Genomic DNA, 57,671 nt, shown 5'->3' on the forward strand with positions numbered 1-57,671 from the left:
GACCATGGCCGACGTCATGGGCGAAAGCGCCTACAACGACGACCTGATCAACGTGGTCAATGACCTCAAGGCCAAGGGCATGCTGGTGGAAAGCAACGGCGCCCAGTGCGTGTTCCTCGACCAGTTCAAGACTGCCGACGGCGAACCGCTGCCGGTGATCATCGTCAAGGCCGACGGCGGCTACCTGTACGCCACCACCGACCTGGCCGCCGTACGCTACCGCAACAGCGTGCTCAAGGCCGATCGGGTGTTGTACTTCGTCGACCAGCGCCAGGCCCTGCACTTCCAGCAAGTGTTCGAAGTGGCACGCCAGGCCGGTTTCGTGGCCCGGCCGATGGAAATGGAGCACATGGGCTTCGGCACCATGAACGGCGCCGATGGCCGCCCTTTCAAGACTCGCGACGGCGGCACGGTGAAGCTGATCGACCTGCTGACCGAAGCCCAGGAACGCGCCTATACCCTGGTCAAGGGCAAGAACCCGGACCTGGCCGAGGATGAGCTGCGCAAGATCGCCAAGGTGGTGGGCATCGACGCGGTGAAATACGCCGACCTGTCCAAGCACCGCACCAGCGACTACAGCTTCAACTTCGACCTGATGCTCAACTTCGAAGGCAACACCGCGCCATACCTGCTGTACGCCTACACCCGTGTGGCGGGCGTGTTCCGCAAGCTCGGCAAAGGCCTCGACGAAGTGGACGGGCGGATCGTGCTCCAGGCCCCACAGGAGCAGGAGCTGGCGGCGAAGCTGGCGCAGTTCGGCGAAGTGCTCAACAACGTCGCCGACAAGGGCACGCCACACACCCTGTGCGCTTATCTGTACGATGTGGCCGGCCTGTTCTCCAGCTTCTACGAGAACTGCCCGATCCTCAACGCCGACACCCCCGAGCAAATGCAAAGCCGCCTGCGTCTTGCCGCGCTGACCGCGCGCACGCTCAAGCAGGGCCTGGAACTGCTGGGCCTGGAAACCCTGGAGCGCATGTAAGTTGGCCGCCAAGAAAAAACCTGCACCCAAGCGCGGCGCCAGTCGTTACCAGCCCCCGGCCAAGAAGCCGATTCCGGGCTGGTTGTGGATGGCCATCGGCCTGACCGTTGGCGCTTTCATAGTGTTCCTGATGAAGCTGGAGCCGGGCCAGGGCGATGACGTCAAGCGCGTCCGCCAGGAGCAACAGAAAGCCACGCGCATCGCCGAGGCCAACAAGACCCCGCCGAGCCCGACGCAACCGGTGAAGCCCAAGTACGACTTCTACACCCTGCTGCCGGAATCGGAAGTCATCGTGCCGCCCGAGGCGGTGCCGGAGAAAACCCTGCCGACTCCGCAAGTACCCGCCACGCCGGTGACACCGGCCGAAGCGGCGAAGATCGACACCGCCCGTGCCCAGGCGGCCCTGGCCGGCATTACGCCGCCACCGGCCCCTCCCGTGCAGAAAGCGGCCCCGGTGACGAAGTTCTTTCTGCAGGCTGGCTCCTTCCGCAAGGAAGCCGATGCCGACAAGGTGCGGGCACAGATCATCCTGCTGGGCCAGTCCGTGTCGGTGGAGTCCGGCACGGTGAAGGATGAGACCTGGTACCGGGTGCTGGTCGGCCCGTTCAGCAATCGCGAAGAGCTGACCAAGGCGCAGAAACAGCTGGCTGGCAGTGGTTTCAGCAACCTGTTGTTACAACAACGCCAGAGCCGCTGATCGCACACGGTGTCCACCCGAGCGACCCACTGTGGCGAGGGGATGAGCGAAACACACCGCTCATCCCCTCTGGGCCCCCACGGTTGAAAAAAACCATACCACCCCCATATGAGTTTTCATCCGGGCATTTTCGCCCCGCTGCGTGGAGACTCTTCCCTTGACCACCATCGTTTCAGTCCGCCGTGATGGCAAAGTCGTCATGGGTGGCGACGGCCAGGTTTCACTGGGCAACACCGTGATGAAAGGCAACGCGAAGAAAGTCCGTCGCCTGTACCACGGCCAGGTCATCGCCGGTTTTGCCGGGGCCACCGCCGACGCTTTCACCCTGTTCGAGCGCTTCGAAGGCCAGCTTGAAAAACATCAGGGCCACCTGATTCGTGCCGCCGTCGAACTGGCCAAGGAATGGCGCACCGACCGCTCCCTGAGTCGCCTCGAAGCGATGCTCGCGGTTGCCAACAAGGACGCCTCGCTGATCATCACCGGCAACGGCGACGTGGTCGAACCCGAAGACGGCCTGATCGCCATGGGCTCCGGCGGTGCCTACGCCCAGGCGGCCGCCAGCGCACTGCTGAAAAAGACCGACCTGTCGGCCCGGGAGATCGTCGAGACTGCCTTGAGCATCGCCGGCGACATCTGTGTCTTCACCAACCATACCCAGACCATTGAGGAGCAGGATCTCGCGCAATAAGCCTGTTCCGGCCCAGCGCCACGGCTCATTCCTGCTCGAGGACCGTCAATTACCATGTCCATGACTCCCCGCGAAATCGTCCACGAACTCAACCGTCACATCATCGGCCAGGACGATGCCAAGCGCGCCGTAGCCATCGCCTTGCGCAATCGCTGGCGCCGGATGCAGCTGCCCGAAGAGCTGCGCGTCGAAGTGACCCCCAAGAACATCCTGATGATCGGCCCGACCGGCGTCGGCAAGACCGAGATCGCCCGCCGCCTGGCCAAGCTCGCCAACGCGCCGTTCATCAAGGTCGAAGCCACCAAGTTCACCGAAGTCGGCTATGTCGGCCGCGACGTCGAGTCGATCATCCGCGACCTGGCCGATGCCGCCATCAAGCTGTTGCGCGAACAGGAAATCACCAAGGTGCGCCACCGCGCCGAAGATGCCGCCGAAGAGCGCATTCTCGATGCACTGCTGCCGCCGGCGCGCATGGGCTTCAACGCCGACTCCGCCGCGACCCAGGATTCCAACACCCGCCAACTGTTCCGCAAGCGCCTGCGCGAAGGCCAGTTGGACGACAAGGAAATCGAGATCGAAGTCGCCGAAATGGCCGGCGTCGATATCTCCGCGCCGCCAGGCATGGAAGAGATGACCAACCAGCTGCAGAGCCTGTTCGCCAATATGGGCAAGGGCAAGCGCAAGAGCCGCAAGCTCAAGGTCAAGGAAGCGCTGAAGCTGGTACGCGATGAAGAGGCCAGCCGCCTGGTCAACGAAGACGAACTGAAAGCCAAGGCCCTGGAAGCAGTCGAGCAGCACGGCATCGTATTCATCGATGAGATCGACAAGGTCGCCAAGCGCGGCAATGTCGGCGGCGCCGATGTATCCCGCGAAGGCGTGCAGCGCGACCTGCTGCCGCTGATCGAAGGCTGCACGGTCAACACCAAGCTGGGCATGGTCAAGACCGACCACATCCTGTTCATCGCCTCCGGCGCGTTCCACCTGAGCAAGCCGAGCGACCTCGTACCGGAGCTGCAGGGTCGCCTGCCGATCCGTGTGGAGCTCAAGGCCCTGTCGCCGGAAGACTTCGAGCGCATCCTGAGCGAGCCCCATGCATCACTGACCGAACAGTACTGCGCGCTGCTCAAGACCGAAGGCCTGAACATCGAGTTCGCGCCGGAAGGCATCAAGCGCCTGGCGCAGATCGCCTGGCAGGTCAACGAGAAGACCGAGAACATCGGTGCCCGTCGCCTGCACACGCTGCTGGAACGCCTGCTCGAGGAGGTTTCGTTCAGCGCCGGCGACCTGGCCAGCGCCCACAACGAAGCGCCGATCCGCATCGACGCCGAGTACGTCAACAGCCACCTGGGCGAACTGGCGCAGAACGAAGACCTGTCGCGGTATATCCTGTAAGCCACCGACAGATGTCCGGCACCAGTGAGAGCGAGCTTGCTCGCGATGGCGGCATAACATTCAACCCATGAGTTGACTGTCAAACCGTTATCGCGAGCAGGCTCGCTCCCATATGGACCGTGTCGCTTTTGCAGATCAAGGCATCCTTCCGAGACGGATCACAGGCCATGACCAAACTCCCCACCGCCATCAACCTGCACAAAGCCTCCAAGACCCTGACGCTCAGATACGCGCCGGACGAGGAGTACCACCTGCCCGCCGAATTCCTGCGGGTGCACTCGCCTTCCGCCGAGGTCCAGGGCCACGGCAAACCCATCCTGCAATATGGCAAGCTCAACGTTGCCCTGACCAAGGTCGAGCCGGCCGGCCAGTACGCACTGAAACTGACCTTCGACGACGGCCATGACAGCGGACTGTTCACCTGGGACTACCTGTACCAGCTGGCGGTGCGCCAGGAGGACCTGTGGAACGATTATCTGGCCGAACTCAAGGCGGCCGGAAAAACCCGCGACCCGAACGAGTCCGTCGTCAAGCTGATGCTCTAGCTCAAGGGCTGGCGCTTTAGGGCGCATTTTCTAGACTCATCTGCTTGAATCCCCCCGCGGCGAGGTCAATGACTGGCCTGCTTGCGAAAAAAATCAAACTCGGGTAACCAATGGACCTGGCAAGTTCCCTGCAAAGGAACTGGGGAGTTCCTTTGCATATGCTTCCTCATTGAGATCGATGCGGAATTAACGGTCACCCGAGCAGCGTACCCGCCATGGGCTGTGCGGCTTTTACGGCATGGTCCGGGTACTCGTCTGACAATGGAGCGTCGTAGATGAGCAACAAAAACAACGATGACCTGAAGAACCAGGCCTCGGAAAATACCCTGGGCCTGAATCCCGTCGTCGGCTTGCGCAGAAAAGACCTGCTGGCCTCCGCCAGAATGGTGCTGACCCAGACCCTCAAGCAACCGCTGCACAGCGCCCGGCACGTCGCCCATTTCGGCGCCGAGCTCAAGAAGGTGCTGTTCGGCCAATCCGAGCTGCAGCCTTCGAGCGATGACCGTCGCTTCACCGATCCGGCCTGGAGCCAGAATCCCCTCTACAAGCGTTATCTGCAGACCTACCTGGCATGGCGCAAGGAGCTGCACGCCTGGATCGATGACAGCAACCTCCCGCCCCAGGACATCAGCCGCGGGCATTTCGTGATCAACCTCATGACCGAAGCCATGGCGCCCACCAATACCGCGGCCAACCCGGCGGCGGTCAAGCGCTTCTTCGAAACCGGCGGCAAGAGCCTGCTGGACGGCCTGTCCCACCTGGCCAAGGATCTGGTACACAACGGCGGGATGCCGAGCCAGGTCGACATGGGCGCATTCGAGGTGGGCAAGAGCCTGGGCGTGACCGAAGGCGCCGTGGTATTCCGCAACGATGTGCTGGAGCTGATCCAGTACCGCCCCATCACCGAGCAAGTCCATGAGCGACCGCTGCTGGTGGTGCCGCCGCAGATCAACAAGTTCTATGTCTTCGACCTCAGCCCGGACAAGAGCCTGGCGCGCTTCTGCTTGCGCAGCAATGTGCAGACCTTCATCGTCAGCTGGCGCAACCCCACCAAGGAACAGCGCGAATGGGGCCTGTCCACCTACATCGAGGCCCTCAAGGAAGCAGTGGATGTGGTCACGGCCATCACCGGCAGCAAGGACGTGAACATGCTGGGCGCCTGCTCCGGCGGCATCACCTGCACCGCCTTGCTGGGCCATTACGCCGCACTCGGCGAGAAGAAGGTCAACGCCCTGACCCTGCTGGTGAGCGTACTCGACACCACCCTGGACACCGACGTGGCGCTGTTCGTCGACGAGCAGACCCTGGAGACCGCCAAGCGCCACTCCTATCAGGCCGGCGTGCTCGAAGGCCGCGACATGGCCAAGGTCTTCGCCTGGATGCGCCCCAACGACCTGATCTGGAACTACTGGGTCAACAACTACCTGCTGGGCAACGAACCACCGGTATTCGACATCCTGTTCTGGAACAACGACACCACGAGGCTCCCGGCGGCGTTCCACGGCGACCTCATCGAGATGTTCAAGACCAACCCGTTGACCCGGCCCAATGCACTGGAAGTGTGCGGCACGCCGATCGACCTCAAGCAGGTCACGTCCGACATCTTCGCCCTGGCCGGCACCAACGACCACATCACCCCGTGGAAATCCTGCTACAAGTCGGCGCAGCTGTTCGGCGGCAAGGTGGATTTCGTGCTGTCGAGCAGCGGCCATATCCAGAGCATCCTCAACCCGCCGGGCAACCCCAAGTCACGCTACATGACCAGCGAGGACATGCCGGCCAAGGCCGAGGACTGGCAGGAAAACTCCACCAAGCACACCGACTCCTGGTGGCTGCACTGGCAGGCCTGGCAGGCCGAACGCTCGGGCAAGCTGAAAAAGGCACCCAGCGTGCTGGGCAACAAGACCTATCCGGCGGGTGAAGCGGCGCCTGGCACGTATGTGCACGAGCGGTGATTGAGGCAACTCGTCTGCTGCGGGGGTGGGATGGCTCACGAATATATCCCGCCAGCCGACACTGAATGCAAGGCCCACAGCACTGGCGAACATAGAACCCATGTTCACAGCGCCCCCCTGTGGGAGCGAGCTTGCTCGCTCCCACAGGGGATCCGGGAAAAAATGAATGACAGTGACCCAACCCACAGGGCTTGAAGCATGCCGCAACCGTACATCTTCCGTACCGTCGATCTGGATGGCCAGACCTTGCGCACCGCGGTACGTCCCGGCAAGCCTCACTTGACACCTCTGCTGATTTTCAACGGCATCGGGGCCAACCTGGAGCTGGTATTTCCGTTTATCGAGGCCCTGGATCCGGACCTGGAGGTCATCGCCTTCGACGTCCCCGGAGTGGGTGGGTCGTCGACGCCCAGCCGCCCGTATCGCTTCCCGGGCCTGGCAAAGCTCGCCGCGCGGATGCTCGACTATCTCGATTACGGGCAGGTGAGCGTGGTCGGTGTGTCCTGGGGCGGAGCCCTGGCCCAGCAGTTCGCCCACGATTATCCGGAGCGCTGCAAAAAGCTGATCCTGGCGGCCACCGCCGCCGGGGCGGTGATGGTGCCCGGCAAACCGAAGGTGCTGTGGATGATGGCAAGTCCGCGTCGCTACGTTCAGCCATCGCACGTGTTGCGCATCGCCCCGCTGATCTACGGCGGCTCTTTCCGCCGCGACCCGCACCTGGCCACCAGCCATGCGGCCAGGGTACGCTCGGCGGGCAAGCTCGGTTATTACTGGCAACTGTTCGCCGGCCTGGGCTGGACCAGTATCCACTGGCTGCACAAGATCCATCAGCCGACCCTGGTCCTGGCCGGCGACGACGACCCACTGATCCCTTTGATCAACATGCGCCTGCTGGCCTGGCGCATTCCCAATGCCCAGTTGCACATCATCGATGACGGCCATCTGTTCCTGATTACCCGGGCCGAGGCCGTGGCACCCATCATCATGAAGTTTCTGCAGGAAGAACGTCAGCGGGCGGTCATGCATCCGCATCCCTCGCCGCACGGTGGCGGCTGACACCGCCTGTCGCGCGAGGCAGGACGCCGAAGCGCGCAACTTCCGAAACAGCGGCTATGTTGTCTGGTTCGGAGTGTTTGTTTTCGGGCTTTGCATGACGGGTTGCGCAAGCACTTTTCATCCAGAGCCTCAGCCTGATGACGAAGGAGTTGACTGATGCGCGACAAGCCGACGAAAGATTCGATGCCCGTCCCCGCCAACTTCATGAACGCACAAAGTGCGGTCACCGGCCTGCGGGGCAGGGACCTGCTGTCTACCTTGCGCAGCGTCGCCGCCCATGGCCTGCGCAACCCGGTGCACAGTGCCCGGCACGCATTGAAGCTGGGCGGTCAGCTGGGACGCGTCCTGCTGGGGGAAACCCTGCACCCCACCAGCCCGCACGACAAACGCTTCGCCGATCCCACCTGGCAGCTCAACCCTTTCTATCGCCGGAGCCTGCAGGCCTACCTGAGCTGGCAGAAACAGGTGAAGAGCTGGATCGACGAATGCGACATGAGCGCCGATGACCGCGCCCGCGCTCACTTCGCCTTCGCCCTGCTCAACGATGCCGTGTCTCCTTCCAACACCTTGCTCAACCCGCTGGCCGTCAAGGAGTTCTTCAACTCCGGCGGCAACAGCCTGGTGCGTGGCATCAGCCATCTGTTCGACGACCTGCTGCACAATGACGGGATGCCCCGGCAAATCAGCCCCCATGCCTTCGAAGTGGGCAAGACCCTGGCGAACACGCAGGGCGCGGTGGTGTTTCGAAACGAGATGCTGGAGCTGATCCAGTACCGGCCCATGAGCGAAAAGCAATACGCCAAGCCATTGCTGATCGTGCCGCCCCAGATCAACAAGTTCTACATCTTCGACCTGAGCCCTTCCAACAGCCTCGTCCAATACGCACTGAAAAACGATTTGCAGGTGTTCATCATCAGTTGGCGCAACCCCGACGTGCGTCACCGCGAATGGGGCCTGTCCAGTTATGTCGAGGCGACGGAAGAAGCGATGAACGCCTGCCGGGCGATCACCGGCGCCCGCGACGTCAACCTGATGGGTGCGTGCGCCGGCGGGCTGATCATCGCGGCCCTGCAAGGCCATCTGCAAGCCAAGCGCCAACTGCGCCGGGTCGCCAGCGCCACATACCTGGTCAGCTTGCTGGACAGTGCGATCGACAGCCCGGCCACGCTGTTCATCGACGAGCAGACCCTCGAAGCCGCCAAGCGCCGCTCCTACCAGAAGGGTGTGCTCGATGGCCGGGACATGGCCCGGGTATTCGCCTGGATGCGTCCCAACGACCTGATCTGGAACTACTTCGTCAACAACTACCTGCTGGGCAAGGAGCCGCCGGCCTTCGACATTCTCTACTGGAACAACGACTCCACACGGCTACCGGCGGCCTATCACGGCGACCTTCTGGATTTCTTCAAGCACAACCCGCTGACCCGCCCCGGCGGGCTCGAAGTGTGCGGTACGCCGATCGACCTGCAGAAGGTGACCGTGGACAGCTTCAGCGTGGCCGGTATCAACGACCACATCACGCCCTGGGATGCGGTGTATCGCTCGACGCTGCTGTTGGGCGGTGAGCGCCGCTTCGTGCTGTCCAACAGCGGCCATATCCAGAGCATCATCAACCCGCCCGGCAGCCCCAAGGCCAACTACGTCGAGAATCCGAAACTGAGCGGCGATCCACGGGCCTGGTACTACGATGCAAAACACGTCGAGGGCAGCTGGTGGCCTCAGTGGCTGGGCTGGATCCAGGAGCGCTCCGGGGCCCGACGGGAAACCCAGATGACCTTGGGCAATGCGAATTACCCGCCTATGGACGCGGCGCCAGGCACCTATGTACGTGTGCGCTGAAGGCCACGACGTGCGGCCTGCTCATCGGCCGTGGCAACCCATCGACAAGAGGACCGGATGAAGACCCGTGATCGCATCCTTGAATGCGCCCTGCAGTTGTTCAACGACAAGGGCGAGCCGAACGTTTCCACCCTGGAAATCGCCAATGAGCTGGGTATCAGCCCTGGCAACCTCTACTACCACTTCCATGGCAAGGAGCCACTGGTGCTGGGGCTCTTCGAGCGTTTCCAGGCCGAACTGTCCCCGCTGCTGAATCCACCCGCCGATGCGCAACTGGCACCGGAAGACTACTGGTTGTTCCTGCACCTGATCGTCGAGCGCCTGGCCCAGTACCGGTTCCTGTTCCAGGACCTGTCGAACCTGGCCGGCCGCCTGCCGAAACTGGCCAAGGGCATCCGCCAGTTGCTCAATGCACTGAAACGAACCCTGGCTTCCCTGCTGGCACAGCTCAAGGCACAGGGCCTGCTGGTCAGCGATACCCAGGCCCTTGGACAACTGGTGGAACAGATCACCCTGACCTTGCTGTTCTCGCTGGACTACCAGCGGATACTGGATCGCGAGGGCGAGGTCCGGCTGGTGGTCTACCAGATCATGATGCTGGTAGCACCGCACCTGCCGCCGTCGGCCAAGGTGGCGACCGAACGGTTGGCGTTGCGCTATCTCGAAGACCACGAATGACACCTGTGGGAGCAAGCCCGCTCAGCGCCGCTCCCCATCTGCCAAGCAAACAAAAACGCCCGACCTGAACAGGCCGGGCGTTTCGTTGTGTCCTGCAATCAGGACTGACTGGTAGGCGTCGATGGAGCCGGCGCTGGAGTCGGGGTAGCGACCGGGGCTGGAGCCGAGGCCGAGTTCGCCGTGCTCGCGACGCTTGCCGGAGCTGCAGGCTTGGCGACCGCTGTTGGCGCCTTGGGGGCGGCAGCTTTTGGCGTGGCCGGTTTTTTCACTGCGGGTTTTTTCGCCGCGGCGGGTTTCGCGGCTGCTTTCACCGCCGGCTTGGCGGCAGGCTTGGCTGCGGGTTTGGCAGCAGGTTTCGCAGCCGCTGTTTTAGTCGCAGGTTTAGTCGCAGGCTTGGCTGCCGCTTTGGCTGCTGGCTTGGCCGCTACCGGTTTGGCCGCTACCGGTTTGGCCGCTGCCTTGGCTGCAGGCTTGGCCGCGGCGGTTTTGGTCGCGGGTTTGGCTGCTGCTTTCACCGCAGGCTTGGCAGCGGTTTTTGCCGCAGCCTTGACCAGTGGCTTGGCTGCCGTCTTGGCAGCCGGCTTGGCCGCAGCAGTCTTGGAGGCCACCGGAGCGACCTTGGCCCCGGTGAGTTTTTCGATTTGCTTGGTCAGGGCATCGACCTTGCTGTGCAACGCCTTGACTTCACTGTTGCTCGGCACGCCCAGGCGGGAGATCGCACTGTTCAGCCGCTTGTCGAAAGCCCCTTCCAGCTCGTCCCACTTGCCCAGCGCACGATCCTTCACGCCGCTCATTCGCGACTTGGCGGACCCGGCAGAGTCCTTGGCCGCATCGACCTGTTTGGCGACCGCCGTCTTGGTGAGTTTTTCGGCCTTCTCGCCGTCCTTAACCAGGGACTCGAAGAGTTTGCTGCCGTCAGTGTCGATCTTCGAGTACACGCCTAAACCAGCAAGCCAGATCTTGCGGGAATATTTTTCAATCTTCCCGGCCCACGAGCTGCTTTCTTTTTCGGTGATTTTTTTGCCAGCCATCCCGTTCTCCTTAATGTTTACGCGCCACACGTTCGAGCAATGCCGTCAGCTCATCGAGCTTGGCAGAGAGTGCCTCAACGTCATGTTTAGACGGAATGCCGATGCGATTCAAGGCACTTGCAACACGGGCGTCGAATACCTTTTCGACTTTATCGAGCTGAACTTCAACCCTGGCCTTGAAAGTATTTGCTTCGGCCTTGGCTTCGTTCAGTTCGCTATTGGCTGCCTGAAGTTTCCCGGCGATGTTCTTTTTACCTTTGGTTTCAACAACTTCACCCGCCTTAATCAGCTCCTGGAAGTACTCGCCACCTTCCTGTCCGACCTTGACATAGGCGCCCAGGCCAGCCAGCCAGATCTTGCGCGCATAGGTTTTCACGTCGCTCAGGGTGGAAGATTCGATGTCGGTTTTTTTCTTCAGAACAACTTTGGCCATGGTGCACCTCACTGGAAAACAGATGGGATGAACTGCCCGCTGGGGGTCGGGCTCGGGCAAAAGTAGTGACAATAATTAGAAACGGCACCCTAACAACGGAACACAAATCCGGATGACGATGATTTCCCTGTGAGAGCGAACCTGCTGGCGATGGCGCAGTGTCAGCCAAACTTGATGTGACTGGAACAATGCAATCGCAAGCAAGCTCGCTCCCGCTGGGTGGGGTGGTGAATTTCAACTTTGCATTCACCGCCCTTTCGGTCGATCAAGCCAACGCCTTATCCAGCGCCTTTTCGATTTCGCTCTTGATCGTGCCGCTCATGGCCGACATCAACATGCCCAGTTCCACATCGACGCGGATCGAATCCTCGCCTACATGCACTTCGCCCTTGACCCCGGAGCGCTTGAGTTTCAGGGTATCGCCTTCCCACTGCGGTTCCAGTCCATAGCTGTCGGACAACTTCTGCGCCAGCTTGTCGGCTTTCTCTCGTGCCGCTTCCTTGCCCAGGCCATGGGCACGTTCAACCGTTATACGGGCCATCGGATGACTCCTGTTTTATCGGGACTTGCCGGTAAGCTTCTGACCCTGACTGCGTCAAAACGTCCCGGCGGTGGTTCATCTTACCTTCAGCCTTGCCAAGACAAAGCCCTTCACCGGGGATTAGAATGTCCCGCATTCTTTTTTGGTGACAGCGATATGACTGATCAGCGCAAAGGCAGCGATGCCGAACCCACCACTCACTTCGGCTTCAAGAACGTGCCGGAAAGCCAGAAGGCGGAAAAAGTCGCTGAGGTTTTCCACTCGGTAGCCGCCAAATATGACTTGATGAACGACCTGCTCTCCGGCGGCATGCATCGTCTGTGGAAGCGTTTCGCGATCGAACTGTCGGGGGTGCGCAGCGGCAACCGCGTGCTGGATATCGCCGGCGGCACGGGTGACCTGACGAAGAAGTTCTCCCACATCGTCGGCCCGACCGGCCAGGTGGTGCTCGCCGACATCAACGAATCCATGCTCAAGGTCGGCCGCGACCGCCTGCTGGACCTGGGTGTGGCCGGCAACGTCGAATTCGTCCAGGCCGACGCCGAGAAGCTGCCGTTCCCCGACAACCATTTCGACTGCGTGACCATCGCCTTCGGCCTGCGCAACGTCACCCACAAGGAAGACGCCCTGCGCTCGATGCTGCGCGTGCTCAAGCCCGGCGGTCGCCTTCTGGTGCTGGAGTTCTCCAAGCCGACCAACGCGTTGATGTCCAAGGCCTACGACGCTTACTCGTTCGCCTTCATGCCGCTGATGGGCAAGCTGATCACCAACGACGCGGAAAGCTATCGCTACCTGGCCGAATCGATCCGCATGCACCCGGACCAGGAAACCCTGAAGTCAATGATGGTCGAGGCCGGTTTCGACCGCGTGACCTATCACAACATGACTTCGGGCATCGTGGCCCTGCACCGCGGTATCAAGCCCTGATGCTGCTCACCGGCCTGCTCGCCAGCGTCGAACTCGGCATCAACCGGGTCCTGCGCCTGGACAGCACGGCGCTGGCGCGCCTGACGCACCTGAGCGGCAGGGTGATCGCCGTGGACTGCCGCAGCCCGGCCTTGCGGCTGTTCATCCTGCCCAGCGACGAAGGCCTGATGCTCGCCGCCCACTGGGAAGCCGAGGCGGACTGCACCCTGCGCGCCCCGGCATCGAGCCTGCTGAACCTGGCCTTGAGCAAGGACAAGACAGCGGTGCTGCACAGCCCCGACGTGGAGCTGGACGGCGACAGTGGCGTGCTGCTGGAACTGGCGAAGATTCTCCAGGACCTGGAACTGGACTGGGAATACGAACTGTCCCGCTGGCTCGGCCCGGTGGCCACGCAATTGCTCGGCAGCCACCTGCGCAGCCGCACCCGCTGGTACCGCCAGGGCTTTGCCAGCCTGGGGCAGAATCTGAGCGAATACCTGGCCGAGGAATCGCGTACGCTTGTTGGCCGCCGCGAAGCCGAAGCCCGTTTTAGTGAACTGGACCGGATCAAACTCGATCTGGACCGACTCGAGGCGCGTTTCGAGCGCCTTTCCCGATCCCTTGAACCCAAGCGATAACGCATGAAGCTGCTTGCCGTCCGCCGTCTGTTGCGCATCCAGCGCGTCGTGATCCGCTACCGCCTCGATGACCTGCTGTTCGCCCTGCCGCTGCCCTGGTTCCTGCTGGCACTGCGTTTCGTGCTGCCCTGGCGTTGGTTTCCCCGTCGCACGCTGGAGCTGAGTCGCGGTGCGCGCCTGCGCCTGGCCTTGCAGGACCTGGGGCCGATCTTCATCAAGTTCGGCCAGATCCTTTCCACCCGGCGCGACCTGCTGCCCGAGGACATCGCTGACGAACTCATGCTGCTGCAGGATCGCGTACCACCGTTCGATTCCAAACTGTCGGTGGCGCTGATCGAGGAGCAACTGGGCAGGAAGGTCAGCGAAGTGTTCAGTCGCTTCGACGTCGAACCGCTGGCCTCGGCGTCGGTGGCCCAGGTCCATGCCGCGCAGCTCAAGAGCGGTGAAGAGGTGGTGGTCAAGGTCATCCGCCCGGGTCTCAAGCCGATCATTGCCCAAGACCTGGCGTGGCTGTTCATCCTCGCCCGCGCCGCCGAGCGGCTGTCGGCCGATGCGCGCCTGCTGCATCCGGTGGACGTGGTCCAGGACTACGAGAAAACCATCTACGACGAACTCGACCTGCTGCGCGAGGCCGCCAACGCCAGCCAGTTGCGGCGCAACTTCGAAGGCTCGCCGTTGCTCTACGTGCCGCAGGTCTACTGGGACTGGTGCCGCCCGAAAGTGCTGGTGATGGAGCGCATCTACGGGATCCAGGTGACCGACCTGGCGACCCTGGCCGACCAGCGCACCGACATGAAGCTTTTGGCCGAACGCGGCGTGGAAATCTTCTTCACCCAGGTGTTTCGCGACAGCTTTTTCCATGCCGACATGCACCCGGGCAACATCTTCGTCAGCACTGTGCAGCCCTGGAGCCCGCAGTACATTGCCATCGACTGCGGCATCGTCGGCAGCCTGACACCCGAAGACCAGGATTACCTGGCCCGCAACCTCTTCGCGTTCTTCAAGCGTGACTACCGCCGCGTCGCCCAGTTGCACATCGACTCCGGCTGGGTACCGGCCGAGACCAAGCTCAACGAATTCGAAGCAGCGATCCGTACCGTGTGCGAGCCGATCTTCGAAAAACCGTTAAAAGATATTTCATTCGGTCAGGTGCTGATGCGCCTGTTCCAGACCGCGCGTCGCTTCAACATGGAGGTCCAGCCGCAACTGGTACTGCTGCAGAAAACCCTGTTGAACATCGAAGGCCTCGGTCGCCAGCTGTACCCGGACCTCGACCTGTGGAACACCGCCCAGCCTTTCCTGGAACGCTGGATGCGCGAACGCGTCAGTCCAAAGACCTTGCTGGGCAACGTGCAGAGCCAGTTCGAGCAGATCCCGCACCTGGCCAACATGACCCGAGACCTGCTCGAGCGCATGTCCCAACCCCATGCCCAGGATCCATCGCCCCCCTGGAAACGACGCAAGGACGACTGGTTCCTGCGCCTGCTCGGTGCCGCGCACCTGGGTGGCGGCGCGGTGGTGGCGGCCGGTGGTCCACTAAGCGAGCTGGGGCATTGGCCCGCCATTGTCATGATGGTGGTCGGTCTGTATCTGGTCGTTCGCCGATAGCAGGAATCAGCCGCAAGCTTTAAGCTGCAAGCCACAAGCTCCATACATACATAAATCTGCTTTTTACTTGCAGCTTGAAGCTCAAAGCTTGCCGCTGCCGTCAGGACCAACGATGAAAAACTGGCAGGACGAGATCAAATGGGACGCCGAAGGCCTCGTGCCGGCCATCGCCCAGGATCACAAGACCGGACGCGTGCTGATGATGGCCTGGATGAACCGCGAGGCATTGGCCCTGACCGCTGCCGAGAACCGCGCCATCTATTGGTCACGTTCCCGTGGCAAGCTGTGGCGCAAGGGTGAAGAGTCCGGGCATGTGCAGCACCTGCATGAGATGCGCCTGGACTGCGACGGCGACGTCATCATCCTGATGGTCGAGCAGGTCGGTGAGATTGCCTGCCACACCGGCCGTCAAAGCTGCTTCTATCGCGTCTTCGAGAACGGCGACTGGAAAACCGTCGACCCGGTGCTCAAGGACCCGCACGCCATTTATTCAGGACATACCCATGAGTGACACCCTGACCCGCCTGGCCCAGGTGCTGGAAGAGCGCAAAGGCGCCGCGGCCGACAGCTCCTATGTCGCCAGCCTGTACCACAAGGGCCTGAACAAGATTCTGGAAAAAGTCGGCGAGGAATCGGTCGAGACCATCATCGCCGCCAAGGACGCCGCCATCAGCGGCGACTGCAGCGACGTGATCTACGAGACCGCCGACCTGTGGTTCCACAGCCTGGTCATGCTGGCCCAACTGGGACAGCATCCACAGGCCGTACTGGATGAACTGGACCGTCGCTTCGGTCTGTCCGGGCACGTCGAGAAAGCCTCGCGCCCGTCCGCCTGATCAACTTTTGAGAGGAATAGCCACATGGGCATTTTTGACTGGAAACACTGGCTCGTCATCCTGGTAGTCGTGGTGCTGGTATTCGGTACCAAGAAACTGAAAAACCTCGGCACCGACGTGGGCGAGTCGATCAAGGGCTTTCGCAAGGCCATGAACGACGACGAAAAACCGGCTGACCCGACGGCGGCTCCCGCCCAGCCCGTGCAGCCGACACAGCCGGTACCCCCCCAGGCGGCCCAGCCGGTGAATGCGCCACACACCATCGATGTGCAGGCACAGAAAGTCGAAGAGCCGACCCGCAAAGACTCGTGAGCACTGACTAATGTTTGGGATCAGCTTCACTGAACTGCTGCTCGTCGGTCTCGTCGCCCTGCTGGTGCTGGGCCCCGAGCGCCTGCCGGGTGCTGCGCGCACCGCCGGCCTGTGGATCGGCCGTCTGAAGCGCAGCTTCAATGCGATCAAACAGGAAGTTGAGCGTGAGATCGGTGCCGACGAAATCCGTCGGCAACTTCACAACGAACACATTCTGTCCCTCGAGCAGGAAGCGCGGAAAATCTTCACGCCGACCCAGCAGGAGCCGACGCCGGTCCAGCCGGCAGTCGAGCCGGCGAACGCGCCCCAGGCCCAGCCCCAGGTGGGTGACACCGCGCCGGCAGTGGCCGAGCCCGCAAGATCGACGGAACCTGCCCCGACGGTGCCAGCGTCCGCCGCTCCCAACGACCCTACTTTGCCGCCGCGAGCCCCATGAGCGATATCCCAGAGAACGACCAGCCAATGCCGCTGGTATCGCACCTCACCGAGTTGCGCACCCGCCTGCTGCGTTGTGTCGCGGCGGTATTCATCATCTTCGCCGGGCTGTTTGCCTTTACCCAGCAGATCTACACCTTCGTCTCCACGCCGCTGCGCCAGTACCTGCCGGAAGGCGCGACGATGATCGCCACCGACGTGTCGTCGCCTTTCCTGACGCCGCTGAAACTGACGATGATGGTCTCGCTGTTCCTGGCGATTCCCGTGATCCTGCACCAGGTCTGGGGCTTCATTGCGCCAGGCCTGTACAAGCATGAAAAACGCATCGCCGTGCCGCTGCTGGTGTCCAGCATCCTGCTGTTCTACACAGGGATGGCCTTCGCCTACTTCCTGGTGTTCCCACTGATCTTCAAGTTCTTCGCCGCCGCGACCCCGTCCGGCGTCGAGATGATGACCGACATCACCAGCTACCTGGACTTCGTCATGACGCTGTTCTTCGCCTTCGGCGTGGCGTTCGAAATTCCCGTGGCGGTGGTGCTGCTGGTCTGGATCGGCGTGGTGGACGTGGCATACCTGAAGAAGATCCGTCCGTACGTGATCATCGGCTGCTTCGTGGTCGGCATGATCCTGACGCCGCCGGACATCTTCTCCCAGACCCTCCTGGCGGTCCCGATGTGGCTGCTGTTCGAAGTCGGCGTGCTGTTCGGTGGCCTGGTGCGCAAGCGCAGCGAGCATCCGGACGACGAGGCGGACGAACAATCGGCCGACGACCATAACGATCAGCCGCCAGCGACCCAAGCGTGAACCTGCTGCTGCTCGAAGAGACCGACTTCATCGGGCCGGACCGGGTCGTCCTCAACGATCGCCGGCTGACGCACATGCAGGACGTCCACCGCAGCGCCGTCGGCGACAGCCTGCGGGTGGGACGCATCGGTGGGTCGATGGGCTCCGCCCAGGTACTGCGCCTGGAACCCCGCGAAGCCGAACTGCATGTGACCCTGGACCAGCCGCCGCCGGCCAAGCTGCCGCTGACCCTGGTGCTGGCGCTGCCGCGCCCAAAAATGCTCCGGCGGGTTTTCCAGACCATCGCCAGCATGGGCGTGCCGCGCGTGGTGCTGGTGAACAGCTACCGGGTGGAGAAAAGCTTCTGGCAGACCCCGTTCCTGGAGCCCGAGGCCATTCGCGAACAGCTGATCCTCGGCCTGGAACAGGCCAGGGACAGCGTGCTGCCTGAAGTCATCATCGAGAAACGCTTCAAGCCCTTCGTCGAAGACCGCCTGCCGGCCCTGACCAATGGCACCCTGGGCCTGGTCGGTCATCCCGGCAACTACCCCCCCTGCCCCCGGGCGCTGACAGAACCCGTCACCCTGGCGATCGGCCCGGAAGGCGGCTGGATCCCCTACGAAGTCGACCTGCTGGCCAAGGCCGGCCTGCAACCGGTGCAGTTGGGCGAGCGAATCCTGCGGGTCGAGACCGCGGTCACGGCGCTGCTCGCTCGGCTGTTCTGATCCCCCATTTCACGATCTTCAGTTCATTTCTACAGATCCCTGCCGAGCCGCCGATACAGTCCCCATAACACCAATTCAATGCTCCAGGGGAGTGACAGCATGTTCCGGTGGCTTGGAAATGTAAGCGTTAATCGCAAACTCGGCGCAGGCTTCGGCCTGGTGCTGTTCCTCACGTTGATGATTGCCTTCACCGGCTGGAGCAGCCTGGGCAATGTCATCAGCCGGGGCGACAAGCTGGGGTTCATTGCCAGTCTCAACGACTTGAGCAAGGACCTGAACCTGGCGAGCATCGACTACAACACCACACGGGGCGAGAAAGGGCCGCAGCAGGTCAACGACCTGCTTGGCAAGCTGGAAGCCGGGCTCAATACCGCCCGCCAGTTGATCGAACAACCGGCCGATGTGGCGCTGATCGACAAGCAACTGGCCGCCGTCGCCGAATACAAGGGCGCCTTTGCCCTGATGACCCGGGCCACCGTCAACCGTGAAGATGCACGCAGCAAGCTGGGCGCCAGCGCCGACAACGCCGTGGCCCGCGTCGCCGAAGTGGAGAAAGCGGCGCTGCAAGCCGGCGATGTCACTCAGTTCAATAGCGTGGTCACCCTGAGCAAAGCGATCCAGCAAGCGCGCTACCAGGTTCGCGGCTACACCTACAGCGGCAAGAGCGATGCCCAGCAACCTGCTCTCGATGCCATCGATAACGTCCTGAAGCTGCTTGCACGCCTGCCCGATCAGTTGCCAGCCGAACACGCCGCCAACCTGCAGCAGGCCAACGACTCGTTCAATCTCTACCGCGCGGCCGTGGCCCAGTTCCGCGACTCGCAGATCGACAACGCCGCCGCGCAACAGCGCATGACCGAGCAAGGCCAGGTGTTGATCGACGCCAGCCAGAAACTGACCGTATCCCAGACCGCCGTGCGTGACCACGACGCGGCCCAGGCCAAGACCGTCCTGATTGCCGCTGCCGCGTTGGCGTTGCTGTTCGGGGTGATTGCCGCCACCTTCATTACCCGGCAGATCGTCGGCCCGCTGGCCCAGACGCTGACGGTGGCCGAACGCGTGGCCGCCGGTGACCTGACCCACAACCTCACCTCCGATCGCCGCGACGAACTCGGCCAGCTGCAACGGGCCATGCAAAGCATGACCGTGGGCCTTCGGCAACTGATCGGGGGCATCGGCGAAGGCGTCACTCAGATCGCCAGCGCCGCCGAACAGCTTTCGGCCGTGACCGAGCAAACCAGTGCCGGCGTCAACAGCCAGAAAGTGGAGACCGATCAGGTTGCCACCGCCATGCACGAAATGACCGCCACGGTGCAGGAAGTGGCACGCAACGCCGAGGAAGCCTCGGAGGCTGCCGTCGCCGCCGACCAGCAGGCCCGTGAAGGCGACAAGGTGGTGGGCGAAGCCATCGCCCAGATCGAGCGTCTGGCGCTGGAAGTCGGCAACTCCACCGCCGCCATGGGCGACTTGAAGCGCGAAAGCGACAAGATCGGCAGCGTGCTGGACGTGATCAAGTCCGTGGCCCAGCAGACCAACCTGCTGGCGCTCAACGCCGCCATCGAGGCCGCCCGCGCCGGTGAAGCCGGACGTGGTTTCGCAGTGGTCGCCGATGAAGTCCGCAGCCTGGCCCAGCGCACCCAGAAGTCCACCGAGGAAATCGAAGAGCTGATCCTGGGGCTGCAGAACGGCACCGAGCAGGTCGCGACCATCATGGACAACAGCCGCAGCCTGACCGACAGCAGCGTCGAACTGACCCGCCGCGCCGGCGGTTCCCTGGAGAACATTACCCGCACGGTCTCGGCCATCCAGTCGATGAACCAGCAGATCGCTGCCGCCGCCGAGCAGCAGAGCGCCGTGGCCGAGGAGATCAACCGCAGCGTGCTCAACGTGCGCGATGTCTCGGAGCAAACGGCATCGTCCAGCGAAGAAACCGCCGCCTCCAGTGCCGAACTGGCGCGATTGGGCGTGCACTTGCAGACGCTGGTGGGGCGATTCAAGGTTTGATCCCCTCGTAGCGAGGCGCCCGTCCTGGGCGCCCTCGCCCGGTGCATCCTATGGGAAGCGTGCTTGCCCGTGAAGACGCCGGCACATCCAACATCCCTGCAAACCGGCCCACCGCTTTCGCGAGCAAGCGCCCTCCCATAGGGATGTGTGGTGAATGCCGTGTTGCCCTGGGCATCCAGCAACTGATCGAGCTCGGTAGTTTGCTGGCAAACCGGGCGCTGGATAGCGTCGACCCTCGACCATAGTCTGACTGGCCAGGGGAAGCCAGGTGCGGATGTGGCGAGGGGATGGTTTCCCTCGCCACAACCACCGGTGCGCTCCAAATCCTGGGCCCAACAAAAAGCCCCGCTTCCTTTCAGAAGCGGGGCTTTTTGTGCATCAGGCCAGTTGAGGCTGGGCACTGACCGGCTGAAGCGGTAGCAACGGCGCATGAGGATCGGCATTGACCGACTCACGCCACGCTGCCAGCCACTCGGGATGGCTCTCGCTCCAGACCTGCTCATGCAGGCGGGACAGGGCGACCGGGTCGCTCAACAGCGCCAGGCGCTCGGCATTGCTGAGGCCGGCCGGACCGACCTTCAGGGCATGGCGAACGCGTTCGCCCCGCAGCCATTCGATCGGCTCGGCCTTGCCGTGCCGCGATGTGGCCAAGGCATACGCCAGGGCGTTTTGCTGTGGGTCGACGACCGCACGAATGAAGCCGTCGTTCAGCGCATGCCAGCGGTTCTCATGGGCATACTGGTCGGTCGACAGCAGTTCCTGTGGCGGAGCGTACTCCTCCGGGATCAGGAACAGGCTTTCATCGCGCGACTTCAAGCCCAGGCCCACGCGGCTGGAGATCACCGAGACCGGGATCGACAGCATCAGCGAGCCGACGATCGGCACCAGCCACCACAGGAAACTGGGGTTCAGCCAGATGACCAGCAACGCCCAGAGGAAGCCCAGCAAGGTTTGCGGACCGTGGCGCTTGACCGCTTCGCTCCAGGGCGTCGAGTCGTCGTCACGTTTCGGCGAGTTCCAGGTGGCGGCCCAGCCGAGGAACGCGGCCAATACGAAACGGGTGTGGAAGATCATCCGGACCGGTGCCAGCAGCATGGAGAACAGCATCTCCAGCAACATCGACAGCGTCACCTTGAACTTGCCACCGAACTCCTTCGCGCCCTTGGCCCAGATCAGCACGACACTGAGCAGTTTGGGCAGGAACAGCAGCACGATGGTCGTCGAGAACAGCGCGATGGCCTTCTCCGGATGCCATTGCGGCCATAACGGATACAGCTGGCGCGGTTCGAGGAAGTACTGCGGCTCCATCAGCGTATTGACCGCCAGCAGCGCAGTGGACAACACCAGGAAGAAGAACCACAGGGGCGCCGACAGGTAGGACATCACCCCGGTCAGGAACACCGCACGGTGTACCGGGTGCATGCCCTTGACCAGGAAGAGCCGGAAGTTCATCAGGTTGCCGTGGCACCAGCGACGGTCACGCTTGAGTTCGTCCAGCAGGTTCGGCGGCAATTCCTCATAGCTGCCCGGCAGGTCATAGGCAATCCACACGCCCCAGCCGGCACGGCGCATCAGTGCCGCTTCGACGAAGTCGTGGGACAGGATCGCACCGGCGAAGGCACCTTTGCCGGGCAATGGCGCCAGGGCGCAATGCTCGATGAAGGGCTTCATGCGGATGATCGCATTGTGTCCCCAGTAGTGGGATTCGCCCAACTGCCAGAAGTGCAGGCCGGCGGTGAACAGCGGACCGTAGACCCGTGTCGCGAATTGCTGCATGCGCGCATACAGCGTGTCCATGCCCGAAGCCTTCGGCGCGGTCTGGATGATACCGGCGTCCGGCGTGGCTTCCATCAGGCGCACGAGGCTGGTCAGGCATTCGCCGCTCATGACGCTGTCGGCGTCGAGCACCACCATGTACTTGTAATCGCTGCCCCAGCGACGGCAGAAGTCGTCGAGGTTACCGCTCTTGCGTTTCACGCGACGGCGGCGGCGGCGGTAGAAGATCTTGCCAAAGCCACCGGCCTCGCGGCAGACGTCCAGCCACGCTTGCTGTTCGGCCACGCAGATATCGGTTTCATTACTGTCGCTGAGCACGAAGAAGTCGAAGCGATCCAGGTCACCGGTGGCGGCCACCGACTCGAAGGTCGCCCGCAGGCCGGCGAACACCCGCGGCACGTCTTCGTTGCAGATCGGCATGACCAGCGCGGTACGGGCATCCTTGGGAATCGGCTCGTTGCCGGCACTGGCCCCGGAGATACGATACTTGTCGCGCCCGGTGAGCAGCTCCAGGAAGCCCATCAGGGCGGTCCAGAAACCGGCCGACACCCAGCAGAACAGAATACCGAACAGGATCAGGATGCTGGTCTGCAAGGCGTATGGCAGCACTTGCGTGGCGGTCTGCGACAGCGGCTGGTGCAGCACTTCCTCCAGGTCCACCAGCGACCAGCCCTGGTACGGCATGATGCCCTTCATGTACCAGCCGGCGACGATGGTCTGGCCAAGCATCAACAGCAGCAGGATGTAGCGACGGGTCGACCCCACGGTACGCCAGCGCGCCTCGGGCAGCACGCGTGCGTCCTTGGGCGGCTTCGGCGGGTTGGTGCGACCGGTGAGACGCCGCCAGGCACGCACCAGGATATTGGTGCGCCAAGGCTCCGGCACGACCTTGGTACGACGAATCGGCGGCGTCGCCTTCAGGCACACACGACCACTGGCATCCAGTGCCAGCATTTCGGCGTCTTCCAGCTCTTCGGCAGTGCTCAGGGTCAAACGCCGCCCAACCGAAGCCTGTGCCGCTTCGCCGGGCTCATCGAATGTCGAAGACGAAAGCCGTTTATGCAGTTCGCTGAAGGAAGAGCAGCCCGCCAGCTCGGCGCGCTGCTCGTCGGTCATTGGCAAATGGGCCAGATATTCGCTGAGCGTCTCTGGCTGTACTGGAGTATTACTCATCGGCTGGCAACTGATAGCTCCAGGTCTCGGTCAGGACTTGCTCAGTCGGTTCCGGTTCCTGCGGGGTTGGGGTCGCCTCGACGGCGGCGGACGCCTTGACGGTCGTTGCGACTTCTTTGGCGTGTTCTTTCTCTTTTTCTTTCTCTTTTTCGCTCTGCTGCTTGGCGACCTTGTCTGCCTTGGCAAGGGTCGTGGTCACGGCATGCGACGCGGCAGGGGCTTCGACAGGCGTCAGCGGACGGACCAGCGCCGCGCGCATTTCGGTAGCCTGCTTTGGATCCTTGACCTTCAGGCGCAAGGTCAGGCGCCAGCCCTTGGTTTCGGGGTTGTAGCGAACGTTGTTCTCGACGATCTCGGCGTTGTCGCCGACGCTCACCTGGCTACGCACTTCGGCGTTTTCCGGCAACGCTTGCAGCGAAGGACCTTCGAAATCCACCAGGTAGGCCACGCTGCCATCCGGCTGGCGGATCAGGTTGGATTGCTTCACGTCACCCGTGGAACGCAGGGTCTGCTTGACCCAGGCGCTGTCCGGCGAGTGCAGGCTGGCTTCGTCGAGGGTCCAGTGCAGGCGGTAGGAGAAGTCCAGCGGCTGGCCAGGCTCAGGCAGCTTTTCCGGGCTCCAGAACGCAACGATGTTGTCGTTGGTTTCATCGGCTGTCGGGATTTCCACCAGGTCCACGGTGCCCTTGCCCCAGTCGCCTTTCGGTTCGATCCAGGCGCTAGGACGCTTGTCGTAGCGGTCGTCCAGGTCTTCGTAGTGGCTGAAGTCGCGGCCACGTTGCAGCAGACCGAAACCACGCGGGTTTTCCACCGAGAAGTTGCTCACGGCCAGGTGTTTGGGATTGTTCAGCGGACGCCAGATCCATTCGCCGTTGCCGGCGTGGATCGACAGGCCGCTGGAATCGTGCAGTTCGCGACGATAGTTGAGTACCTTGGACGGCTGGTTGGCGCCGAACAGGAACATGCTGGTGAGCGGGGCAACACCCAGCTTGTTAACGCGATCACGCAGGAACATTCGCGCCTTCACATCAACCACGGTGTCCGTACCCGGACGCAGGGTCAGGCGATAGGCACCGGTGGCCCGAGGCGAGTCCAGCAGGGCGAAGATCACCAGATGCTTGTCGGTCGGTTTCGGGCGCTGGATCCAGAACTCGCGGAAACGCGGGAATTCCTCACCGGATGGCAACGCGGTATCGATGGCCATGCCACGGGCGGACAAGCCGTAAGTCTGGCCCTTGCCGATGACGCGGAAGTAGCTTGCGCCCAGCATGGTCATGATTTCGTCTTGCTTGTCGGCCTTGTTGATAGGGTACAGCACGCGAAAGCCCGCATAGCCCAGCTGCTCGGTGGCCTTGGGGTCGAACTGTACGTCACCGAAATCGAAGCGCGTCGGGTCGTACTTGATCTCGTCGACAGTGGTCGCGGTGATCTCGTTGATCTTCACCGGCGTGTCGAAATGCATGCCCTGGTGATAGAACGACAGGCGGAACGGCGTCTTCTGGTCGGCCCACTCGGCTTTTTCGGTGCGGAAACGGATTTTTTGATAGTCGGCGAATTTCATTTCGCGAAATTCGTTCGGCAGGTTGCTGCGCGGGGCTTCGAATTTTTGCCCGGCCAGTTCCTGAGCCTTCGCCGACACATCATCCAGGCTGAATGCCCACAGTTGGCCGGCGCCAAGCAGGCACAACAGGGCAGAGCCCGCTACCAGAGCGTTTTTAAACCGTTTGGCAGACATTTTTGGTGCATTACAGGGACTAACAATCACGAGCAACCCTCGCCGAAAACAGATCAAGAAACCAACGGCCAGTTAAGGTATCCGCTTGGTAACGGCATTGAAAAACCGACCTTGCGGAGCACTCTTGCCAAGTTGGCGAGCATTGTTCCGACTCCGATGGGACAAAATGATTCCCCAAACGGTCCAGGACAAGTCTCTACCTAAAGTCAAATGGACCGGCGAACGCCGATCCCCCGTAGCGCGCGATTATCTAGCAGGCCGCGTGACAACGCATCAGGGGCAACAAAGTATTTATCGAGAAAACTCCCCGTTTAACCTCGAAAACAGCCTGAAAAGGTGTTTCAAACACTTTCAGACCTGTAACAAAAAGGTTACCGGGCCATCATTTACCAGATGCACTTGCATGTCGGCGCCGAATCTACCTGATGCCACAGTGCCATGCACGTGTTTCGCCTGGGTAACCAGATAAGAAAACAACTCTTCCCCTAATGCTGGCGGCGCGGCCGATGAAAAGCTCGGGCGCAAGCCGCTTCGGGTATCTGCCGCCAGGGTGAACTGCGACACCAGCAGCAAACCGCCACCGACATCCGCCAGGGACAGGTTCATCTTGCCGTCGGCATCGCTGAACACCCGGTAGTTGAGCAGCTTGTGCAGGAGCTTGTCGGCGCTGGCCCGGGTATCCCCGGGCTCGACCGCCACCAATACGAGCAGGCCCTGGTCCACGGCGCCAACAATTTCTCCCGCCACTTCGACCCGGGCGCCGCGGACCCGTTGCAACAGACCCTTCACGCTTCTTCAGGCGGCAGGTCGAGCAGACGCCGGGCCATTTGCGCGGCGGCGCGCACCAGTGCATCGGTGATGCCCGGCTCCGACGCGGCGTGACCGGCATCGCGGATCACCTGCAGCTCGCTGTTGGGCCAGTTCTGGTGCAGCTCCCAGGCGTTGTCCAGGGGGCAGATCACGTCGTAGCGACCATGCACGATGATGCCCGGCAAATGAGCGATCTTGCCCATGTCGCGAATCAGCTGGTTGGGCTCGAGGAACGCATTGTTGGTGAAGTAATGGCACTCGATCCGGGCGATCGACAGGGCACGCTGCGGCTCGGAGAAGCGATCGACCACCAGCGGGTTCGGACGCAGGGTCGCGGTCCGGCCCTCCCAGATGGACCAGGCCTTGGCCGCGTGCATCTGGGCGATCTGGTCGTTGCCGGTCAGGCGTTTATGGAAGGCGCTGAGCAGGTCGTCGCGCTCGTCCGGCGGAATGGGCGCGATGTAGTCCTGCCAGTAGTCGGGAAACAGGCGGCTGGCGCCGGCCTGATAGAACCACTCGATTTCCTGCGGACGGCAGAGAAAGATCCCGCGCAGAATCAGGCCATGCACCCGTTCCGGATGGGTCTGGGCGTAGGCCAGGGCCAGGGTCGAGCCCCAGGAGCCGCCGAACAGTACCCATTTATCGATGCCCAGGTGCTTGCGGATGCGCTCCAGGTCTTCGACCAGATCCCAGGTGGTGTTGTTCTCCAGGCTGGCATGGGGGGTGGAGCGACCACAGCCGCGCTGGTCGAACGTGACGATGCGATACAGGTTCGGATCGAAGTAGCGACGGCTCTGCGCATCGCAGCCCGCACCCGGACCACCGTGGATGAACACCACCGGGAGTCCTTCCGGGGAGCCGCTTTCATCGACATAGAGCGTATGGGTGTCATCGACAGCCAGATCGTGCCGGGCATGGGGTTTGATCTGCGGGTACAAAGTCTGCATTGCGCGCTCCGTAAGGGGTCGAGTCATCCCTGTGGGGACTTCTATTTAGTCTGCCGTCCGGCATCATAAACCCGAATTACCTTAATGAGCATGTCCCCGCGAAGTCAAAGCGTGTCAGCCAGGTATGCCAGCAGCGTGCGATACATCCGATCGACCTCCGGCACCTGGTTGCGGCCACGCAGGCAGCCGTGGACCAGACCGTCACCGACATACAGCACGGCATTGCCTCCTGCGGCGTTCAGCCGCTCGCTGTAGAGGATGCCGTCGTCACGCAGCGGATCCCATTGCGCCACGATGACCAGCGCCGGCGGCAGGCCAGCCAGGTCGGCGGCGAGCAATGGCATGGCGTAGGGCGACGGCGCGGCGCCGCCCAGGTAAAGCTGTTGGCAGTCGTCCAGGTCGTCGCTGCTCAGCAGGGGCGCGTCGGCGCATTCGCGGCGCGAGGGCAAGTCGGCAGGGCCGCCAAGGGCGGGGTAGATCAGCACCTGGCCCTGGGGCAGCGGCTGACCGCCATTACGCAGGGCCAGGCAAATCGCAGCAGCGAGGTTGCCCCCGGCACTGTCCCCGGCCACCCACCGGCGCCTGGGATCGATGGCAAGAGGAGCGGCTGCCAGCCGGTGCCACACGTCGAGGCAATCCTCGAAGGCCGCCGGGAATGGATGTTCCGGGGCCAGGCGATAGTCCACCGCCAGCACCAGTATCCCCAGCTCGGCCGCCAGTTCCATGCAGATGAAGTCATGGGAGTCCAGGTTCCCCACCACCCAACCGCCTCCGTGCAGGTAGAGCATGCACGGCCAGCCTTCGCAGGGTGGCTCGATCCGAGGGTGATAAACCCGCACGGCCACGCCGGCCAGCTCAAAATCATCGACCATCAACCCTTCCGGGCGCGGCGGGGTGAACGCCCGGCACATCCGGTCGTAGCCCTCGCGCATGCCGGCGATGCCGCCGTCCGGGCTGCTGAAACTCCGGGTCTTGCGGACGAAGGCGGACATTGCCGGGGAGAGTGGATAAGCCATGACAGGGGACCACCAGATATATCCTTGGGTAGGACGCCTCAATGATGAGGCATCATGGCTTGAGACTGGCCTGCACCGCCGCCACGCCGTCCTTGCCGTCGAAACTGGTCACGCCGGCCAGCCAGCGCTGGAGGTCTTCGGGATGGTCCCGCAACCATTGCCGGGCGACGTCCTGGGGTGTCTTGCGCTCCATGATCGGCACCATCAGCTGGCTTTCCTGGGCGGCGGTGAAGGTCAGGTTTTCCAGCAGCCGGTTCACGTTCGGGCAACGCTGGGCATAGTCCGGCGCGGTCACGGTGGAAACGGTGGCAGCACCTTCGTTCGGCCCATAGACATCTTCGCTGCCGGTCAGGTAGGTGATGTTCATGTTGATGTTCATCGGGTGCGGGGTCCAGCCGACGAAGACCACGAATTCCTTGCGATTCACGGCCCGCTGTACCGCCGCCAGCATGCCCGCCTCACCGGACTCGATCAGCTTGAAGTCCTTGAGGCCGAAGTGGTTGGTCTCGATCATGGTCTTGATGGTGGTGTTGGCTCCACTGCCCGGCTCGATGCCATAGATCCTGCCACCCAACTGGTCCTTGAACCGGGCGATGTCGGCAAACGTCCTGAGCCCCGCCGCCGCCACATAGTCAGGCACCGCCAGGGTGGCCTGGGCATCGGCCAGGCTCGGCTTTTCCAGCACCCTCACCTGGTTGGCGGCCAGGAACGGGGCGATGTTCTTGTCCATTGCCGGCTTCCAGTAGCCCAGGAATATGTCGAGGCGCTTGTCGCGGATGCCCGCGAAGATGATCTGCTGCACAGCACTGGTCTGCTTGCTTTCATACCCCAGGCCCGTGAGCAGGACATCGGCCACGCCGCTGGTGGCGATCACGTCGGTCCAGTTGACCACGCCCATGCGCACGGTCTGGCAGGACGCCGGCTCGGCGGCCATCGCCCCGGTGCCCAGCATGACGGTACCGCAGAAGATCGATAGACAGCGCTTGAACAGTCTTTTCATCGGGAAGGTCTCGGCGGCAGCGGATTATTGTGGGCCGGTGTCTTTGTGCACCGTACCGAAACAGTACGCAGCGCCGAGGGGGTAAAGGTGACCTGTGGCGACTCGGTTTTGCACGGTGGCGACAGTTCCCGTACGTGGCTCAAGGACAAACACAATCCTGTGGCGAGGGGATTTATCCCCGCAGGACTGCGCCGCAGTCCCGAAAGCTCTCAGTCCAACCAGTCAAGTCACAGGAAGACATCCGTTTGGGGCCGCTTCGCGACCCAGCGGGGATGAATCCCCTTGCCACAGCAGTACCGCGCGGTGTTTATTTTCTGTAAGCCTGCCGCCCCCACGCCAACAAGCCTTCCAGCAATTGCTTGAGCACCACCTGGGTCGGCGCCGCCAGATCCGGGCGGTAGTTGAACGGTTCGAACTCGTCCATGTAGGTGCTCTGGCACAGCTCCAGTTGCACGGCGTGGATGTCCTGGGCCGGGTTGCCGTAGTGCCGGGTGATGTGGCCGCCCTTGAAACGCCCATTGAGCACGTGGGTGAAACCGCCGTGCTCGGCGCAGATGGCTTCGAGCCGGCTGGCCAGTGTCGGGTCGCAACTGGCGCCGTTGAAGGTGCCGAGGTTGAAGTCCGGCAGCTTGCCGTCGAACAGGTGCGGGATCACCGAGCGGATCGAGTGGGCATCGAACAACAGGGCATAGCCGAACTCGGCCTTGAGCCGGGCCAACTCCTGTTGCAGGGTCTGATGGTAGGGCACCCAGATCTGCTGCAGATACGTCGCCCGCTCCTGGGCGGACGGCTCCAGGCCTTCACAAAACAGCGGCACGCCGTTGAACAGCGTCGCGGGGTACAGGCCGGTAGTAGCACCGACGTACATCGGCTTGTCGTCGGAGGGGCGGTTCAGGTCGACGACGAACCGCGAATATTCGGCAGCCAGGACACTGGCGCCCAGTTCAGAGGCAAACTCGTAGAGCCTGGGAATATGCCAGTCGGTGTCTGGCAGGCTTTGGGCTTCGGGAATCAATCCGGCCTGCACCGCCGGGGTCAGGCGCAGGCCGGCGTGCGGCATGCTGATCAACAGCGGCACGCGCCCTTGCTTGAAATTCAGGACCTTTTCCACAACCGCTCTCCTCAATCGATTTCAACGCCGTGACGCACGACGCGTTTTTCCAGTTCGCCACCCAGCCAGTACGACAGATCCGCCGGGCGGTCGATATGCCAGGCGACAAAATCCGCGACTTTGCCGGCTTCCAGGGAGCCGTGGCTGGCGGCCATGCCCAAGGCCTGGGCCGCATGGATCGTCGCCCCGGCCAGGGCCTCTTCCGGTGTCATGCGCAAACAGGTGCAGGCCATGTTCAACATCAGACGCAGCGACAAGGCCGGCGAGGTGCCGGGATTGAGGTCGCTGGCCACTGCGATCTTCACCCCGTGCTTGCGCAAGGCATCCATGGGCGGCAGCCGGGTTTCACGCAGGAAGTAGAACGCGCCCGGCAGCAACACCGCCACGGTGCCCGCCTCGGCCATGGCCCTGGCATCGTCTTCGGTCATGAACTCCAGGTGATCGGCCGACAACGCCTGGTACCGGGCCGCCAGGCTTGAGCCGTGCAACGACGACAGTTGTTCGGCGTGCAGCTTCACCGGCAGGCCCAATCGCTGGGCCGTGATGAACACGCGCTCGACCTGCGCCGGGGAAAAGGCCAGGTATTCGCAGAAGGCATCCACCGCGTCCACCAGCCCTTCGGCCGCCAGGGCCGGGAGCATCTCCGCGCAGATGTGCTCGATGTAGTCGTCGGCGCGGTCGACGTACTCCGGCGGCAAGGCGTGGGCCGCCAGGCACGTGCTGCGCACGCTGAGCGGCAGTTCGACGCCGAGGCGACGGATGACCCGCAGCATCTTGCGCTCGCTGGCCAGGTCCAGGCCGTAGCCGGACTTGATTTCCACCGTGGTCACGCCGTCGTGCATCAGGCTTTTCAGGCGCTTGGCGGCGCTGGCGAACAGCTCGTCTTCACTGGCGGCCCGGGTGGCACGCACGGTACTGGCGATACCGCCACCGGCCGCGGCGATTTCGGCATAGCTGACGCCTTGCAGGCGCTGCTCGAATTCGCCGCTGCGGTTGCCGCCGAACACCGTATGGGTATGGCAGTCGATCAGCCCCGGGGTCACCCAGGCGCCCCTGAGGTCCGTGACCGCCGGGTAGTCACCCGCCGGCAGTTGGGCACGGGGACCGATCCATTGAATATGCTCGCCCTGGGTGATGATGGCGGCGTCTTCGATGATCGAGTAGACGCCCTGGGCCATGGTGGCGGCGTGGCAGTTTTGCCAGAGGGTTTTCATCCCGGTTTCCTCGTCGCATTCAAAATCGAATCGCGAGCAAGCTCGCTCCCACAAGGTTTTGAGTTCATCAGAAATCCTTGTGGAAGCGAGTCTGCTCGCGATGAGGCCCTTACAGGCTCGGCAACAACTGCGCCATGACCAGTTCGTTCAAGCAACGGCTCGCCAACAACTCACTGGCGGCATTGATGTCCGGCGCGAAGAAGCGGTCCTTCTCATAAAAGGGCACTTCTGCACGCAGCAGCCCGCGGGCCTGCTCCAGTTTCGCGGAGGTCTTCAGGCCGCCGCGCAGGTCCAGCCCCTGGCAGGCCGCCAGCCATTCCACGGCGAGAATCCCACGGGTGTTTTCGGCCATTTCCCACAAACGCTTGCCGGCGGCCGGCGCCATGGAGACGTGGTCTTCCTGGTTGGCCGAGGTCGGCAGGCTGTCCACCGAGTGAGGGTGGGACAGCGCCTTGTTCTCGCTGGCCAGGGCCGCCGCGGTGACCTGGGCAATCATGAAGCCGGAGTTCACCCCGCCATTGCCCACCAGGAACGGCGGCAGTTGCGACATGTGCTTGTCCATCATCAGCGAGATACGGCGCTCGCTCAGGGAACCGATTTCGGCGATCGCCAGGGCCATGTTGTCAGCAGCCATTGCCACCGGCTCGGCGTGGAAGTTGCCGCCGGAGATCACGTCGCCTTCAGCGGCGAACACCAGTGGGTTGTCCGACACCGCGTTGGCCTCGATCACCAGCACCTCGGCGGCCTGACGGAACTGGGTCAGGCAGGCGCCCATCACTTGCGGCTGGCAACGCAGGGAGTACGGGTCCTGGACCTTGTCGCAATTGTGATGCGAATCGGAGACTTCACTGCGCTCGCCCAGCAGATCGCGATACGCCGCAGCAACGTCGATCTGGCCTTTCTGCCCACGGGCAGCGTGGATGCGCGCGTCAAACGGCGAGCGCGAACCGAGCACCGCTTCCACCGTCAGGCTGCCCAGGGCCAGGGCCCCGGCGAACAGGTCCTCGCCTTCGAACAGGCCACGCAGGGCAAAGGCCGTGGACACCTGGGTACCGTTGAGCAGCGCCAGGCCTTCCTTGGCGGCCAGGGTCAGCGGTGCGAGGCCGGCTACCTTCAGCGCCTCGACGGCCGGCAACCATTCGCCCTTGTAGCGGGCCTTGCCTTCGCCCAGCAGCACCAGGGACATGTGGGCCAGGGGCGCCAGGTCACCGGACGCACCGACCGAGCCTTTGAGCGGAATATGCGGATAGACCTCGGCATTGATCAGGGCGATCAGCGCATCGATCACTTGCCGGCGGATCCCGGAGAACCCCCGGCTCAGGCTGTTGACCTTGAGCACCATGATCAACCGCACCAACGCATCGCTGATGGGCTCGCCCACGCCGGCGGCATGGGACAGCACCAGGGAACGCTGCAGGTTTTCCAGGTCCGCGCTGGCGATGCGGGTCGAGGCCAGCAGGCCGAAACCGGTATTGATGCCATAGGCGGTACGGTTCTCGGCGAGGATCTGCTCCACACAGGCAACGCTGGCTTCGATCTGCGCCGAAGCGCTGGCGTCCAGGCTCAGGGTCACCGGCTGTTGATAGATGTCGCGCAATTGAGCCAGGCTCAATTGGCCGGGAATCAGGTTCAAGGCAGTCATTTATTGCTCCTTTTGAGAGTTTTGTTTTAACCCGCCAGTCGCTCCGGAATGTTCCGTTATCCGTCACCCTCGCTTTTTGGGCGATGGCGCCTTGGCACGCTGGCGCTTTTTGATCAGTTCAAATTCGGTAACACGTTGTGCAGCACATTCGGGTCTTTGAGGAGCCCGGCGGCGCTGGCGATGTCCGGCGCCAGCCAGCGGTCCTGGTCATAGGCCGGGACACGTTCGCGCAGCAGCCTCCAGGCAATGTCGGTGCCTGCGCCGAAGCGCTGGGTCTTGAGGAATTCGAAGGCCTGGGCCGCCAGCAGGTATTCGATGGCGAGGATCTGCGTGCAGTTTTCCAGCGTCCGATGCAGTTTCAGGGCGGCATTGGTGCCCATGCTCAAGTGATCCTCCTGCAGGCCCGAGGTGACGAAGTTGTCGAGCACCGCCGGTTGCGCCAACTGACGGTTTTCCGCGCACAGCGACGCCGCGACGTATTGCACGATCATCATCCCCGAGTTCACCCCCGGATTGGCCACCAGGAAGGCCGGCAGTCCGCTGACGTGGGGGTTGATCAGGCGATCGAGGCGGCGCTCGGCGATGGAGCCGATCTCGGCCATGGCAATCGCCAGCAGATCCGCGGCCAGGGCCACGGATTGACCATGGGGGTTGGCCTGGGACATCACCCGGAAATGGTCTGGCGTGCCCAACAGAAGAGGATTGTCCGTCACGGCATTGAGTTCGGTTTCGATCTGTTTGCGGGCATGGGCCAGCTGATCGCGAGCGGCACCGTGTACCTGGGGAATCGAACGGATGCTCAAGGCATCCTGGGTGCGGATGCCCAGGCTGGAGGCGATGACTTCGCTGCCCGCCAGCAAGGCCCGCAGGTTGACTCCCACCTGCTGCATGCCGGGGTGCGGCTTGAGGGCAATGATCTCGCCATCGAACGCGGCGATCTGGCCACGCTGGGCCTCGAAGCTCATGGCACCGATCACATCGGCCCACTGCAGCAGCCGCGTCGCATCGGCCAGGGCCAGGCAGCTGAGGCCGGTCATGCAGGGCGTGCCGTTGACTAGGCACAGACCGTCCTTGGCCCCCAGTTGCACCGGTTTCAGGCCTTCGGCGGCCAGGGCCTGTTGCGCCGTGACTATCTGGCCGCGATAGCTGACCTGGCCGACGCCCAGCAGCGCGATGCTGATATGGGCCATGTGGGTCAGGTAGCCCACCGAACCCTGGGACGGTACTTGCGGCGTGATGCCCCGGTTGAGCAGCGCCAGCAGTGCCTCTACCACCCGCCGGTGGATGCCGGACTTGCCCTGGCTGTAATTGATGATGGCGGCGCAGAGAATCGCCCGGGTCTGCTCGTCGGACAGCGGCGCGCCCACGCCACAGGCATGGCTGAGCAGCGTGTTGCGCGAGAGCTGGCTGAGCTGTTCATCCTTGAGCGAGACGTTGCACAAGGCGCCCAGGCCGGTGTTGACGCCATAGGCGCGTTCGCCGCTTTCGACGATGCGCTGGACGATGGCCTGGGCATTGTCGATCCGCGCCCAGGCCTGGGCCGACAGCTCGAGCTCGGCACCGAAGCGGGCGACGGCGACGACGTCCTGCCAGCGCAACGGGGCACCGGTGATTACGATTTTTTCAGCCTTGGACATCCTCAACCTCGTCTGTACGACTTGAATATTGATGCAGCTGGGCCGGCCCTATCGCGAACAAGCTCGCGATAGGGCCGGCCCTGCCACCACAAACCCTTCAAACCACCGCAGCCCTGCGCTGCACGAACCGATCGACATACTCATCTGCCGGCGAGTGCAGGATCTCGCGCGGCGTGCCCACCTGGATCAGCTTGCCGTCCTTGAGAATCGCGATGCGGTTGCCGATGCGCACGGCCTCGTCGAGGTCGTGGGTGATGAAGACGATGGTCTTGTGCAGGGTCTTCTGCAGCTCCAGCAACTGGTCCTGCATTTCCGCGCGGATCAGCGGGTCGAGGGCGCTGAAGGCTTCGTCCATCAGGATGATATCTGTGTCCGCCGCCAACGCCCGGGCCAGGCCCACGCGCTGACGCATGCCGCCGGAGAGCTGGTGCGGGTACTTGTTCTCGTAGCCCTTCAGGCCCACGGTATTGATCCAGTGCAGCGCCCGCTCGGCACACACCTGCTTGCTCTCGCCACGCACTTTCAAGCCGTAGGCGACGTTGTCCAGCACATTCTTGTGGGGCAACAGGCCGAAGCTCTGGAACACCATGCTGATCTTGTGCCGACGGAATTCACGCAGGGCGTCCATGTCCAGTTGCAGGATGTCTTCGCCGTCCACCAGGATCGCCCCGCTGGTGGGATCGATCAGGCGATTGAAGTGGCGCACCAGGGTGGATTTGCCGGAGCCGGACAGGCCCATGATCACAAAGATCTCGCCCGTGCCGATGCTCAGCGACAGGTCGTTCACACCCACCACGCAACCGGTCTCGGCCAGCACCTGGTCCTTGGTCTTGTTCTGGCGGATCAGTTCCAGGGCTTCCCTGGAACGGTTGCCGAAAATCTTGAAGACGTTCTTGACTTCGATCTTGCTGACGGCTGCGTTGCTCATTTGCTCACCTCGTGCCGAGGACGACCATAGGCCTGGGTAATGCGGTCGATGACCACGGCGAGAATCACGATGGCCAGCCCGGCCTCCAGGCCGCGTCCGACGTTGAGGGTCTGGATGCCCACCAGCACGTCTTCACCCAGGCCACGGGCGCCGATCATCGAGGCGATGACCACCATCGACAGGGCCATCATGGTGGTCTGGTTGATCCCGGCCATGATGCTCGGCAAGGCCAGGGGCAATTGCACGCCGAACAGCTGCTGCCAGCGGTTGGCGCCGAAGGCGTTGATGGCTTCCATCACTTCGCCGTCCACCTGGCGAATGCCCAGGTCGGTCAGGCGGATCAATGGCGGCGCGGCATAGATCACCGTGGCGAAGATCGCCGGAACCTTGCCCAGGCCGAACAGCATCAACACCGGAATCAGGTACACGAAGCTCGGCATGGTCTGCATGATGTCCAGCAACGGCATCAGCACCGAACGCAGGCGATTGCTGCGCGCCGAGAGAATGCCCAGGGGAATGCCGATCAACACCGAGATCAGCGTCGCTACCAGCATCAGGGCAAGGGTTTGCATCAACTTGTCCCACAGGCCTACCGCACCCACCAGGAACAACAGGCCGACAATGACTGCCGTGGCCACGACCTTGCGCGTGGCGTGCCAGGCAATGCCGCCGACGATGGCCAGCATCAGCCACCAGGGTGCCATGCGCAGCAGGCCTTCGAGGTTGACGATGGCCCACAGCAGGGTGTCGGAGATGTGCCGGAACACATCGCCATAGTTGGTCACCAGGGAGTCGACCCAACCGTTGACCCAATCGGCGATGGAGAAGGTAAAGCTTTCGGGAAACATAAGAGACTCTCGATCAAGTGGATGCGGTGAACGTCCCGGCCAGCCCTGCAGCCGGCCGGGTAGCATTCGACCTACAGAGCCGCGTCGATTTTCTTGGCTGCGTCTTCACTGACCCAGGCGTGCCAGACTTCAGGATGTTCCTTGAGGAAGATCTTCGCCAGTTTTGGCGACTCGATCCGCTCTTTGGCCATGCGCCCCAGGTTCTGGTTCAGGATATCGATGGGCAGGTTGACCTTTTCCAGCACGGCCACCAGCTCCGGAGCCTCGTCGTGGAAGGTCTTGGACAGACCGACCTTGATGGTCACGCTCTTGTCCACGCCCGGCTTTTCTTCCAGTTTCACCAGGTCCACCTGGCCCATCAGTGGCGTTGGCGACCAGTAGTAGAACAGGATCGGCTCGCCACGCTTGTAGCTGGACAACACTGCGGCATCCAGGGCCGGGCCGGTGCCTGGACGGAAGTTGGTGTAGGTTTTTTCCAAGCCGTAGCTCTTGAGCATTTCGCTGTTGTCCAGCTCGCAGGTCCAGCCGGCCGGGCAGTTGTAGAAACGGCCCTTGGACGGCTCTTCCGGATCCTTGAACACGGCGGCGTACTGGCCCAGGTCCGCGATGTTCTTCAGACCCGGCGCCTTGGCTTCGAGCTTGCGCTTGGCGTCGCCCTCGACCACATAGCGCGGTACGTACCAGCCTTCGATGGCGCCGACGACCGGAGCGCCGACGCCCACCACCTTGCCGGCCTTCTCGGCCTTGTTCCACACTTCGCTGCGACCGACCCACTCTTCGGCGAATACCTGGATGTCATTGCTGCTCAGGGCGTTCTCCATGGTGATGGAGTTGCCCGGCAGGCTGTCGGTCTTGCAGTCGTAGCCTTTTTCCAGCACCACCTGCAGGACGTCTGTCAGCAACATGCCGCTTTCCCAGTTCAGGCCGGCGAACTTCACCGGTTTGCCCGACTCGCACCAACCGGCCGCCTGCGTGGCGCCGGCACTGGCCAGCAGGCCCATGGACAGCAATGTGGTCAGCAGGGTCTTGTTCGATTTCATTGTGTGACGCTCCTAATCAGTTGGATTGGCATACGGCAGTCAAGAGGCATCCAGCCCTGTCAACGTCCCATCAGGCCGCTTGAATGCGACCCGCCCTGCTCGGTTGTGCGTCAACCGTGTCCTGCTCGACCGGCAGGATCAATCGATCGGGTACTGCGCTGTGCCATTTCCTGGCGGCGATGTAATACAGCGCCGCCGGAACCACCAGGCCGATGATCCAGGAAATGTCCACGCCGCCCATGGCCGCCACCAGCGGACCGGTATAGAACTTGGTGGCAATGAACGGCAATTGAATCAGGACACCTATTGCGTAGACGCTGATACCGAGGCCATTCCAACGACCGTAGCGGCCGTTCGGGTCGGCCAGGGCCGGCACGTCATAGCGCTCGCGGGTGATGCAGTAGTAGTCCACCAGGTTGATCGCGCTCCAGGGCGTGAAGAACGCCAGCAAGAACAGGATGAAGGACTTGAACGCACCAAGGAACGAGTGCTGACCGAGCAGCGCGATCAGCGTCGCGGCGCCCACGATGAACACTACGAAGACCAGGCGTTGCAGGCGCGTGACGTTCAGGTGCCCCCTGAAACCGCTGATGATGGTGGCAATGCACATGAAGCTGCCGTAGGAGTTCAGGGTGGAAATCGTGACCTTGCCGAACGCGATGCTGAAGTACAGCAGCGCAGCGGTGGCGCCGGTACCGCCCAGGCCCACGATGTAGGCCACTTCATGGCCCGCGAACTGCCCGTTGGCCGAGGCGGCGGCAAATACGCCGAGGATCATCGCCACCTGTGCGCCGATGACCGAACCGGCGCCTGCGGCAAAGAAGGTTTTCACCGAGGAAGTCTTGCTCGGCAGGTAACGCGAATAGTCAGCCACGTAGGGGCCGAAGGCGATCTGCCAGGAAGCCGCGAGCGACACCGCCAGCAGGAAGCTGCTCCAGCTGAAATGGCGGATCTGCAGCAGCGCGCCAACGTCCGTCTGGCTGATCAGGCGAGCGAACAGGTAAACGAAGGCAATGACGCCAATGACGCTGGCGACCCGGCCGATGAAGTGGATCACCCGATAACCCAGCACCGTCACCAGCACGATGACACTGGCGAAGATCAGGATGCCCGCACTGTCGCTGACGCCGAACAACTGCCCCAGCGCCTGGCCGGAAAGCACGGTGCCCGTCGCCGTGAAGCCCAGGTACATCAGGCACACCAGTACGATCGGGATCGCCGCCCCATAGACACCGAACTGCACCCGGCTGGAGATCATCTGCGGCAGGCCAAGCTTGGGCCCTTGCGCGGCATGCAAGGCCATGACGCCACCGCCCAGTACCTGGCCAATCAGCAAGCCGATCAACGACCAGAACACATCCCCCCCCAGCACCACCGCCAATGCACCGGTGACAATGGCAGTGATTTGCAGGTTGGCCCCCATCCAAAGGGTGAACTGGCTCAACAATCGGCCGTGTCTCTCCGCTTCCGGGATATAGTCGATCGAGCGTCGCTCGATCAACGGCTTGCTGCTTGCGCGAGTGCTGGTGACAGCCATGGTTCAACCTCTGTGGATTGTTCTGGAATTCATTGCGCTGCTACTTCCCCTGTGGAAGCGAGCTTGCTCCGGGCGGCGATCCGACGATAGCGGTGGGTCAGCAGACAATGCTGTTGACTGACACTCCCTCATCGCGAGCAAGCTCGCTCCCACAAGGGGCCCGGGGTTATTTGCCAGTGATCATCGGCAGGTTCAGCCCCTGCTCCTTCGCGCAATCAATGGCGATCTGGTAACCGGCGTCGGCATGGCGCATTACCCCGGTACCCGGGTCGTTGTGCAGCACGCGCGCAATCCGCTCGGCCGCTTCATCGGTACCGTCGCAGACGATGACCATGCCCGAATGCTGGGAGAAGCCCATGCCAACACCACCACCATGGTGCAGCGACACCCAGGTCGCACCGCTGGCGGTGTTGAGCAAGGCGTTGAGCAGCGGCCAGTCGGAGACGGCATCGGAACCGTCCTGCATGGATTCGGTTTCACGGTTGGGGCTGGCCACGGAACCGGAGTCCAGGTGGTCGCGACCGATGACGATCGGCGCCGACAATTCGCCGCTGCGTACCATTTCGTTAAAAGCCAGGCCCAGCTTGGCGCGCTGGCCCAGCCCGACCCAGCAGATACGCGCCGGCAAGCCCTGGAAGCTGATGCGCTCGCGGGCCATGTCCAGCCAGTTGTGCAGGTGGGCGTCGTCGGGAATCAGTTCCTTGACCTTGGCGTCGGTCTTGTAGATGTCCTGCGGATCGCCGGACAGCGCGGCCCAACGGAACGGACCGATGCCGCGGCAGAACAGCGGACGGATATAAGCCGGGACGAAACCAGGGAAGTCGAAGGCATTCTCGACGCCTTCTTCCTGGGCCATCTGGCGGATGTTGTTACCGTAGTCGAAGGTCGGCACGCCCATTTTCTGGAAGGCCAGCATGGCTTTCACATGTACCGCCATCGATTGCTTGGCGGCTTTCACCACGGCGGCGGGCTCGGTCTTGGCGCGGGCGCGGTATTCGTCCCAGGTCCAACCGACCGGCAGATAGCCGTTGAGGGGATCGTGGGCGCTGGTCTGGTCGGTGACCATGTCCGGGCGCACACCACGACGGACCATTTCCGGCAGGATCTCGGCAGCGTTCCCGCACAGGGCGATGGAAATCGCCTTGCCTTCGGCGGTGTATTTCTCGATGCGCGCCAAGGCGTCGTCGAGGTCTTTGGCTTGCTCGTCGACGTAGCGGGTTTTCAGGCGGAAATCGATACTGACCTGCTGGCACTCGATGTTCAGCGAGCACGCACCGGCCAGGGTCGCGGCCAACGGCTGGGCGCCCCCCATGCCACCCAGGCCGGCGGTCAGGACCCAGCGCCCCTTGAGGTTGGAGCCGTAGTGCTGGCGACCGGCCTCGACGAAGGTTTCATAAGTGCCCTGCACGATGCCCTGGCTGCCGATGTAGATCCAGCTGCCGGCGGTCATCTGGCCGTACATGGCCAGGCCCTTGGCGTCGAGTTCGTTGAAATGTTCCCAACTGGCCCAGTGCGGCACCAGGTTGGAGTTGGCGATCAGCACCCGTGGCGCATTGGCGTGGGTCTTGAACACGCCCACCGGCTTGCCGGATTGCACCAGCAGGGTTTCGTCGTCGTTCAGGTGGGTCAGGCTTTCGACGATCTTGTCGTAGCACTCCCAATTGCGCGCCGCGCGACCGATGCCACCGTAGACCACCAGCTCCTTGGGATTCTCGGCCACTTCCGGGTCGAGGTTGTTCATCAGCATGCGCAGCGGCGCTTCGGTCAGCCAGCTTTTGGCGGTCAGGGTGTTACCGCGGGGAGCGCGGATTTCAACGTCACGGTATTTTTCGGTTTTGCGGGTAGCGTCGGTCACAGCAAAAACTCCTCAGCGATCAATCCAGACCAGCCCGGACAGGGCAGCTATTTCTGCGGACGTTGCGCTGAGTGAAGGTGACTCATACGCATACGTCTTTACTTGTATGTACAAGCATATGCAATCAAGCGGCCAACTTGTCGATGACAGGCTTGCAGGAGACTTTAGGTTTGGCTGAAAGCCCCGTGATTGAGCGGCTCCAGAGCCAGATGAAATTTCTGAAGGAGGGATTTGTGAACAGGACTGACAGGTTACGAGAGCGCGGTTCTGCGCCACGCTGGGGCATTCGGTAACAAGTTGGTGCAAAGCGGGAACAACGAGAGCGGAGCCTTTATGGCAAGGGAGCTTGTTCCCTCGCCACTAAAGCACTTCGTCGGAAATCAGCGGGCCGTCAGCTCGATCACACAGCATTGGCCGTGGCTGGTGATGTCCAGCAGCCCGGTGTTGCTCAATTGCAAGCAGTCGTAGAGGCCCAGGTTAACGGCGGACTCGCCAACGCTGATCGCCAACCCCGGGGCCGCGCTGAACACCAGCACCGTCTGCGCCTCGCTGAAAAACCGCTGCTGGCCTCCCAGCCATTGCAACCGCGCGTGAAAACGCTGGGGGGCATAGATCAGGTTGAAATCGCGAATCGGCCCGCCCAGCAAGGTGCAATGCACATGGCTCTCGCCGCTGAAGGCAAAGGGGTCCAGCGGATGCAGAGGTCGCGTGGCCTGGCCATCGACGTTCAGCGTCATGCCGTCTCCCTGCAGGACGCTGATGATCCTTTCGTAGCCGGCAAAGGTGGAAAAACCGCCCGACTCGGCGATATCGGCAATCGACAGGCGCCAGCCGAAACCTTCCAGGCCGGTGCCGGCGTCACGGGTGATTTCCTCGGTACTGCCGCCACCGTTTTTCCAGGGCATGCGGGGATAGTCCGCAGCCCGCAGAACTGTCATCTGATTCGTCATTTATGAAACCGACCTTCCAGGCTGTGACGGGAACCGGGGTGGATCAGGCGCGCGGCGGTCACCGGCTGGCGCCCGGACCAGGTGCGGCGACGGATCAACAGGCACGGCTCGCCCCGTTCGATCTGCAGCAGCTTGCACTCGCTCGGCTCGGCGAGGATCGCCTCCACCACATGCTCGCCCTCGGTCAGCGGCGCGACCTGGTTCAGATAGGCATAGGGCGTCTGCAGGGTGAAATCCTGCTTGAGGTAGTCCGGCGCCACCAGCGCATTGACGAAACGGTCCTCGATCTGCACCGGGATGTCGTTCTCGAAATGCACGATCAGAGAATGGAACACCTTCTGGCCTTCGCGCATCTCCAGGGCCAGGGCACGCTCGGAACCGGCGGCCTCTTCTTCCAGGGTGATGACCTTGCAGGTATGGCGATGGCCACGGGAGGCGATTTCGTCGGCGATGTTATGCACTTCGAACAAAGCGGACTGGCTCTTGGGTTCAGCCACGAAGGTACCGACCCCCTGCATGCGCACCAGCAGGCCGTCGGCGGTCATCTCCCGCAGGGCGCGGTTGATGGTCATGCGACTGAAGCCCAACTGACTGACCAGTTCGCTTTCCGATGGCACGCGGTAATGCGGTGGCCAGTTTCCACTGTCGATCTGCTGGGTAATCATCTGTTTGACGCGGGCGTACAAGGGCGCCGGACTGTCGCCCATGTTCGCGGCAATTGGTGGTTTGGCAGGCGGAGTCGGCACGGCGGTTCCCTGTTCTGCGAATGAGATTACAAATGTCCTGTAGCCCAGACACTATTCCTTCTTGACGGCGTCTCTTGCCGTCATCCTGCGTTGCCGCTCCTCGCCACAGCCTGCTATGACTCGGCGCGGCGCCTGCCTGACGACAAGAGCCACACATCAAAAAAGAACGTATCTATGAAACAGGACATTAGCTTGCCGGAGTTTACCGGCCAGGCAAACGTCTGTATATGTATATACAAATTACGCACGATGAGGTTCGACCATGCCCGCCTTTTTTGCCGAACGCGCGCTGCTGCCTAGTGGATGGGCCAATGATGTACGTCTTGAAGTCGACGCCGCTGGCGTCCTGACTCATGTCCAGGCCGGCTCCCACGCAGACGGCGCCGAACGGCTGGGAGGTCCGTTGTTGCCGGGCATGCCGAACCTGCACTCCCATGCCTTCCAACGGGCCATGGCCGGGCTGGCGGAAGTGGCGGGCAACCCCAACGACAGTTTCTGGACCTGGCGCGACCTGATGTATCGTCTCGTCGGGAAAATCAGCCCCGATCAACTGGGCATCATTGCCCGGCAGTTGTACATCGAAATGCTCAAGGCCGGTTACACCTCGGTCGCCGAATTCCACTATGTGCACCACGATACCGACGGCACACCCTATGCCGACCCGGCTGAACTGGCCTTGCGCATCAGCCACGCCGCCCAGGCGGCCGGCATCGGGCTGACCCTACTGCCAGTGCTCTACAGCCACTCCGGTTTCGGAGGCCAGGCACCCAACGAAGGGCAACGCCGCTTCATCAACAGCACCGAAAACTACCTCAAGCTGCAAACACGCTTGCAGCCGATTCTGGCTGCACAACCGACCCAGGCGCTAGGCCTGTGCTTCCACTCATTGCGTGCCGTGACGCCCGGGCAGATCCAGGACGTGCTGGCCGCGAGCGACCGCCATTGCCCGGTGCACATCCATATCGCCGAGCAGCAAAAGGAAGTCGACGATTGCCTGGGCTGGAGTGGCGCCCGTCCGTTGCAATGGCTGTACGAAAACGTCGAGGTCGACCCGCGCTGGTGCCTGGTGCATGCCACCCACGCCAACGCCGACGAAGTCGCCCTCATGGCCAGGAGCCGGGCGATCGCCGGCCTGTGCCTGACCACCGAAGCCAACCTGGGCGACGGTATTTTCCCGGCGGTGGATTTCATCGCCCAAGGTGGACGCCTGGGCATCGGTTCCGACAGCCATGTGTCATTGAGCGTAGTGGAGGAATTGCGTTGGCTGGAATACGGCCAGCGCCTGCGGGATCAACGGCGCAACCGCCTGTATCGACCAGACCAGCCAATGGTCGGCCGCACCTTGTTCGATGCGGCCCTGGAAGGCGGCGCCCAGGCGCTGGGGCAAGCGGTCGGTGCCCTCGACGTCGGCAAACGCGCCGACTGGCTGGTGCTCGACGGCAACGACCCTTACCTGGCCACTGCCAGGGGCGACGGGATACTCAATCGCTGGCTGTTTGCCGGCGGGGATCGTCAGGTGCGTGATGTGATGGTCGGCGGGCAATGGGTCGTGCGCGATGGACGTCATGCCGGGGAAGAAGAAAGCGCCCGGGCGTTTGCCCAAGTCTTGCGCGAACTCCTGGACTGACGAAATGCGGGAGCGAGCCTGCTCGCGATGAGGCCTTCGCATTCAACACGAGGTTGACTGGACGCCCGTCATCGCGAGCAGGCTCGCTCCCACAGGGGTTCTTCGAAGCGGTTCAATCCGAGGTTCGGGCCATCTGCCGATCCGACGCACGCCAGATCAACCGTGTCGTGTCGTAGCCTTGCTGGCGCGCCCTGCTGAGCAGTTCTTCACGAACGTCGACATTGACGGTGGGCGTACGGGACAGCAGCCACATGTAGCGTCGGCTCGGGTCACCCACGATGGCGGTCTTGTAGTCTTCGCTGACGTACAGCACCCAATATTGCCCCTTTGCCACACCCGGCAGGATGCGGGAAAACCAGGTATCGAACTCGACCCAGAGCTTGTCGGTCTTGCCCGGCACCTGTGGCTTGGCGGTGCCCTTGGCTTCTTCCCACTGCCAGTCCGAAGTCAGGCAGCGATTGAGTACACCCAGGTTGCCGTCGGGCTTGAGGGTGTAGTGAGCTTCCGATTGCGCGCAGTTGCGCTGGAAATACATTGGCAGGCGGGCCAACTCGTACCAGGTCCCTTGGTAACGCTTGAGATTGACACTGTTGACGGTCTTGGGCGCCAACGGGTCTTCGCCAGAAGTGGCACAGCCGGCCAGTACCAGGCCAGCTAAAAGCACTAACAATAACCGCATCATTATTTTTCTCCCGCAGGCCTCTGGCCTCGGTTTACTTCAGGCCTTGGCCGGAAAACATCAACACTTTGTCACCGGCATACTGCACGCTGATAAAGCTTTTCTGGTCGCCCCAGGTGCAACTGGACATGCCGAGCGCGCCCGAACAATCGGTCGGTTTCCCCAGTAACGTTTCGACTTCGGCCTTGGACATGCCGGCCGACAGCTTCGAATAGTTTTCCTGGTTGACTTTGCTGCAGGCGGCCAGAAAGACGCACAAAGACAACAACGCGATAGAACGCAGGGACATCGGGTAACTCCTGGAGCGGAAGGGAGGTGGCAGGGTGCCAACCAGAACCTTAGAAGAGAAAACCGTCATCTGGTTCCCCGGGGAACCGGCTATTTATTGGGCCAAACCCAGGCACTTCGTCGGTAAATCAACCAGTTTGTGACGGCGTCGTGCATTTCGTCGGGAATACGTCATCAGCACCTGAATCGCGACGCCGGGGAGCCGATAAAAAGACCAGCGCCAAAAATCGCGTTATGGCACATTGACGCCCCCTTCCTGACCAGCTTCTGTTCGGTAGCTTTCTTAATGACCAGAAACATGAAATTCAGCCACAAAATTCTGTTGGCTGCCGCCCTCGTGGTGGCCGTCGCATTCGCCTGTTTCATCCTGTTCAACGACTATCGCCAGCGCCAGAGCCTGCACACCAGCACCGAAACCTCCATGCAGGAACTCGGCAGCCTGACCAGCCGCAACATCCAGACCTGGGTCGAGGGTCGCATCCAGTTGCTCCAGTCGCTGGCACAGCAGATCGCCGTGGACGGCAGCAGCGCCGACAGCCTCAAACGCGCGGTCGGCCTGCCGGCGTACACCGGCAATTTCCAGCTCAGCTACTTCGGCGGCACCGACGGCGTGATGTTTTCGGTTCCGGCCGGTAATCGCGCCGCCGACTACGACCCCCGTGCCCGTGGCTGGTACAAGGCCGCCAACAGCGCTCAACAGACCATCGTCACCGAACCCTACATCGCGGCCTCATCCGGCAAACTGGTGATCACTGTCGCCACCCCGGTCCAGCATCAGAACCAGATGATCGGCGTGGCCGGTGCGGACATCGACCTGTCGAGCGTCAGCGCCATCATCAACTCGCTGAACTTCGGGGGCCATGGCCATGCCTTCATCGTCAGCGCCGACGGCAAGATCCTGATCCACCCCGACAGCAAGCGTGTGCTCAAGACCCTGGCCGAGGCCTACCCCAACGGCGCACCACAAGTCAGCCCGGGCATGAAGGAAGTCGAACTCGACGGCAAGACCCAGTTCATGTCCTTCACCCGCGTCAATGGCGTGCCGGGCGCCGATTGGTATGTGGCACTGGTACTGGACAAGGACACGGCGCTGGCGATGCTCAGCGAATTCCGCACCTCGGCATTGATCGCCATGGCCATCGCCGTGGTGTTCATCATTGCCCTGCTGGGCATGTTGATCCGCGTGCTGATGCAGCCATTGCTGACCATGGGCCGCGCGATGCATGACATCGCCGAAGGCGAAGGCGACCTGACCCGGCGCCTGACCATCCATGGCCACGACGAATTCGGCGCCCTGGGCACATCGTTCAACCGCTTTGTCGAACGCATTCACACCTCGATCCGCGAAGTGGCTTCGGCCACCGGCCAGGTCAACGAAGTCGCCCTGCGCGTGGTCAGTGCCTCCAATTCCTCGATGTTCAATTCCGACCAGCAAGCCTCGCGCACCAGTAGCGTTGCCGCAGCCATCAACCAGCTCGGCGCCGCCGCCCAGGAAATCGCCCAGAACGCCGCCCTCGCCTCGCAGCACTCCAGCGAGGCCCGCAACCTGGCCGAGGATGGCCAGCAGGTGGTAGACAAGACCATCACCGCCATGCAGCAGCTGTCGGCGAAGATCAGCGATTCGTGCGGCAACATCGAAACCTTGAACAGCAACACGGTGAACATCGGCCAGATTCTTGAGGTGATCACCAGCATTTCCCAGCAGACCAACCTGCTCGCCCTCAACGCCGCCATCGAAGCGGCCCGTGCCGGTGAAGCCGGGCGCGGCTTCGCGGTGGTCGCCGATGAAGTGCGCAACCTGGCCCACCGCACCCAGGATTCGGCGCAGCAAGTGCAGAAGATGATTGAAGAACTGCAAGTGGGCGCCCGGGAAGCGGTGCTGACCATGACCGACAGCCAGCGCCAGAGCGAAAGCAGCGTCGGCATCGCCAACCAGGCCGGCGAACGCCTGGGCAGCGTGACCCAGCGTATTGGTGAAATCGACGGCATGAACCAGTCCGTGGCCACCGCCACCGAAGAACAGACCGCCGTGGTGGAGTCGATCAACGTCGACATCACCGAGATCAACACCCTGAACCAGGAAGGCGTGGAAAACCTGCAGGCCACCTTGCGGGCCTGTGCCGATCTTGAGCAGCAGGCGGCGCGGTTGAAGCAGTTGGTGGGTAGTTTCCGGATCTAGTGCCTGGACTGACCCCGTCGCGAGCAAGCTCGCGATGGGGTATGTCAGCCTACGCAAACAGACATTTGGTCAGCGCTACCTGACTCAAGACTGAATTAAGACTAAACTCAGTCCATTCAATCTTTCGAGGCTTACGCCATGAAGCTGTCATCCCAAATCAAACCCATCAGCTATTTGAAAAGCCACACGGCTGAAATCGTAAAGACCATCACAGAGAGTAGAGAGCCTTTGATCATCACCCAAAACGGTGAAGCCAAGCTCGTAGTCATGGATGTGAAAAGTTTCGAAGAACAAGAAGACACCATGGCGCTGTTGAAGCTATTGGCCATGGGCAACCGTGAAATTGAAGAAGGTAATTTTCAGGATGTTGAGGATGTCTTCACTGAGCTGGACAGGGCTGACACTCAATGAGCTTAAAGGTTGTCATCCTTCAATCGGCCGAAACAGATCTTAAAGAGCTCCGCGTTTATCTAATCGAGCGGTTTTCTTCTCAAACATGGCAAAACACCTATGCCAGTCTGAAAGCAGCGATCCGTCATCTAGCAACACTGCCTTTTGCGGGATCGATCCCGGAAGAAATTGAAAGGCTTAATCTCGGTCAATATCGACAGATCCTTTCAGGAATGAATAGGATCATTTATGAAGTGCGAGGCCAAACGATCTACATCCACATCATCGCCGATAGCCGCAAGAGCTTGCCCGCGTTGCTAATGAAACGCTTGCTTCGAAGCGACTCTTAGAACTTCGCTAAAATCGCGACCCAGGCTTGTTCAAAAACTCCATTTCCTCAGCCGTGGACTCGCGCCCCAACACCGCATTGCGATGGGGAAACCGTCCAAACCGCGCAATGATCTTCTGGTGTCGCTCGGCATAGTCCAGGTTGTCTTCAAACACTGCCCGCTCCGCCTCGGGCTGCTCTCGAACCAGCTCGATAAACCGCGACACGGCTTCGTTCTGCACCGCGAGGATTTCGCAGTGTTCCAGTACGAGGTAGATGAATACGCGCTGGATGGGCTTGAGTTGGCGCTCGAACCCCGCCGCCAGGCCTTGGGCCACCAGCGCCTGGGCACGCAGGTCGCCGGCAAAAGCCTTGGGGGTGTCGCGAAAGATCATCCGCGGAAGCTGATCGAGCAGTAGCACCAGGGCCAGCCAACCTTCCGGGCGTTGCGCCCAGTCGGTCAATCCGCCGGCCAGTGCCTGCTCGACCTGATCGCCGAAGCGCTCTTGCGCCTGGCGATCATGGCCTTTGCCAAACCACAGCTTGCCCTTGTCGGCCGCGATTTCGTCCGGCGTTTCGGCTGAACCAAACCACCAATCGAGCAACGGCTGCCAGGGCTCGGCCATGTTTCACTCCTTGTGGTAGGCCGTGGCGCGCGCCACTTCTTGCTTCGAGCCGAGGAACACCGCTACGCGCTGGTGAAGGCCTTCGGGCTGGATGTCGAGGATGCGCTGGTGACCGTCGGTGGAAGCTCCGCCGGCCTGTTCCACCAGGAACGACATCGGGTTGGCTTCATACATCAGGCGCAGCTTGCCCGGCTTGGAGGGCTCGCGGCTGTCGCGCGGGTACATGAACAGGCCGCCACGGGTCAGGATACGGTGCACGTCGGCAACCATGGCCGCGACCCAGCGCATGTTGTAGTTCTTCTTCAACGGGCCTTCCTCGCCGGCCAGCAGCTCGCTGACATAGCGCTGCACGGGAGCTTCCCAGTGCCGCTGGTTGGACATGTTGATAGCGAATTCCTGGGTGGTTTCAGGAATGGTGATGTCTTCGTGGGTCAGTACGAAGCTGCCCATCTCGCGGTCCAGGGTGAAGCCCTTGACGCCGTCGCCCAGGGTCAGCACCAGCATGGTCTGCGGGCCATAGATGGCATAGCCGGCGGCGACTTGCTGGGTGCCTGGTTGCAGGAAAGCCTTTTCATTCAGGGCTTCGTTCTGGCTCAGGTATTCGTTCGGGCAACGCAGTACCGAGAAGATGGTGCCGACCGGCGCGTTGATATCGATGTTCGACGAACCGTCCAGTGGATCGAACACCAGCAGATAGGCACCCTTGGGGTATTTGCCCGGGATCTGGTAGGCATTGTCCATTTCCTCGGACGCCATGCCGGCCAGGTGACCACCCCATTCGTTGGCTTCGAGCAGGATTTCGTTGGACAGCACGTCGAGCTTCTTCTGCACTTCGCCCTGCACGTTTTCGGTGCCCATGCTGCCCAGGACGCCACCCAGTGCGCCTTTGGATACGGCGTGGCTGATTTCCTTGCACGCACGCGCCACCACTTCGATCAAAAAGCGCAGATCGGCAGGGGTGTTGTTGCTGCGGGTCTGCTCAATCAAATAGCGACTCAAGGTAACGCGGGACATGGACGGCTCCGAAGAATAGGGGGCGGAAAAACCTGCGCAGTTTAGCGCGAGTCGGGACTTAATTCCTCCTATGAGACGGGGAATGGAGGATTGAGTTCACGGGGTGGCGGCTCGCTTGGATATTTCTGACGATTGAGAGAACGCCATCGCGAGCGAGCTCGCTCCCACAGTTGACTGAGTTGTTTCGACGAACGCGGTCTATTGTGGGAGCGAGCTTGCTCGCGATCAACGCACCTCAGCTCTTGACCGGCGGTTTGCGCAGCAGACTGAAGGCCATCGCCGCGAGGAACAATACGCTGAGCAGCAACACCGCCCACAGGCCGATCTTCTTCCAGTTGGTCTCGACCGGGGCCGGGGTGGTCGCGGTTGCAGCGGCGGGGATGGCGCGGACCGTGCCATTCACCGTTGCCGTCCCCAGGGTCGCCAGGCGCGCGGGACGGTAATCCGGCACCAGTGTCGTCAAGGGCAGGTTGGCCGCCTTCACGGTGGCACTGCCCAGCGCCAGACTGAAGGGACCTTCTCCACGCGCCAGGAACACCACCTGACTGGGGCGCACCGCAAAGCGCAACGCCGGTGCCTTGTCGCCCAGGCCACCGCCGCGCTCATCGACTGTCAGCTTCAATTGCTGAACGGTCTGGCCGTCGAGCTGCAGTTGGTCCTGCACCACATCCTGGCCGTTCTGGGTCAGGCGATACAGCAAGCCACTGCCCAGCGGCTGCCACGGATGGCTGCTCTCGCGCCGACCGGCCAGGATCACCGGCGCCAGGCTGTTGGCCTGGCTCAGTTCCACCTGCACTTGTTCGATGTCCAGTCCCATGGGCAACTGCCAGGTATATTCACCGGCCTTGGCAGTGCTGCCGGCCAGCGGTTGCGACCAGGCCAAGGGCAGCGGCAGGTTTTCCTGGCGGGTGCTTTGCAACTGCGCCGAGGTCAGCACCGGGGCCGATGACGGCGACTCCCACAGCAATCGCAGGTAACGGGCCGATTGCCCCGGCAGGCTCACCTCATGCTGCTCGACCCGCTCATCGGCGAAGGTCAATCGTGCCACCTGGCCTTCGCCCCATGATTGCCAGTTCTGCAGATCGTCGCTGGCCTCGATGGTGAACCGCTGGAAGCCGTCGCGCTCACTGGTCCAGTCCAGGATCAGTTGCTGCAGGGGCGCCTTGATCGCGCTGGCGTCCAACAGCCAGCCGCGCAGTTCCTCCTCCCCTGCTTCGAGGCGGCTGGACGGCTGGACTTCCACCAGCGTGCCATTGGCGTTCGATTGCACCCGCACGCTGGGCGCACGCTCGTTGTCATCGGCGGCGTTGTACAGGGGAAACCACTTCACCTCGGTCAGGGTCCGGTTTTCCCGGCTCTGGGCGGTTTCGCGAACCAGGGCATAAGCCTGGGCCTGCCCGGCCGCGTTGAATACCCGCAGGTCGCTCAGGTCGGTCTGGCGCGCCTGCAACTGGACCTCCAGGGGCAACGGAAGACGATACCAAGGGCCCTCACCGCTCAAGGCCAGTGGCACCTGGTGGGCGAAGTCCGCTGGCCTCTCCTGGGCCACGACCGACAATGTCGCCCACAACCCCACCACTCCCAGCCCGATCCGACTCAACTTGCGACTCAAGATGACACTCCCCCACTGACAGGCATCGGCGGCTCGGTCGGCGGAACCGTTTCCGGACGCTTGGGCGGCAGTGGCGCGAAGTAGCCCACTACCAGCAACAGCACACCCACACCGATAAACGACACGATCCGCGCCAGACCGCCACGGTTACTCAATTCGACAAAGAACAGCTTGGCCACCACCACGGCAATCAACGCCGCACCGATCAGCCACACCTCGCGCCGATGCCGCAGGTGCCCGCCAATCATCAGGCCCAGGGCGATCAGCGTCCAGACGATAGACAAGCCGGCCTGCACGAACATGGATTCGAGCAGCGCATCCAGTTCGAACGGTACGTCCAGCCAATGGTGGGCGCTGCGCATCACCACCGCCGTGAAGAAAGCGAACAGCGACACCCCGGCGACCAACTGCGCCACCTGCCCGGCATGGGCCCAGCGGATCGCCAGTTGCGCCACTGCGCTGCGGGACCACACGTAGACGCCGAACAATGCGAACAGCAGGCCCAGCTCCAGAGGGTTGAGCAGCGGTACATAAGGCAAGGGTTCGGCGGTGCCGTCGCTGAAGGTATTGGCCAGCCAGAACCAGCCCAGCATCAGCAGGGCCAGCGGCGCCGCCGCGTAGACACGGTATTCGCGCGGCTGGGCCGAGACTGGCCACGGCCAGGCGCGTGGCGCGGCCATCAGGACCAGGTACAGGCTCGGCAGAATCGCCCAACCCAGCCAGCGCCAAGCGTTGTACTGCTCGGACAACAACAGCAGGCCGTAACGCAGTTGCAACGCCAGCACGCCGATCGACAGCCAGCAACCGAGCACATGGGCGGTACTGCGCACCTGGGTCGGCAGCATCGTGGCCAGGCGCTTCAGGGAAAGGAAATGCACGCCGAACACCAGCAGCCAGGCCAACCAGCCGTAGTCTGCCGCCGGGTGATAGCGGCTGTGCCAGGTCGCAACCAACACACAGCCCGCCGCAGGGACCAGCAAGGTGCACAGCAGCCCCAGCGCCGGCCATTTCAAACGCTGCGACAGGACGGTCCATACCGCCACGCTCAGCGCTGCGACGATCAACAGCAGGCTGCCCTGCAGGTTCGCCGGGGCGAAGCGCAGCACTTCGCTGACCCACGCCAGGGCCCACCAGCCGGCGCCCCAGACCAGCAGCAATTCGGACAGGCGCTGCAAATTCAAGGCATCGAATGCCGTGCCCGATCGATCCCGCTGCAGCCGCCATGCACCGATCAGCGCCGCCAACCCCAGCACCATTGGCGTCCAGAAGCCACTGTGGGCCAGAGGGCGCAGATCCTCGGCGTCGAGCGGACCCAGCAAGGCCGGCCCCGCCATCAGGAACGCCGCGCCGCCCACCAGTTGCAACAGCAGGCCGAAGACAAAACTCATGCGCTGCTTGAGGTACAGGCTCAGCCAGATGATCAGCAGGCCGCTGGCGGCCCATACCCCGCTCGCCGTCTGCCAGGGCAGGACAAACAGCACGGCCAGGTTGATCAGCACCAGCCCCGCCAGCAGCACGACCGACAGGCCGCGCAACAACCGGACGTCCCTGCGCACCATGTCGTCGCGGGCCGCCAGCAACATGCCGCCGATCAACGCCAGACCGATCAGGGAGGCGCTGAGCAAACCGCTCCAGCCGGCATCGAACACCGCCGCCGAGTCCCCTTCGGCGCCGCGCAGGCGCATCAGGAACAGCGCGCCGCCCAGCAGTTGCACGGCGAACGCCGTGAACAGGAAGCTGCGCGATTGCAGGCGCAGGCCGACGAACAGCGTCACAAGGCCGGCCAATGCCCAGGCGATGGCGGTGCCATGGGTGAAGAAAAACAACGGGGCCAGCAGATAGAGGAAACCCAGGCCCAACACCGCCAGCACCGACTGGCCCTGGCGCTCCCAGGCGTGGGTGTGCGCGGGATCCGCCTTGCGCAACTGAAGGAAGCTGAACAGCAAGGCGCCACCGATCATCAGGCTGCCCAGCGCAGGCGCATCGAGCAGGCTGCTTTCGCCAAGGCTCACCTCGCCGAGGAAGGCACGTGCCGCCCCCAGTTGCAGCAACAAGGCAAAGGCCCTGGCCAGTGGTCGTTGCTGACGCAACCCCAACCAGAAGATCCCGGCGCCTTCCACGGCCCAGGCCGCCGAAGTCCAGCGGGCGTCGAGCCCCAGGGGAATCGCCAGGCTGGCGAAAATCACCCCCAGGGCCAGGCAGGTTTCAGCCAGCAGCAAGGCTCGCCCGCCCATCAATACCCGCGCCAGCCCCATGTAGATCGCACCCAGGGCCAGGGCGCTGAACGCCGCGGCGAGCTCCAGGTGCTGCACCAGGGCGTATTGCAGGCCGAAACCCACCAGCGGCGGACCGAACAGCATCGTGCCGTCCACGTAATCGCCCTTGCGCGCCGACCAGCGCAGCAACGCCTCGCGACTCTCATCCTCAGGCGCGCCTGCGGTTTCCAGCAATTTGCGACGAGTGAACAGCAGGCCGATCGCCAGGTACATCAGGAAGAACACGATCAGGAACGGCTCGGTACTCCAGAACAGCTCCGGCGTGTAGGAGCGCAGGCCCCAGGCGACACCGATGCCGAAGGTGCCGACAAAGCCGATCAGGTTGAGCAGGCGCCAGGCCTTGAACCAGGCAATGGCCAGGATGCCGGTGTTGAGCAGGATGAAATAGCTGAATAGCGCAACGTGATTGCCACTGCCAGTGGAGGTCAGGATCGGCGCGGCAAAACCACCCAGGGCGGCCGCTGCGGCCAGGCCCATGGCGTTCTGGGTGACCGCCAGGATCGCCGAGAACACCGTCACCGCCACCAGCAAGCCCAGCGCCGCCTTCGAGTCGAGCAGCGGGTGCAGGCGCATGGCGGCGAACACCGTCAGGTACAGCACCGCGATGCCGGTGCCCTGGAGCATCAAGGCGTAGTTGCTGTTGCGCTGGCGCAACCACCAGCCGAGGGCCAACAAGCCCAGCGCACTGGCTGCGACGCCGGCGTAACGCAGCTCGATCGGCACCACCATGCCTTCGGTGGCATAACGCAGCAGGAACGCCAGGCCGAGGAATAACAGCACCACACCGACCCGCAACACGGTATTGCCGCCGAACAGCCAGTTTCGCGCCCCCGCCATGGCCCGCTCGATGAAATTCGGGCCACGGGGCGCAGTGGGTTCAACAACCTTCGTTTCCAGGGTTTCCTGTCGGCGCGCTTCGCGCCTGGACACCGTTGGCGCCGGACGCCAGAGGTCGTCGGGCAAAGGTTGGCTGGCTTGTGTGCCGGCCATCGCGGGAGTGGGCGCAAGGTCAGGCGGCAGTTCCCAGACCAGCTCCGGCTCCGGCTCTGGTGTGGGTTGCGTCCGCACTTCGGGTTTCGGCGCCTCGGCCACTACGACCTGCGGTGCTGGCGTCGGTTCGCTCGGCGCGGCAACGGGGCCACGCTCCAGCAGCGCCAGACGGGCCTCCAGTGTCAGCAGGTTTTTCTGGGCGTCCTGCAGCAAGCTCTGTTGCTTGGCGGCCTGGGTGCCGAGACGGCTCAGCCGGACACCCTGGGCGATGCCAAGCCCCAGCAACCCGCCTATCAGCGCGTCGGCCAGCGACTCATCCACCACCCAGCCCAGTGCCAGGCCCAACAACGTCAAGATCCATTGCATGGTCGATATCCCTAAGCGGCCCGTTGCGGGCATGACCGGGGTGATGCGATGCCTGGATCAGTCTAGTGGAAGGGCACAAACCCTGTGGGAGCGAGCTTGCTCGCGATAGCGGCATGACAGACACCATCAGGTTGACTGACACACCGCTATCGCGAGCAAGCTCGCTCCCACATCGGATTGTTATCGCTGCCAATGACTGAGCCCGGCCACACAGCCCGGCGAAACTGGCGCCTAGTATATCGACGAAGCCCAGCCGCCGTTGGGCTTCGCTCACATTTCTGGAAGCCAGGCCTATTCCAGTGCTTTCCAGATATCGGTGGCGTACTCACGGATGGTGCGGTCGGAGGAGAACCAGCCCATGCGTGCCGTGTTAAGCACTGCCGAGCGCCACCATTGCTTGGAGTCGTGCCAACGCTCCTCGACCTTGGCCTGGGCGTTCCAGTACGCATCGAAATCGGCGCAGACCAGGAACCGGTCATAGTCCACCAGCGAATCCACCAGCCCGGCGTAGCGCATTGGATCGTCCGGTGAGAACACCCCGCCACGGATCGCCTGCAAGACGTCGTTGAGACGATGGGATGCGGCGATGTCCGGCGCTGCGCTGAACTCGCCGTTGCGCTTGCGGGCTTCCACCTGCTCGGCTGTCAGGCCGAAAATGAACATGTGCTCGCCACCCACGCGCTCGTGCATCTCGACGTTGGCGCCGTCCATCGTACCGATGGTCAGCGCGCCATTGAGGCCGAACTTCATGTTGCTGGTGCCCGACGCCTCGAAACCGGCGGTGGAAATCTGCTCCGACAAGTCCGCCGCCGGGATGATGCTCTCGGCCAGGCTGACGTTGTAGTTGGGCAGGAATACCACCTTGAGCAGACCGCGCACCGTCGGGTCGTTGTTCACCACCCGGGCGATGTCGTTGGTCAGCTTGATGATCAGCTTGGCCTGGTGATAACTGGCGGCGGCCTTGCCGGCGAAGATCTTCACGCGGGGTACCCAGTCCACCTCCGGCTCGGCGCGGATCGCCTGGTACAGCGCCACGGTATGCAGCAGATTGAGCAACTGACGCTTGTATTCATGGATCCGCTTGACCTGCACGTCGAACATCGCCGACGGGTTCACGGCGATCCCCAACCGCTCGTGGATCAGGTACGCCAGGGCCTTCTTGCTGTGCAGGCGCTGCTCGGCGAATTGTTTGCGGAACGCCTGCTTGTCGGCGAACGGCTCCAGCTCGATCAGGCGCTCCTCGGGATTGTCGAGCACGCTCGGCCCGAGGGCGTCCACCATCATCGATGTCAGCTCGGCGTTGGCCTGGAACAGCCAGCGGCGGAAGGTGATGCCGTTGGTCTTGTTGTTGATCCGCTCCGGATAGAGCTTGTGCAACTCCGAGAACACCGTGCTGCGCATCAGTTGCGTGTGCAGCCCGGACACGCCGTTGACGCTATGGGAGCCGAGGAACGCCAGGTTGCCCATGCGCACACGGCGACCGTTGTCCTCTTCGATCAGCGAAACCGAGCGCAGTACGTCGAAGTCGTGTATGCCCTTGGCCCGCAACGAGTCGATGTGCTGGGCATTGATCAGATAGATGATCTGCATGTGCCGCGGCAGCATGCGTTCCATCAGGCCCACCGGCCAGGTTTCCAGGGCCTCGGGCAACAGTGTGTGGTTGGTGTAGGACAGCGTGTCCTGGGTGATCTGCCAGGCCGCATCCCACGCCACGTCATAGACGTCCACCAACTGGCGCATCAGCTCGGCCACGGCGATGGACGGGTGGGTGTCGTTGAGCTGGATCGCCGCATGGTCGCCCAGGGTCAGCACCGAGGTGTGCATGTTGCGATGACGACGCAGCAGGTCTTGCAGCGAGGCGGCGACGAAGAAATATTCCTGGCGCAGGCGCAGTTCCTGGCCGGCCTCAGTGCTGTCGGCCGGGTACAGCACCCGGGAAATACTTTCGGCCCGGGCCACTTCCGCCACCGCGCCCAGGTGGTCGCCGGCGTTGAAGCGTTCCAGGTGCAACTCTTCCATGGCACGGGCGCGCCACAGACGCAGGGTGTTGACGCTGGCGCCGCGCCAGCCCACCACGGGGGTGTCGTAGGCGATGGCCCGTACGGTTTCTCCCGGGGACCAGACTTGCCGGGTCTTGCCGGTGTCGTCAGTGACGGTCTCGACACTGCCGCCGAAGCCGATCGTATAAACCACCTCCGGCCGTTCGAACTCCCAGGGATTGCCGAAATCCAGCCAGTGCTCGGTCTGCTCCTGCTGCCAGCCGTCCACCACGGCCTGGCGGAACAGGCCGTGCTCATACCGGATGCCATAGCCATGGCCGGCAATACCCAGGGTCGACATGCTTTCCATGAAGCATGCCGCCAATCGGCCGAGACCGCCGTTGCCGAGCGCCGCGTCGGGCTCGAGCAAACGAATGCGCTCCAGGTCCACGCCAAGCTCGGTCAGGGCTTCGCGCGCAGTGTCCAGCAGGCCGAGGTTGCTCAGGCTGTCATACAGCAAGCGGCCGATCAAAAATTCCAGGGAGAGGTAATAGACCCGCTTCTGGCCCTTGCGATAGATCTGCCGCGTATGGTCCATCCAGTGATCGACCATATGGTCGCGGGCTGCGAGGGCAATGGCTTCGAACCAGTCGTGATCAAACGCATGATCGGGGTCCTTGCCGACGGCATAAGTGAGTTTGGTCAACACGGCGTCGCGAAACGCAGCGACTTCAGCTTCGCGAACAAGTGGTTCTTGAGTCATGGAATTAAGACCTCGAACGGACATGGAATTGTCTGAGCCTAGACGGTCTGACAGACGGTCAAGGCGCTTGGTTCGGTGGTTTTTCCCCAAGTGTCGGAGAATTGCCGTCAGGGAACTGCCGGATGGACGAATGAATGCAGGGGCCGTGCCGCTGTCGGAAGGGTTTCTTGAAATCGAAAAAAAAACGGCGGATGGTCGTTCAAAATTTCACCAGTCCCGGTATGATCGCGCGCCCTGACGCATGCTGGTACACCCTGATGATGAAGCCCAACCTGATCGCCGCCGCGGAGATCGACCGACTCGATACCTGGGCCCGGTATTCAGCCCCGATGTGCGGTTCCTGCGTGTCGAGCTGCTGCACACTACCGGTCGAGGTCAAGATCAAGGACCTGATCCGGATCGGCATCGTCGATGAGTTCGAACTGGGCGACCCACCGAAGAACATCGCCAAGCGCCTGCAAAAGGAAGGGATCGTCGAGCGCTACAACCAGAAGTCCGAGATTTT

The 57,671-nt window shown here is 62.6% G+C and carries 50 protein-coding genes and 2 pseudogenes (2 of these 52 cut by a window edge); 25 read left to right on the forward strand and 27 right to left on the reverse strand.

What is annotated here, in order from left to right; translation table 11 throughout:
• From argS to BT179_RS12235, 9 genes are all read left to right on the forward strand, one after another.
• On the forward strand, positions 1 to 982 hold the 3' portion of the coding sequence (gene argS / locus BT179_RS12195; RefSeq protein WP_072431664.1) for an arginine--tRNA ligase. Its footprint begins 755 nt before the window's first position; 982 of the gene's 1,737 nt are visible here — the last part of the coding sequence; its start codon lies beyond the left edge, outside the window; its stop codon occupies positions 980 to 982.
• Between the two features lies 1 nt (position 983).
• Positions 984 to 1,679 (forward strand): SPOR domain-containing protein, encoded by a 696-nt coding sequence (locus tag BT179_RS12200; RefSeq protein ID WP_072397974.1) that lies wholly within the window; start codon positions 984 to 986, stop codon positions 1,677 to 1,679.
• 157 nt (positions 1,680 to 1,836) lie between these two features.
• A complete protein-coding gene (hslV, locus tag BT179_RS12205) occupies positions 1,837 to 2,367 on the forward strand; it encodes an ATP-dependent protease subunit HslV (RefSeq protein ID WP_072397973.1) in 531 nt (176 codons plus the stop codon).
• Between the two features lie 54 nt (positions 2,368 to 2,421).
• Positions 2,422 to 3,759, forward strand: a complete 1,338-nt coding sequence (hslU, locus tag BT179_RS12210; protein WP_072397972.1) for an ATP-dependent protease ATPase subunit HslU — start codon at positions 2,422 to 2,424, stop codon at positions 3,757 to 3,759.
• A gap of 167 nt (positions 3,760 to 3,926) precedes the next feature.
• Positions 3,927 to 4,304: a gamma-butyrobetaine hydroxylase family protein gene (locus tag BT179_RS12215; protein ID WP_072397971.1), complete on the forward strand. Its 378-nt coding sequence runs from the start codon at positions 3,927 to 3,929 to the stop codon at positions 4,302 to 4,304.
• 275 nt (positions 4,305 to 4,579) lie between these two features.
• Entirely contained in the window at positions 4,580 to 6,259 is a 1,680-nt protein-coding gene (phaC, locus tag BT179_RS12220; RefSeq protein WP_072397970.1) for a class II poly(R)-hydroxyalkanoic acid synthase, read from the forward strand.
• A 198-nt stretch (positions 6,260 to 6,457) separates the two neighbouring features.
• Positions 6,458 to 7,315 carry a poly(3-hydroxyalkanoate) depolymerase gene (gene phaZ, locus BT179_RS12225; protein ID WP_072397969.1) on the forward strand — a complete coding sequence of 286 codons (858 nt, stop codon included), beginning with the start codon at positions 6,458 to 6,460 and terminating at the stop codon, positions 7,313 to 7,315.
• Positions 7,316 to 7,471: 156 nt separating this feature from the next.
• Complete coding sequence (phaC, locus tag BT179_RS12230; protein ID WP_072397968.1) at positions 7,472 to 9,154, forward strand: class II poly(R)-hydroxyalkanoic acid synthase; 1,683 nt, start codon at positions 7,472 to 7,474, stop codon at positions 9,152 to 9,154.
• Positions 9,155 to 9,211: 57 nt separating this feature from the next.
• Positions 9,212 to 9,832 (forward strand): TetR/AcrR family transcriptional regulator, encoded by a 621-nt coding sequence (locus tag BT179_RS12235; protein WP_072397967.1) that lies wholly within the window; start codon positions 9,212 to 9,214, stop codon positions 9,830 to 9,832.
• A 98-nt stretch (positions 9,833 to 9,930) separates the two neighbouring features.
• Here the strand turns inward: BT179_RS12235 and BT179_RS12240 are convergent, their stop codons facing one another.
• The 3 genes from BT179_RS12240 to BT179_RS12250 form a co-directional block, all read right to left on the reverse strand.
• Positions 9,931 to 10,863 (reverse strand): phasin family protein, encoded by a 933-nt coding sequence (locus BT179_RS12240; protein ID WP_072431665.1) that lies wholly within the window; start codon positions 10,861 to 10,863, stop codon positions 9,931 to 9,933.
• 10 nt (positions 10,864 to 10,873) lie between these two features.
• Positions 10,874 to 11,296, reverse strand: a complete 423-nt coding sequence (locus BT179_RS12245) for a phasin family protein (RefSeq protein ID WP_072431666.1) — start codon at positions 11,294 to 11,296, stop codon at positions 10,874 to 10,876.
• Positions 11,297 to 11,561: 265 nt separating this feature from the next.
• Positions 11,562 to 11,837, reverse strand: a complete 276-nt coding sequence (locus BT179_RS12250) for a polyhydroxyalkanoic acid system family protein (protein ID WP_072397964.1) — start codon at positions 11,835 to 11,837, stop codon at positions 11,562 to 11,564.
• A gap of 156 nt (positions 11,838 to 11,993) precedes the next feature.
• Here BT179_RS12250 and ubiE point away from each other — a divergent pair, with 156 nt between their 5' ends.
• The 11 genes and pseudogenes from ubiE to BT179_RS27200 all read left to right on the forward strand — a co-directional run.
• The gene (gene ubiE, locus BT179_RS12255) at positions 11,994 to 12,764 is read left to right on the forward strand and encodes a bifunctional demethylmenaquinone methyltransferase/2-methoxy-6-polyprenyl-1,4-benzoquinol methylase UbiE (RefSeq protein WP_072397963.1); all 771 of its coding nucleotides are present in this window, start codon (positions 11,994 to 11,996) and stop codon (positions 12,762 to 12,764) included.
• Positions 12,764 to 13,388 (forward strand): annotated as a pseudogene (locus BT179_RS12260) (SCP2 domain-containing protein). The gene ubiE and the pseudogene BT179_RS12260 overlap by 1 nt, the downstream one beginning before the upstream one ends.
• Entirely contained in the window at positions 13,385 to 14,989 is a 1,605-nt protein-coding gene (ubiB, locus tag BT179_RS12265; RefSeq protein ID WP_072397961.1) for a ubiquinone biosynthesis regulatory protein kinase UbiB, read from the forward strand. The pseudogene BT179_RS12260 and the gene ubiB overlap by 4 nt, the downstream one beginning before the upstream one ends.
• A 112-nt stretch (positions 14,990 to 15,101) precedes the next feature.
• Positions 15,102 to 15,500, forward strand: a complete 399-nt coding sequence (gene hisI / locus BT179_RS12270; protein ID WP_046064118.1) for a phosphoribosyl-AMP cyclohydrolase — start codon at positions 15,102 to 15,104, stop codon at positions 15,498 to 15,500.
• The gene (locus BT179_RS12275; RefSeq protein WP_003186671.1) at positions 15,493 to 15,825 is read left to right on the forward strand and encodes a phosphoribosyl-ATP diphosphatase; all 333 of its coding nucleotides are present in this window, start codon (positions 15,493 to 15,495) and stop codon (positions 15,823 to 15,825) included. The genes hisI and BT179_RS12275 overlap by 8 nt, the downstream gene beginning before the upstream one ends.
• 24 nt (positions 15,826 to 15,849) lie before the next feature.
• Positions 15,850 to 16,137, forward strand: a complete 288-nt coding sequence (locus BT179_RS12280; protein ID WP_072431667.1) for a twin-arginine translocase TatA/TatE family subunit — start codon at positions 15,850 to 15,852, stop codon at positions 16,135 to 16,137.
• Positions 16,138 to 16,147: 10 nt separating this feature from the next.
• Positions 16,148 to 16,573, forward strand: coding sequence for a Sec-independent protein translocase protein TatB (gene tatB / locus BT179_RS12285; RefSeq protein ID WP_072431668.1), 426 nt, complete (start codon positions 16,148 to 16,150; stop codon positions 16,571 to 16,573).
• Positions 16,570 to 17,376, forward strand: a complete 807-nt coding sequence (gene tatC / locus BT179_RS12290; protein ID WP_072431669.1) for a twin-arginine translocase subunit TatC — start codon at positions 16,570 to 16,572, stop codon at positions 17,374 to 17,376. Before tatB ends, tatC begins: the two co-directional genes overlap by 4 nt.
• The gene (locus tag BT179_RS12295; protein ID WP_072431670.1) at positions 17,373 to 18,080 is read left to right on the forward strand and encodes a 16S rRNA (uracil(1498)-N(3))-methyltransferase; all 708 of its coding nucleotides are present in this window, start codon (positions 17,373 to 17,375) and stop codon (positions 18,078 to 18,080) included. Before tatC ends, BT179_RS12295 begins: the two co-directional genes overlap by 4 nt.
• A 99-nt stretch (positions 18,081 to 18,179) precedes the next feature.
• A complete protein-coding gene (locus tag BT179_RS12300) occupies positions 18,180 to 20,084 on the forward strand; it encodes a methyl-accepting chemotaxis protein (protein WP_072397957.1) in 1,905 nt (634 codons plus the stop codon).
• 161 nt (positions 20,085 to 20,245) lie between these two features.
• Positions 20,246 to 20,329 (forward strand): annotated as a pseudogene (locus BT179_RS27200) (DUF6124 family protein); the annotation flags it as partial.
• A 133-nt stretch (positions 20,330 to 20,462) separates the two neighbouring features.
• Here BT179_RS27200 and mdoH read toward each other — a convergent pair.
• The 17 genes from mdoH to hutC all read right to left on the reverse strand — a co-directional run bounded on the left by mdoH (position 20,463) and on the right by hutC (position 42,010).
• Complete coding sequence (mdoH, locus tag BT179_RS12305; protein WP_072397956.1) at positions 20,463 to 23,033, reverse strand: glucans biosynthesis glucosyltransferase MdoH; 2,571 nt, start codon at positions 23,031 to 23,033, stop codon at positions 20,463 to 20,465.
• Positions 23,026 to 24,768 carry a glucan biosynthesis protein G gene (locus BT179_RS12310; RefSeq protein WP_177305110.1) on the reverse strand — a complete coding sequence of 581 codons (1,743 nt, stop codon included), beginning with the start codon at positions 24,766 to 24,768 and terminating at the stop codon, positions 23,026 to 23,028. Before BT179_RS12310 ends, mdoH begins: the two co-directional genes overlap by 8 nt.
• A 351-nt stretch (positions 24,769 to 25,119) precedes the next feature.
• Complete coding sequence (gene dtd / locus BT179_RS12315) at positions 25,120 to 25,557, reverse strand: D-aminoacyl-tRNA deacylase (RefSeq protein ID WP_072397955.1); 438 nt, start codon at positions 25,555 to 25,557, stop codon at positions 25,120 to 25,122.
• On the reverse strand, positions 25,554 to 26,525 hold the full coding sequence (pip, locus tag BT179_RS12320) for a prolyl aminopeptidase (protein WP_072397954.1): 972 nt from the start codon (positions 26,523 to 26,525) through the stop codon (positions 25,554 to 25,556). The genes dtd and pip overlap by 4 nt, the downstream gene beginning before the upstream one ends.
• Positions 26,526 to 26,629: 104 nt before the next feature.
• Positions 26,630 to 27,541, reverse strand: a complete 912-nt coding sequence (locus BT179_RS12325; protein ID WP_256343839.1) for an alpha/beta hydrolase — start codon at positions 27,539 to 27,541, stop codon at positions 26,630 to 26,632.
• A 52-nt stretch (positions 27,542 to 27,593) separates the two neighbouring features.
• The gene (locus BT179_RS12330) at positions 27,594 to 28,541 is read right to left on the reverse strand and encodes a choline ABC transporter substrate-binding protein (RefSeq protein WP_072431672.1); all 948 of its coding nucleotides are present in this window, start codon (positions 28,539 to 28,541) and stop codon (positions 27,594 to 27,596) included.
• A 307-nt stretch (positions 28,542 to 28,848) separates the two neighbouring features.
• Positions 28,849 to 29,652: an N-formylglutamate deformylase gene (gene hutG / locus BT179_RS12335; RefSeq protein ID WP_072431673.1), complete on the reverse strand. Its 804-nt coding sequence runs from the start codon at positions 29,650 to 29,652 to the stop codon at positions 28,849 to 28,851.
• Between the two features lie 11 nt (positions 29,653 to 29,663).
• Complete coding sequence (gene hutI / locus BT179_RS12340) at positions 29,664 to 30,866, reverse strand: imidazolonepropionase (RefSeq protein WP_072431674.1); 1,203 nt, start codon at positions 30,864 to 30,866, stop codon at positions 29,664 to 29,666.
• A gap of 109 nt (positions 30,867 to 30,975) precedes the next feature.
• Positions 30,976 to 32,508, reverse strand: coding sequence for a histidine ammonia-lyase (hutH, locus tag BT179_RS12345; RefSeq protein WP_072397950.1), 1,533 nt, complete (start codon positions 32,506 to 32,508; stop codon positions 30,976 to 30,978).
• Positions 32,509 to 32,621: 113 nt separating this feature from the next.
• Positions 32,622 to 34,145: a histidine ammonia-lyase gene (gene hutH, locus BT179_RS12350; protein WP_072431675.1), complete on the reverse strand. Its 1,524-nt coding sequence runs from the start codon at positions 34,143 to 34,145 to the stop codon at positions 32,622 to 32,624.
• Between the two features lie 97 nt (positions 34,146 to 34,242).
• Positions 34,243 to 35,073: a quaternary amine ABC transporter ATP-binding protein gene (locus BT179_RS12355; RefSeq protein ID WP_072397948.1), complete on the reverse strand. Its 831-nt coding sequence runs from the start codon at positions 35,071 to 35,073 to the stop codon at positions 34,243 to 34,245.
• Positions 35,070 to 35,921: an ABC transporter permease gene (locus BT179_RS12360; protein ID WP_003196893.1), complete on the reverse strand. Its 852-nt coding sequence runs from the start codon at positions 35,919 to 35,921 to the stop codon at positions 35,070 to 35,072. Before BT179_RS12360 ends, BT179_RS12355 begins: the two co-directional genes overlap by 4 nt.
• 71 nt (positions 35,922 to 35,992) lie before the next feature.
• A complete protein-coding gene (locus BT179_RS12365; protein WP_072397947.1) occupies positions 35,993 to 36,961 on the reverse strand; it encodes an ABC transporter substrate-binding protein in 969 nt (322 codons plus the stop codon).
• Between the two features lie 70 nt (positions 36,962 to 37,031).
• The gene (locus BT179_RS12370; RefSeq protein ID WP_072397946.1) at positions 37,032 to 38,498 is read right to left on the reverse strand and encodes a purine-cytosine permease family protein; all 1,467 of its coding nucleotides are present in this window, start codon (positions 38,496 to 38,498) and stop codon (positions 37,032 to 37,034) included.
• Between the two features lie 166 nt (positions 38,499 to 38,664).
• Entirely contained in the window at positions 38,665 to 40,353 is a 1,689-nt protein-coding gene (gene hutU / locus BT179_RS12375) for a urocanate hydratase (protein WP_072431676.1), read from the reverse strand.
• Between the two features lie 380 nt (positions 40,354 to 40,733).
• Positions 40,734 to 41,291, reverse strand: a complete 558-nt coding sequence (locus BT179_RS12380; RefSeq protein ID WP_256327884.1) for a HutD/Ves family protein — start codon at positions 41,289 to 41,291, stop codon at positions 40,734 to 40,736.
• A gap of 8 nt (positions 41,292 to 41,299) precedes the next feature.
• Positions 41,300 to 42,010, reverse strand: coding sequence for a histidine utilization repressor (hutC, locus tag BT179_RS12385; RefSeq protein ID WP_172679593.1), 711 nt, complete (start codon positions 42,008 to 42,010; stop codon positions 41,300 to 41,302).
• Between the two features lie 301 nt (positions 42,011 to 42,311).
• Between hutC and BT179_RS12390 the strand changes: the two genes are divergently transcribed.
• Entirely contained in the window at positions 42,312 to 43,676 is a 1,365-nt protein-coding gene (locus BT179_RS12390; protein WP_072431678.1) for a formimidoylglutamate deiminase, read from the forward strand.
• Positions 43,677 to 43,788: 112 nt separating this feature from the next.
• On the opposite strand, the gene BT179_RS12395 is transcribed toward BT179_RS12390, so the two are convergent.
• Positions 43,789 to 44,358, reverse strand: coding sequence for a lipocalin family protein (locus BT179_RS12395; RefSeq protein WP_072397942.1), 570 nt, complete (start codon positions 44,356 to 44,358; stop codon positions 43,789 to 43,791).
• Positions 44,359 to 44,389: 31 nt separating this feature from the next.
• On the reverse strand, positions 44,390 to 44,644 hold the full coding sequence (gene bamE, locus BT179_RS12400) for an outer membrane protein assembly factor BamE domain-containing protein (RefSeq protein WP_072397941.1): 255 nt from the start codon (positions 44,642 to 44,644) through the stop codon (positions 44,390 to 44,392).
• Between the two features lie 285 nt (positions 44,645 to 44,929).
• On the opposite strand from bamE, the gene BT179_RS12405 reads away from it, so the two are divergent.
• From BT179_RS12405 to BT179_RS12415, 3 genes are all read left to right on the forward strand, one after another.
• Positions 44,930 to 46,822 (forward strand): methyl-accepting chemotaxis protein, encoded by a 1,893-nt coding sequence (locus BT179_RS12405; RefSeq protein ID WP_218163094.1) that lies wholly within the window; start codon positions 44,930 to 44,932, stop codon positions 46,820 to 46,822.
• 138 nt (positions 46,823 to 46,960) lie between these two features.
• Complete coding sequence (locus BT179_RS12410; protein ID WP_072431680.1) at positions 46,961 to 47,233, forward strand: type II toxin-antitoxin system Phd/YefM family antitoxin; 273 nt, start codon at positions 46,961 to 46,963, stop codon at positions 47,231 to 47,233.
• On the forward strand, positions 47,230 to 47,562 hold the full coding sequence (locus BT179_RS12415; RefSeq protein WP_072397938.1) for a type II toxin-antitoxin system RelE/ParE family toxin: 333 nt from the start codon (positions 47,230 to 47,232) through the stop codon (positions 47,560 to 47,562). The genes BT179_RS12410 and BT179_RS12415 overlap by 4 nt, the downstream gene beginning before the upstream one ends.
• Before the next feature lie 7 nt (positions 47,563 to 47,569).
• Here the strand turns inward: BT179_RS12415 and BT179_RS12420 are convergent, their stop codons facing one another.
• The 5 genes from BT179_RS12420 to BT179_RS12440 all read right to left on the reverse strand — a co-directional run bounded on the left by BT179_RS12420 (position 47,570) and on the right by BT179_RS12440 (position 57,166).
• Positions 47,570 to 48,166 (reverse strand): DUF924 family protein, encoded by a 597-nt coding sequence (locus BT179_RS12420; protein WP_072397937.1) that lies wholly within the window; start codon positions 48,164 to 48,166, stop codon positions 47,570 to 47,572.
• Between the two features lie 3 nt (positions 48,167 to 48,169).
• Positions 48,170 to 49,180 carry a class 1 fructose-bisphosphatase gene (locus BT179_RS12425; protein ID WP_072397936.1) on the reverse strand — a complete coding sequence of 337 codons (1,011 nt, stop codon included), beginning with the start codon at positions 49,178 to 49,180 and terminating at the stop codon, positions 48,170 to 48,172.
• Positions 49,181 to 49,415: 235 nt separating this feature from the next.
• The gene (locus BT179_RS12430; protein ID WP_072397935.1) at positions 49,416 to 50,792 is read right to left on the reverse strand and encodes a DUF3999 domain-containing protein; all 1,377 of its coding nucleotides are present in this window, start codon (positions 50,790 to 50,792) and stop codon (positions 49,416 to 49,418) included.
• The gene (locus BT179_RS12435) at positions 50,789 to 54,424 is read right to left on the reverse strand and encodes a DUF2339 domain-containing protein (RefSeq protein WP_072397934.1); all 3,636 of its coding nucleotides are present in this window, start codon (positions 54,422 to 54,424) and stop codon (positions 50,789 to 50,791) included. Before BT179_RS12435 ends, BT179_RS12430 begins: the two co-directional genes overlap by 4 nt.
• Before the next feature lie 291 nt (positions 54,425 to 54,715).
• On the reverse strand, positions 54,716 to 57,166 hold the full coding sequence (locus tag BT179_RS12440; protein WP_072397933.1) for a glycogen/starch/alpha-glucan phosphorylase: 2,451 nt from the start codon (positions 57,164 to 57,166) through the stop codon (positions 54,716 to 54,718).
• A gap of 257 nt (positions 57,167 to 57,423) precedes the next feature.
• Here BT179_RS12440 and BT179_RS12445 point away from each other — a divergent pair, with 257 nt between their 5' ends.
• On the forward strand, positions 57,424 to 57,671 hold the 5' portion of the coding sequence (locus BT179_RS12445) for a YkgJ family cysteine cluster protein (RefSeq protein ID WP_072398017.1). 190 nt of this gene lie beyond the right edge of the window; the window shows 248 of its 438 coding nt (coding positions 1-248); it begins with the start codon at positions 57,424 to 57,426; its stop codon lies off the right edge, out of view.

The organism is Pseudomonas sp. NFACC43 (assembly GCF_900119645.1).
GTDB lineage: Bacteria > Pseudomonadota > Gammaproteobacteria > Pseudomonadales > Pseudomonadaceae > Aquipseudomonas.

What these genes read in the sequence shown, in the direction of transcription:
- hslU (WP_072397972.1), top strand. Translation starts at nt 2,422, where the DNA reads ATGTCCATGACTCCCCGCGAAATCGTCCACGAACTCAACCGTCACATC.
- BT179_RS12215 (WP_072397971.1), top strand. Translation starts at nt 3,927, where the DNA reads ATGACCAAACTCCCCACCGCCATCAACCTGCACAAAGCCTCCAAGACC.
- phaC (WP_072397970.1), top strand. Translation starts at nt 4,580, where the DNA reads ATGAGCAACAAAAACAACGATGACCTGAAGAACCAGGCCTCGGAAAAT.
- phaZ (WP_072397969.1), top strand. Translation starts at nt 6,458, where the DNA reads ATGCCGCAACCGTACATCTTCCGTACCGTCGATCTGGATGGCCAGACC.
- phaC (WP_072397968.1), top strand. Translation starts at nt 7,472, where the DNA reads ATGCGCGACAAGCCGACGAAAGATTCGATGCCCGTCCCCGCCAACTTC.
- BT179_RS12235 (WP_072397967.1), top strand. Translation starts at nt 9,212, where the DNA reads ATGAAGACCCGTGATCGCATCCTTGAATGCGCCCTGCAGTTGTTCAAC.
- BT179_RS12240 (WP_072431665.1), bottom strand. Translation starts at nt 10,863, where the DNA reads ATGGCTGGCAAAAAAATCACCGAAAAAGAAAGCAGCTCGTGGGCCGGG.
- BT179_RS12245 (WP_072431666.1), bottom strand. Translation starts at nt 11,296, where the DNA reads ATGGCCAAAGTTGTTCTGAAGAAAAAAACCGACATCGAATCTTCCACC.
- BT179_RS12250 (WP_072397964.1), bottom strand. Translation starts at nt 11,837, where the DNA reads ATGGCCCGTATAACGGTTGAACGTGCCCATGGCCTGGGCAAGGAAGCG.
- ubiE (WP_072397963.1), top strand. Translation starts at nt 11,994, where the DNA reads ATGACTGATCAGCGCAAAGGCAGCGATGCCGAACCCACCACTCACTTC.
- ubiB (WP_072397961.1), top strand. Translation starts at nt 13,385, where the DNA reads ATGAAGCTGCTTGCCGTCCGCCGTCTGTTGCGCATCCAGCGCGTCGTG.
- hisI (WP_046064118.1), top strand. Translation starts at nt 15,102, where the DNA reads ATGAAAAACTGGCAGGACGAGATCAAATGGGACGCCGAAGGCCTCGTG.
- BT179_RS12275 (WP_003186671.1), top strand. Translation starts at nt 15,493, where the DNA reads ATGAGTGACACCCTGACCCGCCTGGCCCAGGTGCTGGAAGAGCGCAAA.
- BT179_RS12280 (WP_072431667.1), top strand. Translation starts at nt 15,850, where the DNA reads ATGGGCATTTTTGACTGGAAACACTGGCTCGTCATCCTGGTAGTCGTG.
- tatB (WP_072431668.1), top strand. Translation starts at nt 16,148, where the DNA reads ATGTTTGGGATCAGCTTCACTGAACTGCTGCTCGTCGGTCTCGTCGCC.
- tatC (WP_072431669.1), top strand. Translation starts at nt 16,570, where the DNA reads ATGAGCGATATCCCAGAGAACGACCAGCCAATGCCGCTGGTATCGCAC.
- BT179_RS12300 (WP_072397957.1), top strand. Translation starts at nt 18,180, where the DNA reads ATGTTCCGGTGGCTTGGAAATGTAAGCGTTAATCGCAAACTCGGCGCA.
- mdoH (WP_072397956.1), bottom strand. Translation starts at nt 23,033, where the DNA reads ATGAGTAATACTCCAGTACAGCCAGAGACGCTCAGCGAATATCTGGCC.
- BT179_RS12310 (WP_177305110.1), bottom strand. Translation starts at nt 24,768, where the DNA reads ATGTCTGCCAAACGGTTTAAAAACGCTCTGGTAGCGGGCTCTGCCCTG.
- pip (WP_072397954.1), bottom strand. Translation starts at nt 26,525, where the DNA reads ATGCAGACTTTGTACCCGCAGATCAAACCCCATGCCCGGCACGATCTG.
- BT179_RS12325 (WP_256343839.1), bottom strand. Translation starts at nt 27,541, where the DNA reads ATGGCTTATCCACTCTCCCCGGCAATGTCCGCCTTCGTCCGCAAGACC.
- BT179_RS12330 (WP_072431672.1), bottom strand. Translation starts at nt 28,541, where the DNA reads ATGAAAAGACTGTTCAAGCGCTGTCTATCGATCTTCTGCGGTACCGTC.
- hutI (WP_072431674.1), bottom strand. Translation starts at nt 30,866, where the DNA reads ATGAAAACCCTCTGGCAAAACTGCCACGCCGCCACCATGGCCCAGGGC.
- hutH (WP_072397950.1), bottom strand. Translation starts at nt 32,508, where the DNA reads ATGACTGCCTTGAACCTGATTCCCGGCCAATTGAGCCTGGCTCAATTG.
- hutH (WP_072431675.1), bottom strand. Translation starts at nt 34,145, where the DNA reads ATGTCCAAGGCTGAAAAAATCGTAATCACCGGTGCCCCGTTGCGCTGG.
- BT179_RS12355 (WP_072397948.1), bottom strand. Translation starts at nt 35,073, where the DNA reads ATGAGCAACGCAGCCGTCAGCAAGATCGAAGTCAAGAACGTCTTCAAG.
- BT179_RS12360 (WP_003196893.1), bottom strand. Translation starts at nt 35,921, where the DNA reads ATGTTTCCCGAAAGCTTTACCTTCTCCATCGCCGATTGGGTCAACGGT.
- BT179_RS12365 (WP_072397947.1), bottom strand. Translation starts at nt 36,961, where the DNA reads ATGAAATCGAACAAGACCCTGCTGACCACATTGCTGTCCATGGGCCTG.
- BT179_RS12370 (WP_072397946.1), bottom strand. Translation starts at nt 38,498, where the DNA reads ATGGCTGTCACCAGCACTCGCGCAAGCAGCAAGCCGTTGATCGAGCGA.
- BT179_RS12380 (WP_256327884.1), bottom strand. Translation starts at nt 41,291, where the DNA reads ATGACAGTTCTGCGGGCTGCGGACTATCCCCGCATGCCCTGGAAAAAC.
- hutC (WP_172679593.1), bottom strand. Translation starts at nt 42,010, where the DNA reads ATGGGCGACAGTCCGGCGCCCTTGTACGCCCGCGTCAAACAGATGATT.
- BT179_RS12390 (WP_072431678.1), top strand. Translation starts at nt 42,312, where the DNA reads ATGCCCGCCTTTTTTGCCGAACGCGCGCTGCTGCCTAGTGGATGGGCC.
- BT179_RS12395 (WP_072397942.1), bottom strand. Translation starts at nt 44,358, where the DNA reads ATGATGCGGTTATTGTTAGTGCTTTTAGCTGGCCTGGTACTGGCCGGC.
- bamE (WP_072397941.1), bottom strand. Translation starts at nt 44,644, where the DNA reads ATGTCCCTGCGTTCTATCGCGTTGTTGTCTTTGTGCGTCTTTCTGGCC.
- BT179_RS12405 (WP_218163094.1), top strand. Translation starts at nt 44,930, where the DNA reads ATGACCAGAAACATGAAATTCAGCCACAAAATTCTGTTGGCTGCCGCC.
- BT179_RS12410 (WP_072431680.1), top strand. Translation starts at nt 46,961, where the DNA reads ATGAAGCTGTCATCCCAAATCAAACCCATCAGCTATTTGAAAAGCCAC.
- BT179_RS12415 (WP_072397938.1), top strand. Translation starts at nt 47,230, where the DNA reads ATGAGCTTAAAGGTTGTCATCCTTCAATCGGCCGAAACAGATCTTAAA.
- BT179_RS12420 (WP_072397937.1), bottom strand. Translation starts at nt 48,166, where the DNA reads ATGGCCGAGCCCTGGCAGCCGTTGCTCGATTGGTGGTTTGGTTCAGCC.
- BT179_RS12425 (WP_072397936.1), bottom strand. Translation starts at nt 49,180, where the DNA reads ATGTCCCGCGTTACCTTGAGTCGCTATTTGATTGAGCAGACCCGCAGC.
- BT179_RS12435 (WP_072397934.1), bottom strand. Translation starts at nt 54,424, where the DNA reads ATGCAATGGATCTTGACGTTGTTGGGCCTGGCACTGGGCTGGGTGGTG.
- BT179_RS12440 (WP_072397933.1), bottom strand. Translation starts at nt 57,166, where the DNA reads ATGACTCAAGAACCACTTGTTCGCGAAGCTGAAGTCGCTGCGTTTCGC.